This window comes from Alcanivorax sp. (genome assembly GCF_040118815.1).
Lineage (GTDB): Bacteria > Pseudomonadota > Gammaproteobacteria > Pseudomonadales > Alcanivoracaceae > Alcanivorax.
Genome location: NZ_JBEDTC010000022.1, coordinates 57,672 through 114,409 on the forward strand (window position 1 = coordinate 57,672; position 56,738 = coordinate 114,409).

Sequence of the window (56,738 nt, forward strand, 5' to 3'; positions counted from 1 at the left end):
ACGCCAATAACGGGGTGCCCGTTCTAGACTGAAATAAAACAGTCTCCGTAAGGCGTATAACAATGAAAATCGGTCTGGTTGTGGATTCAGGTTGTGACCTGCCCAAAGACTTTATTGATGCCAATAACATTCTCGTGATGCCGGTCCCCATCCGCATCGGCAAGGAAATTTTCGTGGATGACCGGGACCCGCAGCGGGCACGGGAATTCTATGCCCGTCACGAAATCGACAAAACCCACGACGCAGAAACCGCCCCGCCCTCAGTAGAACAGATCCGCACCCTGTTACTGGACCATGCCGTGGGCGAATTCGATTACGCCTTGGTACAAACCGTTCCCAAGAGCCGCAGCCCCATTTACGACAACGCCACCGAAGCCGCCCACGCCATACTGTCCGGCTACAAAAAAGTCCGTGAGGCCGCCGGCCGGGAAGGGCCCTTCCGCATTCGTGTCAGCGACAGCCAGACGCTGTTTGCCGCCCAAGGCGTTCTTGCCGCTGAAACCATGCGCCTGATTAATGCCGGCACCAAAATTGGCGACATTCGCCAGCGCATCAGCGACCTTACCCCCAAGACCACCGGCTATGCGGTGGTGCCAGACCTTTACTACGTGCACAAACGCGCCCGTAAAAAAGGAGACAAAAGCGTTGGTTTTGTCGGTGCGCTGATGGGCTCCGCCCTGGACATCAAACCGATCCTCTGCGCTCGCCGGGACCAGACCTTTCCCGTCGCCAAGGTGCGCGGCTTTGAAAGCGCCGTGGAAAAAATGTTTGCTCACGCCTGCCAATGCGTGGAAGACGGCCTGCTGACCCCGATTGTCTGCGTCAGTTACGCCGGCGACCCGGATGCCGCCTTCCAAATGCCCGGTTTCAACGCCCTGAAAGCCGCTACCGAGAAACACGATGTACAGTTGCTGGTCAGCCATATGGGGCTCACCGGCGGCGTAAATATCGGCCCCGGCGCCATCAGCGTGGGGTTTATCACCGACCAGGAAAACTTCCAATAATCTCCGATTGCCAACCAATTGGCCTCACAGGCCCCTTGCCCCTTTTTTCCCAATACAAAAACGCTAGTATGGGCAGCGCACCGTGCACCAATAATGACGCTGGACAGAATGCAAAATAATCCCGGCGCAGGCACACAAAAGCACGATTGCCTCATTGGCTAACGGGAGAGAACAATGCAAATCGGTCTGGTGGTCGACGCAACGTGCGACCTGCCAAAACACTATATTGATCAACATCAGATACAGGTCCTGCCCATTTCCATCCGCATCGGTGATACCGTGTTTGTGGATAATCGCGACCCACAGCAACGCCAGAACTTTTACGCCGACAACCGGCTGGATAAAGGCCAGGACGCCGAATCCGTCCCGCTGGATACTGACGCCTTCCGCCAGTTCTTTCTCGACAGGATCGTCAGCCGTTACGACTACGCGCTGGTACAAACGCTGCCCGCCAGCCGCAGTCCCATGTTCAACAACGCTACCCGCGCATCCCATGGCATCTTGCGCGACTACAAAGCCGTGCGTACACAAGCCGGCGTTGAAGGGCCCTTTGCCTTGCGGGTTACCGATAGCCAGACCCTGTTCTGCGGCCAGGCGGTGCTGGCCGCCGCCACCATCAACATGATTCGCAAGGGCATGCGCATTAGCGACGTCCGCAATCGGGTAAACGCGCTGATTCCGCTCACCAGCAACTACTCTGTCGTCGATGATCTTTACTACGTACAGAAACGGGCACGCAAAAAAGGCGACAAAAGCGTCAGCTGGCTAAGTGCGAAATTGGGCAGCACCCTGGATATCAAACCTATCCTGTGCGCGCGGGCAGGCGAATCGTTTCCGGCGGACAAAGTGCGAGGTTACCCAGCCGCTGTGGAAAAAATGTTCAAGCATACCTGTGACTGCATTCGCCAAGGCCTGCTGGAACCGGTTGTCTGTGTCAGCTATGCCGGCGACGAAAACCGTATTGCCGAACTACCCGGGTTCCGCGAATTAAAAGTGTGCGCCAAACAACATGATGTGGAACTGCTCAGCACCGGCATGAGCCTCACCGGCGGCGTCAATCTTGGCCCTGGCGCGGTCAATGTGGGCTTTATCAGCGAGACCACCACGTTCTCCTGACATCCGGGCTCCGCCGCTGGCGGCACAGGCAATACAGACCTGCCTGTGCCGCCACGCCCCTCACTTTCTCACTTGTAAAATTCTCTCCCAACGCTTTCTCAAGCGCCGCCCGAAGACGGCTTTTCGGCAACAGTCTTCCTTCTGTATTGCTGGCATAGTAGCGCCTGAATTGAAGGAGGAACCATGTCTGATTCCATTAGTACCTTGAAAAACAAGGGCTTGCCCGCCGATGCACTGGCCTTTATCGAGTCCCTGCCCGCTGACCAGGCCAGCAAACTGGCGGACACCCTGCTCGCCGCACTCCAAACCAAAGACGCCCGCGTGGAAAAGGCCATGAGTAATGCCTTGAACGTGGTGCCCGGGCCTTTCCGCCGTCCGGTCAAAAAAATGTTGTTCGGTTAAGTCCGCAGGAGACAGATCATGCATATTGAAACCCAGGCCGAGCTACTCAAGCTGAGCCGTCTGCTGGAAACCGATGAAGCCGACATGGCCTTTTTGGACGGCCAGAACCTGAATGCCCTGGCCGCGTTCCGTAACAGCGTTTCCAGTTTTTTCTATGAACAGCACCAGGACAGCTACCAGCGTCTGGCCGGTATCAGCAAGCTGGTGCCCACCGGTGCCAGCGCCAAACTGGCGACCACCGTGCTTGGCTCTGTGCTGGCCGCGGGCATTGCCTCTGAACTGCCCGCCGAGCGTGCCATCAAACTGGCTGACAAGCTGCCCGACGATTTTCTTGCCAAGCTGTGCATCCATTTGGAGCCGACCTACTCCCGCCCCTTGCTGGCCGCCATGCCAGACAAGATTGTCGCCACCGTTGCCAAAGCGCTACTGGCCATGAATGAGCACATCACCCTGGCCCGCTTTGTCGCCGTGATTCAGCCATCTGCCCTGAAGGCCGTCACCAGCACTGTTAATGACGGTGAAGCCATGGTGAAAATCGCGCTGTATCTGGAAGACAAAAGCAAACTCGACACCCTGCTTGGGCTACTCAGCGAGACCCAGCAACGGGCCACCCTGAAAGCCGCCACGGACCATGAGCTGTGGCCCGCCGTACTGTCATTGAATGGCCACCTGAACACCCAGCTCCGCGGCCAGATGGGCAACCTGGTGGCCGAACAGGGCGAAACGGTACTGAGCCGTATCATTGAAGTCGCCAGTGACCAGCAGCTGTGGACCAACCTGCTGCAAGCAGTGAATGCCATGGACAATACCCATCAGCAGGCCGTGGTCAATGTGGCCAAGCTGCGCGAAGAGCACATCATGGAAAGCCTGATCACCACTGTGGCTGAAGAAAGCAGCTGGGATGAATTGCTGCCGCTGCTGCCGCTACTCGACCATGCTCACCTGACCCCGGCACTGGACGTGCTCACCGAACGCCAACCCCAGACGCTGGACCAGGCACTGACCCAGGCCCACGACAGCAACCTGCTGGGTCTGTTCGGGCACTTGCCGGAAGGAGAAGAGTCGCGCGTTGCCAAGGCACTAAAAAGCCACGCCACGGATAGCTGGCAGGCATTCGTTGCGCGCAACAGCGATGCCCAGGAAATCGCCTCACTGCAAGCCCAGTTGGGCTGAGAGACGTTAGCTGCGAGGCCGGGTTGCGGTTACCCCGCACCCGGCCCCGACGACGATCACAAGCGACTTGCCGGATACCGGGGCAAATTATCATTGATGGTCCACCAGCTACAGGCTGAATCCACGTAACAGCGAAACGCCGGCCGAGTCACCAACGGCTCATTCAACAACCCCGCCGCAAAACAACTTCCTGCGTACATATTCATTCCATTCCAGTTAAGAGTTCAAAGTGTAAAGTTGAAAAGCGCGAGTAAGGGCGTGCGAAACTGATCGCTCCTGCTCGCGATTCTGTTCCCCAATCTCGGCGCCAAGCTTTATAGGCTGGCTACGTAAACAGATCGAGTTTCAGCTTTACACTTTGAACTTTTAACTCACCGCTCAACCCGCCATATGCTCCACCAAAAAATCCACGAACTGGCGCACCTTGGGTGACAGATGTCGGTGGCGGGGATAGACCACCCAGACCGCTGTGTGAGTGCAGGCATACTGATCCAGCACCGACACCAACTGCCCTCGAGTCAGATCTTCTTTCACATAATAATCCGGCAATTGCGCCAACCCGATGCCCTTGCGGGCCGCATCCAACAAAGCCGCCCCGGAATTACCTTTCCAGTTTCCCTGCACCTTGCTGTGACGATGCTGACCCTCCACATCAAAAGTCCACTGCTCCGACGAGCCCTGCAGGCAGTTATGGCCACTCAACTCCCCCAGCGTATGCGGGCGAGCATGGCGGGCAAAATAGTCCGGCGAGCCCACCACATATTCCTGCCGCGGACAGAGCTTGCGGGCAATCAGGGATGAATCCGGTAAGGCACCGGTGCGAATAGCCACATCGAAACCTTCATCTACGATGTCCACCCGCCGGTTGGTGAAATCCAGCTGCACGGATAACTGCGGGTGCAACGCCAGAAAGTCATTCACCAACGGCGCGATAAAACGCTCCCCAAAGGTGGTGGCACAGGTCAGCCGCAACACCCCGGTAGGCTGTTGCTGGAAATCACTGATCGCATTCAGCGCCTCCTGAAAACCATCAAAAAGCTGGCAGCAATGCTCGAAGTAGACCGTGCCCGCATCGGTGAGAGTTAACCGCCGGGTCGTACGATACAAAAGCTGCGTCCCCAGCTGGGTTTCCAGCCGCGCCACCAGCCGACTGACATGGGAGCTGGACACGCCCAAATGCCGGGCGGCCCGTGCAAATGAACCGCCACGCACCACTTCCACAAAGGCCTCAATCCGATCCCAATGCTGCATTGTTGCTCCTGAGCAATAATCTATTGCCGAATTGTGCCTTATTTCCCTATTACATACCCAGTAGACTCAATGCTCGTTTAATCCTTATTTGGAGACAGGGTATGAAATCGCGCGCCGCCGTGGCCTGGGAAGCAGGCAAACCGTTGGTTATCGAAGAAGTCGATGTGGCTGGCCCCAAGGCCGGTGAAGTGCTGGTGCAGATCGTCGCCACCGGTGTCTGCCACACCGATGCCTACACCCTGTCCGGGAAAGATCCGGAAGGCCTGTTCCCCTCCATCTTCGGCCATGAGGGCGCCGGCATCGTCCAGGAAGTGGGCGAAGGCGTCACCAGCCTGAAACCCGGCGACCATGTGATTCCGCTCTACACCGCCGAATGTCGCCAGTGCAAATTCTGCCTCAGCGGCAAAACCAACCTATGCCAAGCGGTACGCGCCACCCAGGGCAAGGGCCTGATGCCGGATAGCACCAGCCGCTTCTCCTTGAACGGCAAACTGCTGCACCACTACATGGGCACCAGCACCTTCTCCGAGTACACCGTGGTACCAGAAATTTCCCTGGCCAAGGTGAGCAAGGAAGCCCCACTGGACAAAATCTGCCTGCTCGGTTGCGGTGTCACTACCGGCATTGGTGCGGTACTCAATACCGCCAAGGTAGAAGCTGGATCCACCGTGGCGGTGTTCGGGCTCGGCGGCATCGGTCTGTCAGTAATACAAGGCGCGGTGATGGCCAAGGCAGAACGCATCATTGCCATCGACACCAACCCGACCAAGGAAACCCTGGCACGCCAGTTTGGCGCCACCGACTTTATCAACCCGAAGGATTACAACGATTCCATTCAGGAAGTCATTGTCGAACTCACCGACGGTGGCGTGGATTATTCCTTCGAGTGCATCGGTAACGTCAACGTGATGCGCTCTGCGCTGGAGTGCTGTCACAAAGGCTGGGGTGAATCCATTGTTATTGGTGTTGCCGGTGCCGGCGAAGAAATCTCCACCCGACCGTTCCAGCTGGTCACCGGTCGAGTCTGGAAAGGCTCTGCGTTTGGCGGCGTGAAAGGCCGCACGGAATTGCCCGGCTACGTGGATCGCTACATGAAAGGCGAAATCAAGATTGATGAATTCGTTACCCACACCATGGGGTTGGAAGACATCAATACCGCCTTTGATTTGCTGCACGAGGGCAAAAGCATTCGGTCCGTCATCTTGTTCTGATCTTGGCTGTGGGAGCCAGCCTGTTGGCCAATCGTTGTTGTAAAGGGTAAGGCGAGTAACGAGTTTCGAGTTGCGAAAGGCAACACACGGCGAGAGCCGGATTTTTATCTTCGAAACTCGCTTCTCGACACTCGACACTCGACACTGATGACCTCGCCTTGGCTCGGATCCCTTGCAGGCAAGCTCCCACAGCAGCTTTGTAAAAGGATAGCTCCATGGATATCGAATTAGTGTCCGCCACCAAATCCTTTGGTGGCTGGCTGAAACGCTATAAACATCGTAGCCAGATACTCAACTGCGAAATGATCTTTGCGATCTACCTGCCTCCAGCAGCGGAGAGCAATAATGTTCCGCTACTGTGGTGGCTGTCCGGGCTGACCTGCACAGATGAAAACTTCATGCAGAAAGCCGGCGCTCACAAAACCGCCGCGGAACTGGGACTGGCGATTGTCTGCCCGGATACCAGCCCCCGTGGCACCGACCTGCCCGGTGAACATGAAAGCTACGACTTCGGTTCCGGCGCCGGCTTCTATGTGAATGCCACCCAGTCACCCTGGAGCCAGCACTACCGCATGTACGACTATGTGACGGAAGAATTACCGGCGCTGGTACAGGAGCATTTTCCCCTCAACGGCAAGCAGGCCATCAGCGGCCATTCCATGGGTGGGCACGGTGCCCTGATCTGCGCCCTGAAAAATCCGGGCCGTTACACCTCAGTCTCCGCCTTCGCCCCGATCAGCAATCCGATGCAATGCCCCTGGGGAGAAAAAGCACTGGCCGGTTATCTGGGCGACAACAAGGAAAACTGGAAAGCCTGGGATAGCTGCGAGCTGCTGAAGGAAAAGGGAAGTGCGTTACCTCTGATGGTCGACCAGGGGGATGCGGATAATTTCTATACCGATGGTCAGCTACGCCCGGAAGCACTAAGCGCTGCCTGCGAAGAAGCCGGCGTGCCGATCACCCTGCGCATGCAGCCCGGTTACGACCATTCCTATTTCTTTATCGCCAGCTTTATCGATGATCACCTCAAGTATCATTTTCACCACTTGAGCCAGTAAGGAAGCCACGGGAAGGAAACAAAAAAGCCAGAGCATCACTCTGGCTTTTTTTATCGACTCAAGGTCAATACCTTGAGCATTCCCTAGCTGTTCATGAAACCGGCCAAGCGTTGATTGATGGTGCCGGTACATTCGCTAATGATGTCATCGATAATCTCCGCACAGCTGGGGTAGCTATCGATCAGCCCCTGCACCATGCCCGACGTCCAGATGCCGCCATCGATTTCACCGGAGGTGAGCGCGGCCTTGCCTTTGACGCCAGCCACCAGGTCCACGATATAGTCGAACTTCATGTCCTGACCTTTTTCGCGTTCGATTTCATTAACTTTGGTGGCCACCCGGTTCTTGTAAACACGGGCGGTGTTTTTCAGTGGGCGGAAGATCAAAGCGGTATCCAGCTCGGAGGCTTCGGCAATGGCTCGCTTCATGTTTTCGTGCACCGGCGCTTCCTTGGAAGCCAGGAAACGGGTACCCATGTTGATGCCGTCGGCACCCAGCGCCAGACACGCCGCCATCTGTGCACCGGTTCCAATACCACCGGAAGCAAGCATGGGAATTTTCAGAACACGGGCAGCTGCGGGCAACAGAACCAGATTGGGGATATCGTCTTCTCCCGGGTGGCCGGCACACTCGAAACCGTCCACGGAGACCGCGTCCACACCCACTTTTTCTGACTTGAGGGCATGCCGCACAGAGGTACATTTATGCACCACCTTCACCCCGTATTCCTTGAACAGGGGCATGTGCGGTTCCGGGTTACGGCCGGCCGTTTCCACCACGGTGACACCGTTCTCACAAATCACCCGGGCGTATTCATCGTAGGGCACCGGCTTGATGGTCGGCAGAATGGTGAGGTTTACACCGAACGGCTTGTCAGTCATTTCCTTGCAGCGCTTGATCTCCTTGTCCAGATCTTCCGGGGTTGGCTGCGTCAAGGCAGTGATAATGCCCAAGCCGCCAGCATTGGAAACGGCGGCAGCCAACTCTGCATAACCCACGTTCTGCATACCGCCCTGAACGATCGGGTACTCAATACCAAGCAATTCGGTAATACGCGTTTTCATCGGTGTTCCTCTCTCATTGTACCTGCATGGTGCCTGTCTCCAGACGCGGCGCCAGCTCACTAGCATTGCCGTATGCGCCTTGATGGCGAACGTTAATGCAGTATGTCCGGGGCGTCCACGGAGCGCGATGGGGAAATTAATCACGCCACAGGGCGTGTCAGCAATGACAGGAATTCTCACGGCCGGGGTCAGTCCGGATAGCACGCCCCGTGCAGATGGCCTGATAAGCACAGAATTCGCCGGCTGCAATGCAGCCCCGCGTTTCCCTGTCACAGGGACCACGCTACACAGCATTATCTGTTTTGTATGCCAGTGCGGTCTGTTTTCTGGCCCGTGCCGGGGTGTTGCCGGTCCAACGGCGATAGGCGCGGCTGAAGGCGCTGTGCTCGGAAAACCCCAACAGCAAAGCAATATCCCCTAGGGTCAGTGACAGGTCAGCCAGATAGTGGCGAGCCAATTGCTCACGGGTACGATCCAGCAGTTCTCGCCAGGTTAATTGGCGCTCAGCGAGGCGCCGCTGCAGGGTGCGCACCGACATGTGCAGCTCCTCCGCCAGGCGCGGCAAGGTAACGGTGGCCTCCGGCAACAGCCGCACCATGGCTTGCTGCAACGCCCGGTCAAAGCTGTCGGAGCCCGGCAGGGCCAGCAGCATGGCCTGGGCTTGCCGGTCCAGCAAACTGCGCATGCTTGGGTCACTGTGCGGCAAGGCAATGCCCAGAAAATGCAGCGGAAAAACCACACACGTATACGGCTGGGCAAACTGTACCGCACAGCCAAAAAAAGCCTCGAACGCAACCCGCGACGGTTCTGGCGGTGCGGCAAAAGCAAAGTCCACCCGAGCGGGCGCAGGGGGGGAGTCCACCTGCCGCCTCAGGAAGCTGATCAAGGCGGCAATGGCCACACTGTCCGCCAGCTCACCAGTGGAATCCTGTCCCGGCCAGCGCACCAGCATGTGATCGCCCTCGCCCACCACTTCCACCATGTCCTGGCCATAAAACAACGCTTCGTAGCGCTGGTAGGCCAACATGGCTTCGCCCAGGGTACGGCAGGTGAGAATCAGGTACCCCAGCATGCCCACGTGGCGGGGCTGGATCATCGCACCAATCTCCAGCCCCGGCACCAACCGCTCAGGGCGCAGGGCAACCGCCTGCTGCAATAAATCCCGCCACAGGGCCAAAGGCACCACATCCGCCGGCGAGCGGCTGTCCAACACAGTGCGCAATGCGGGGGCGGGCAAGTTTTCCCGGTCGAGCCAGTCAGTTAGCAACTGCACCCAAGCACCGGTCACGCGCATGGCAGCGGCCATGGTGTCTCCTTGTCGGTGACGTTTATCCTGCTGGCATCAATTGTCAAAAATAAGGCACGGATCGTCAATACAGAAACACCCGCTTGGCGCACACTGCTTTCAGCGTCTTTTACACCTTCCCCCATAACAGCCCCGAGGCTCCCATGGCACTGATGGACTGGTTCAACACTGTTTGGCAGAACAGCGGCTTGGTGCCACTGTGGAAAGCCCTGCCCGACTGGCTGGCACTGGATGCCCGACAGCTGATTTTTGTGGTGGCAACACCACTCTTTATTGGTTTGTTCCTGTGGGAGTACCGCAAGATCCGCCACAACAAGCAGTTGGTGGATGGCCGCGAATCCTGGCTCAATTTCATGCTGGGGGCGGGCTACCAAACCACCGAATTGCTGTTCGCCGGGCTGATCGCGTTCCCCCTCTATGCCTTCGCCTACCAGCACCGGTTGCTGGACGTGGACCTAAACGTGTTCACCGCCATCGCTCTGTGGTTCCTGGTGGATTTTTGCTACTACGGCTTCCACCGCACCTCCCACCGGGTGCGTTGGTTCTGGGCCGCCCATGTAACACACCACTCCTCCGAGCGGATGAATTTCTCCACCGCCATGCGTCAGAACGCCACCAATATTTTCAACGGTGGCTGGCTGTTCTATGTACCGCTGGCGTTTCTGGGGTTTAACCCGGTATGGATCGGGGTGTGCTACGCGCTGTCGCTGGTGTACCAGTACCTCATTCACACCACCCTGGTAGGCAAGCTGCACCCGGCTATCGAGTACGTCTTCAATACACCCAGCCACCACCGGGTACACCACGGCCGAAACCCGGAATACATCGACCAGAACTACGCGGGTGTTTTCATTATCTGGGACCGCCTGTTTGGCACCTTTGTGGAAGAAAAAGACGATCAGCCGGTGGAATACGGCATCACCCGCCCGGTGTACAGCAATAGCCTGATAGTGAACTGGTGCCATGAATACGTGGACATGTTCCGGGCCATGCGCCAGAAAGGCCCGCTAACGCAGCGCCTGAAACACCTGTGGAAACCGCCGGAATGGGAGAGGGAACAGTAGCGAGTTCAAAGTTTAAAATTGAAAAGCGCGGGGCAACACGGCAGCAAGATGACCGGTTGGCACTCACCTTGCTCGCGTTTGCACTTTCAACTTTCAACTTTCAACTGACGCCCCGCCAACGCCTTCTGATAAAAACCCCACGCCATCACCCCGGCCAGTACATTGCCAAATGCCGCGCCCAGAGCGAAGCCGCCGAAGCCGCCCAGCTCAAAGCCGAGCCACAACAAGGGCAGGTAGCACAGGAACAAACGCAGGAAGGAAATCAGCATGGCACGCATGGGCCAGCCCAGTGCATTACTGGCAGAGACCACCAGCATGCAGACACCCAGAAAACCATAACTGGGCGGCATCCAGCGAATCAGCACGGTCAGGTAGGCCTGCACCGCCGGAGTGTCCACCAGCAAATTGGCCAGCGGTGCCGCCAGCAACGCCATGACCAGCCCCAGCAGCACCTGCCAGGCAACCACCATGCCTGCCGCCACCTGCATCAGCCGCCGCACGGTGGCCCAGTCATTGCCGCCGTAACATCGCCCCAGCCAAGGCGGCAGAGCCATGGTCATACCCAGCACCAGAACGATGGAAAAACTCTCCAGACGGCTAGCCATGCCCCAAGCCGCCACCGCCTGGTCACCGGAGCGGGCCACCAGTGCCGTGGCCACCATGGCCGCCAGCGGCGGCATTAGCTGGCTGATCATGGCCGGGCCAGCGATCTGCGCAAACGGCCAGGCGGAAGCACGCATCTGCACCAGCATGCCGGTGCGCTGCACCCAGCCCTTGCCCCGCAATGATAGAGCCACAATGACCCCGCCCAGGGAAAACGCCAACAGGGTCGCCAGCGCCGCACCGGGCAAGCCGAAGCCCTGCCAGCCGCCAATACCAAAAATCAGGATCGGGTCGAACAGCAGATTCAGCAGGCTGGTGAGCACCATCATCATGCCCGGGAAGCGCGTGTTGCCGTGAGCACGAAACAGGCTGTAGCCAAAGTACACCACCCCACCGACCCACATGGCAGGCACCTGCAAGGCCCAAAAGGGACGGATCATGGCGCGGATTTCTTCACTGGCCCCCAGCAACGCAAACGCCGGCTCCTGAATCAGCCACAACACCAACACCAGCACGCCCTGCAGCACACCACCCCCCACCAGCACCAGCGCCCCCAGCCGGTTGGCCTGCTCCTGCTGGCCGGCACCGATAGCCCGGGATATCAGCGCGGCAATGGCGATGCCGATGCCGACCTGCACACCAATGACCAGAAACGCCAACGGAAAGGTGAACGACTGGGCCGCCAGTGGTGCTGTACCCAGCCGGGCCACAAAGATGCTGTCGACCAGATAAAAACCCAGCAAAGACATGATTCCCAACGCCATGGGCCAGGCTTGCTGCCATAGCTGGCGGACGAGAGTCAGGGTCGGGAGTGACGCCGTATTCGAAGCCGGAGAATCTGTCACTTTGCTTCCTGTTCGTTGTCCACATCGCCGGGGTCGCGCCCCTTGCTACGCTCATAAGTGACAATGGCACTGCCGATGCTGCCAATCAGCATGCCCACCGAGCCGATGATAAACAGCCAGGTCCCCGCTCGCTGCCAGCTTTCCCAAAGGAAGAACACGCTACCCACCACAAAAGTACCGTTGCCGATCAGCCCGAGAGTGACATGAAACCACTGATACTGATGGATCAGGGCCCGAGTGATCGCCCAGCTTGTGGAATCAGGGGAGGAAGGTGTTATCGGTCTCATCGTGTTCCCTGTTTTTGAATGGGAGTAAATGGGAACGCGAGACTAACACGGCCACCGGGGGCTGTCCGTCATTGCCCGGGGAGATAACACCGGGGCATGACCGCCGTTACAGGGGCTGCACCCGGCCCACCAGTTTGCCGGTTTCCACCAACTCCAGAAACTCATCGCCGAGTCGCTGGCTTTCGGCGATAGCCTTGCGCCAGTACGCCTCGCGACCGGCATCATCGCCAAGATAATGTTTGAAATCGGTACGGTCAGGCAGCTTGCCGTGGGGCAAGCTGGCCAAATACTCCCGGGAGGGGGATACCATCAACAGGCGACGCAATCGCTGTGGGTCACCGTTGCGCCAGCGCAGTGGCTTATCGAACCAGCCGGGAATCACCCGGTCGGTAAAGTGCGGGTATAGCACGATGCCCTCACTCTGGTACGGCAGGTCCAGGTGATAATCGAGCATGCCGCCATCACGATAAACGCCTTCCGGGGCACCGGATAAATCTGTCACCCCGTCCAGCACCATGGGGATAGCCGCGCTGGCCAGCAGGGCCGCACGCACGTTATCCGCCTGCAGGTCGATATGGTGGGTGGTGAAATCATTGAGCGGCCCCAGCGGCAAATCTGCCCCTTTCTGATAGACAAGACCACGCTCCATAAACAACCCCGTGGCACGGCGACTGACCAAATTCGTACCGATCAGCCCCGCCAAACCGAGTCCCAAACCGAAACCGCCACGCCGGGCCATCAGCCCCCGGCTGCGAATCACCACAATCACTAACCGATAATCCGGGTTATGCAGAATATGCTGGTCACGATCTTGCAGCAGTTCCGACAACATCTGCGCGCAGCGAAGGCTGACTTCCTTGGCGGTAATGCCCTTGGGGAAACGCTGCTGGGTGTAAAGATCGGCCAAGCGGGCCAAGCCATCGCGGGGGTTACCCATGGTGATGGCGGCAAAGCGCCAGCTACCGATGGAGGCGCCAATCAAGGTGCGCGGGCGCGGCGCCGACGGCAGAAAATCCCCGAACACGGCTTGATCCAGGCCGTTGATCCCCAGTGCTTTGGGCCCCCCGGCTGCACCAGGAACGATGTCCACGTCTGCGGCCCGCAGGCCATGCTCACGTAAATGCGCAATGGCATCGCTGCCCGCGCGCAAGGTCAGCGCCGGGGCTGAGGTATGAATGGCGACCACCCGATGTCTCCGAATCCGCTCCAGAAAGGCCCGCTATGCTAGCGAGAAATGGGGCAAGAACGAAATATCATTCCACTATCAGAGAAGAGAAGCAGCACGCACCACGCCGCACGCGACACGCAAAATCACTCCCTGCCGGCCAGAAAATCACCCAGTGCACGGGTAAAGGCTAATGGCTGGCTCATCAACGGCACATGCCCCGCCTTCGGCAAGACCACATGTCGGGCCCCGATCAGCCGGGCGAATTCGGCCTGCCCCTGTGCGGGATACAGCGGAGAGCGGGCACCGGTAATCACGGTGGCCGGCACGGAAAAATTGGCCGCAGAGGGCCGATAGTCATGGGCACCAAACAAATAGGCATTCAGGTAAGCACGGATATCCGCCAATTCAGCCACCGGCAAAACCCGCGCCCACAGTGACGACCAGCGGGCCGTGGCACTGAAGGCCGAGTGCAGCCCCCGGCGGCCGGCAATTTGCCCAAGGATATCCGTGAGCCGCAGCAAGATCGCGGCGCGCAACCCTGGTGCCAGGCTGACAATGCGACCCTGGTCCGGCGCAGCGTCCAACAGTGCCAGCAACTCGCGCAACTGCGCGTAGAAATGCCCCTGCCGCTCCCCGAACAAGCCATGGGACCAGTCAGCCTTGTTATCAGTGCACGGCGATTGGTCCACATGCAGGTAGCGCTTCACCGGGGTGAAATCCCCATGGGCATGCCAGTGCAGGCTGGTGGTAGCGCCCAACGAGTAGCCCACCAATTGAAAATCCCGCAAGCCGAAATGGTGTACCAGATCTTCCATGTCCTGCATGTGATTGTGAAACACGTCCGCCTGGTTGAAACGGGCCACCGACGAGCCACCCGCACCGCGTAGATCAGGAATCACAAACTGAAAGCGACGCAGAAAGGGAAACACAAAGGGCAGCCAGTCACGCCCCTGCATGCCCAGCCCGTGCAGCATCAGCACCGGCTGGCCACGGCCCAACAACCGCACACGCAACGTGGCGCCATCCCTGGCTGGAAATAACGGCATCAGGCTCCCCTGTGTTGGCACCCGTTTTTTCGCAGGCGCTCTTATTTTTTATGGGCCGTACCGGGTTACTCGCCGTACAGGCAAAGGTAGGCCGTATCGATGGCCACTTTTACCTGAAATTTCTGGTTAGCCTCAATCTCGAAGGTCTCGCCGGCAGCAAATGTCTGCCAGTCGGCACTGCCCGGCAACTTCACGGTCAGGGCACCGCTGGTCACGGTCATGGTCTCGTGTTCACTGGTGCCGAATTCGTAATCCCCCGGCGCCATCACACCGATGGTGGCCGGCTTGGATTCGGTTTGAAAGGCAATGGATGCCACCTTGGCATCGAAGTATTCGTTGACCTTGAACATACAAGAGACTCCGCTAATTCATGGAGGCGCGAGTATGCCAAAAGCTGGAGCAAATCGCTGCTTATTCCGCGCTACGGCTCACTCGGTTATGCAGGACGGAAATCGGCGAAGACCGGTCTCTGCCGTCACCAGCCTAGGTCGAATTAGCCTGAAAGGCATAATCCGACATTCAGCGATGAGGTAAATAGCAAGATGGGTTGTCGGCTTACGGCTACGCCCTAAGCCGACCTACGAAGACCAGCAATTTTTGATTCAGGAGCCATCCACCTGCTGACAGAAAACATCCATGGCCACTGCATCACCAAAACCAGACATGGCAACAATTACATCGTAACTCTTGCCTGCGGTGATTGTGTCGCATTCCACGTTACCCGTAGGGTTTCCTGTTTGGTCAACCGTGACCATCAACTTCCCGGCAGTCTCAGGCGTTACTTGGGTGAAAGCGCTCACATCGCCATACGCAAGATTAGTGGCCAGGTTCACCGGCGTTACTTCATTGGTATTAACCGTAATGGGCTGATCTTCCCGCTCTGACAAGGCATTGATCAGGCGTACTTTTACTGTCCCAGCGGCCACGGAAGGGCGACTTTGGGGATACAGTTTCAACATCGGCTCCTGCGAGGAGCCAGCGACCCCTGACACTTGCCCCATCGCCACCAACGTATATGCGGCGCCCGCAGAAAGGCTCAATGCCGTATCTTTAACCAGTTCCGTCGCGTGGTTGCTGTTTACTCGAAAAGTGACCGTCTCAGCATCCGCATTCAGCTTGAAACGCAGTCCATCTTGCTCGTCTGTGGAGTAGGGCCGCTGGTTAAACAACACATCACCGCTCGCCACCAAGTCTACCGTGGTCGTGGAGGCATCTCCTGCGCCCGTATCTGTGATTTGGTTATGGAAATAAATTTCTGCGGGTTCACGTAACAGATCCTCCACGTCATCGTCATCACCGCCACAGCCGGCCAGCACTACTGCGCTGGCCATCGCCAGCATGCCGATCATTTTCATAACTTCTCCCGCAACAAACGCAAAAAGGGCATCGTAATCATACCGACGCCCTGCTTTTGGTATTGGTTGGCAGTTCAGAGGTTTTTCGTAGTGAGACGTGCCCGCCGTTCAGTGACTAAAACGGCTGGCAGTACAGGGAAATCTGATCATCATCGCTATCGAATTCCGTGTAGGCGATGATCGCATCATAGCTGCGGCCGCTGCTGACGCTGCAATTCACATCATCGATGATCACGCCCTGGGTCTCGTTATTGATGGTCACCGCCAGACTGCCGCCAGCGCTCAGGGACACATAGCTGCTGCCATCGGCATATTCAAGGCCGCTGACCAGCGCCTGGCCACCAGGTGCACCACCGCTTGCGGTGATACTCAGCTCGTCCCCGGACAGACGCGACAGCGTATTGATAAAGCGCACCCGAATTTGACCGCTGCCCACATCCATCTTCTGGTGGCTGAATGTCTTCAACTGACGGTTATCCAGGGTGGTATCTCCCATCAGCACCACTGAGTAGCGATTGCCCCCGGTGAGCGTGCGGTTGATCGGACCACTGACCAAGGTGCTACCGGAACTGATGCCGCGGGCATCAAACGCTATGGACTCACTGTCGTCGTCCAGCTCCAGGCTGTTGGCACCCACGCTGCCCCGCGTGGTGTAAGCCACGCCACTTTCCAGCGCCGTGTTCTGATCATCCACGAACAGGTCCACGGTCACATCGTCTTCGCTGCCCCCGCCCACTTGGGTAAGCTGGTTATGGAAGTACAGTTGGGCGCTGTCGGAGGAGGAGAAAATACCGCCGTCTTCATCTTCGTCACAGCCAAAAGCGGACAACCCGGCCACAGACGCCGCCAACACCAATCGCAGAAAAATCATTGTTACTCACTCCCGGAAGATGCCTCACCCGGCTTGCTTTCAGCCGGTAACGCAGGCACATCTTCCTCGTTAAATTCACGAATAAAGATACCCCAGAACGCCACAAAAAGGGCAGCCAACAGTGGCCCTACCGCAAACCCGGTGATCCCGAACATAGCCAACCCGCCCAGGGTGGAAAACAGCACCACATAATCCGGCAGCTTGGTATCGCGGCCCACCAGAATCGGGCGCAAAATATTGTCCACCAAGCCGATAACGAACACCCCGAACAGAATCAGAATAGTGGCTTCGGTCATGTCGCCAACGGCGTAGAGGTACAGCGCCACGGGAAACCAGATCAAACCCGCGCCCACCGCCGGGATCAGCGATAGCACTGCCATCACCACGCCCCACAGCAAGGCCCCCGGGATGCCCAGCCACCAGAAGATCAAACCACCCAGCGCGCCCTGGGTAATCGCTACCAGCAGGTTACCCTTGATGGTGGCTCGGGTGACTTCCGCGAACTTGGCAAACAGCAACTTTTCACGCTCATCGCCCAATGGCAGGGCGCGGATCAGCATGGCCACCATGGAGTCACCGTCACGGATCAGGAAAAACGCCAAGTACAACATCAAGCCCAGGTTGAGGAAAAACTGGAAGGTGTTTTGCCCTACCGCCAACGCCCGCTTGGCGAGGAACTGCCCCGCACCGGTGAAGGCTTTGACCGCCTGTTCCTTGATTTTCTCCAAGTCCACATCAAAACGCTCTGCCAGGGACTGCAGCCCCGGGAAGGCGTGCTTGATCTTGTCCACATAACTGGCCAGATCAATTTCACCGCTTTGCACTTTCTGGAACAGGCCCACGCCTTCCGTTACGAACGATGTAGCCACCGCCAGCACCGGGATCACCACCAGCACCACACACAGCAGCAGCGTAAACAGCGCCACAAGGTTTCGCCTTTGCGGCCACCGGGACAGCAGTTTTTTATGGAACGGGTAGAAAATAACGCTGATGGCACAGGCCCAGAAAATAGGCGCGAAGAAAGGCTGAATCAGCAGGGCAAAGACCGCGCTGACCGCCACCAACGCGAACAGGAAGGCGCGCTGTTCCAGTTTTTCCGACAATCCCGTGTCCCGCATCCTGCCGCTTCCCAGAGTCTCGTTATTGGAATGTTCGTCGACGCACAGGCGTCAATCAGCCCGCGGTCAGCATGGTAGAACCCAGATACGCCATATAGGCCACATAGACCACCAACAACCCGATGCCGTTTGCTCGGTTGATCTGTCCTTTGCGACCCCACAAGCCAAAGCCCATGACGAACAACACCAGCGTCAGCCCCATCATCAGAGACCAGTCACGCTGCAACACCACCGCTTCCACCGACATGGGTTTGATGGCGCCCGCAATACCGACCACCGCCAGGGTGTTGAACAAATTCGAGCCTAGCACGTTACCAAAGGCGATATCGTGCTCGCCCTTGCGCACCGCGGCAATGCTGGAGGCCAGCTCTGGCAGGGAAGTGCCAATCGCCACGATGGTCAGGCCAATGATCAGGTCGCTAACACCCAGCGACTGAGCAATGAATACCGCCCCCCACACCAGCGCTCGCGAACTGACCACCAACAGAATCAACCCCACTACCAGCCAGAACAGGGACGTTTTCAGGGGCAGCGGATGATCCGCCATCTCGGTTTCAACGTCCCCGGCCAGCACTTCTCCCTTGCCCGTCATGGCGGCAAAGATCGACCAGCCCATTAGCACAGCCAGCACCGCAAGCAGCACCCAGGAATCCAGCCGGGAGATCTCCCCATCGAGGAGCTGATAGCCAGACAGCAGCGTCACCAGGACCAGAATGGGCAGCTCTTTCTTGAGAATCGCGGAGTTCACCAGAATCGGGCTCATCACCGCCACCACCCCAAGAATCAGGGCGATATTGGAAATGTTGGAGCCGTAGGCATTACCCAGCGCCAGCGAGGGATTGCCTTCCAGAGCCGCCAACGCCGACACCACCATTTCCGGTGCCGAAGTACCAAAGCCGACAATCAGCATGCCGATCAGCAACGGCGGCATACCGGCGTGAGCGGCGGTACCCGCCGCCCCTTCAACAAACTTGTCCGCACTCCATACCAGCAGTATCAGCCCGCCAATCACGGCGGCAATGGCCAGTAACATCGGCACTCCTTGGGGTCATCAGTTGGAGATCGTCAATAATCTCAGGCGGGCACATTGTGGCAGAGAGGGAGGGAGGAGGCACCTACGCAGACGCAACAAGCATCACGCCCCATGCAACACACCGCGTAGGGCATGTTGCGTGGGGCGTGTTGCATCATTCACACATGCTGATCGGCACCCGGCTTGATGCCGTAGGCCAGGGTATACAGCACCGGCACCACCACTAGCGTGAGCACGGTGGCAAAGCCCAGGCCAAACATGATCACCACTGCCATGGACTCGAAGAAGGCATCGAATAACAGCGGAATCATGCCGAGAATAGTAGTCACCGCCGCCATGCACACCGGCCGCACCCGGGAGATGGAGGCCGATACCACCGCATCAAACGGCGCCATGGTTTCCCGGTCCAGCTTGATCTGCTCCACCAGCACGATGCCGTTTTTCACCAACATGCCAGACAGACTCAAGAAGCCCAGCAGGGCCATGAAACCGAAGGGTGAGTTGAGTACCAACAACCCAAAAGTTACACCGATGATCGCCAGCGGCACGGTCGCCCAGATCACCAGCGGCGAACGCAGCGCGTCGAACAACAGAATCGTGATAATAAACATGAACAGATAACCCATGGGCAGGCTGCCAAACACCGCGGCCTGGGCCTCTTGGGCGGCCTCGTATTCACCACCCCATTCCAGGGAATAGCCCACCGGCAGCTCCAGCGCTTCGATGGCCGGGCGAATGCGCCGCAACACCTGATCCGCCGTTTCCTCACCCAGCACATCTGGTTCAGCCTGCACGGTGAGCATACGCTTGCGATCGCGACGCATGATCAACGCATTTTCCCATTCGGTCTTGAAGTCCGATACCACCTGGCTGATGGGAATGTAGGTGGCATAGGCCGGTGACCAGACCTGCACATCGTTCAGGTTATCTGCACTCAGACGCTCATTGTCCGGCGGCCGCGCCACAATCGGCAGCAGCTTGCTGCCGTCGCGGTACAGACCCACATTGCGGCCACTAAAATTCAGTGCCAGGGTGTTATCCAGGTCTTCACGGGTAATCCCGGCCCGCCGTGCCTGAGCTTCCTGAAACTGCGGACGAATCACTTTTTCCTGCTGTCGCCAGTCATGCCGGATGCTTTCCAGGCCGCCGTCGTCACGCATAATAGCCTGGGCTTTCAGTCCCAGTGCCCTCAGCTCTTTCGGGTCCGGGCCACTGAAGCGCGCCTCGATGGATGCGGGCGGACTGGGGCCGATCTGCAGGCGTTTCACTTTCGCAAACGCCTGCAGATGCTGATCACGAATCAAGTCACGGGCGATCGCCAGCGTCGGGTTAATCTGTTCCCGATCCGACACCTGCACGATCAGCTGGGCATAGCTTGGGTAACTCTGCTCCGGCGTGTAGGGAAGCATGAATCGTTGCGCGCCCTGGCCGATGGTGCTGGTGACCTGCTCCACGCTGTCCAGCTCCAGCAGCTCTTGCTCCAGCCGGGCAACCGCTTCCTGGGTGGCGCGGATGTCGCTGCCCTGCGGCAACCAGTAATCCACCAAGAACATGGGCGTGTTGGAAGGCGGGAAGAACGCCTGTTTGACGAAGCCGAAGCCCAACACCGCCACCACCAGCAGAACCCCCATGCCGCTCAAGGTCAGCACCCGATGATGAATGGCTTTATCCAGCAGGCGTCGGTAGAGCACAAACACCTTACCGCTATACGGGTCTTCCCCGGCCCCGTCATCACCGCCCACATCTTTTTCGCTAAAGAACAGATCGGCAAAAAACGGCACCAGCGTGATGGCGGTGATCCAGCTGAGCATCAGTGAGATCAACAGCACCCAGAACAGCGTATTGGTGTATTCCCCGGTGGCATCATCGGAAAGACCAATCGGCGCAAACGCCATAATGGCGATCACTGTTGCGCCCAATAGCGGCCAAACCGTCTGCCGGACAATCTGCTTGGCTGCCTCCAGTTTGGACAAGCCCCGCTTCATGCCCACCAAAATTCCTTCAGTGACCACAATGGCGTTATCCACCAACATCCCCAGGGCAATAATCAACGCACCAAGGGAAATTCGCTGTAAATCGATAGCCAGCATTTTCATGGCGATAAATGTGCCAAGGATGGTGAGCAGCAACACCCCGCCCATCAGAATCCCTGAACGCACGCCCATGAAGACCAGCAGCACGGCGATCACGATAGCCACCGCTTCACCGAGATTGAGCATGAACGCGCTCACCGAGTTATCCACTTCTTCGGGCTGGTTGTAGATCGTGGCCAATTCCATGCCCACCGGGCGCTGGTATTCCAGTTCGGCCAGGTGCTCATCCACCCGTGCCCCCACGTCCACCACATTCACCCCGGAGGAAAAAGAAATTCCCATGGTTAGCGCCGGACCACCGTTAAAGCGGTACAGGTGACTGGGCACCTCCGCATAGCCGCGCTCGATGGACGCCACATCCCGCAGGTACACCAGTTCGCTGGCGCCGGGATCGGAAATTAATAAATCTCCCATGCTCTGCACGGAAGGAAACTCACCGGTGGGATAAATACGAATGTATTCATTCCCTACCCGCACCTTGCCCGCCGGGTTCACCGTATTCTGGGTCTGCAACAAACCGAAAATGCGATCCGGACTGATCCCAAGAGACGCCAGCCGGCTGCGGGACAGCTCGACCAGCACTTGCTCCTGCCGCTGGCCACCAATGGTGACCTTGCCGACACCGTCCACCAGCACCAGCTCGCGGGTCAGGTAGTCGGCGTAATCTTTCATATCCTGGTAGGAATAACCCTCGCCGGTCACCGCCAGCAGAATGCCGTACACATCACCAAAGTCGTCAATCACCTGAATCGTGCCGGCGCCGGGGGGTAGCTGGCTCTGCAGGTCCGTCATCTTGTGGCGTAGCTCATCCCAAATTTGCTTGAGCTGGCTGGCCCTGTATGCAGGTTTCATTTCCACCTGTATCTGCGACAGGCCATTACTGGAAATGGATTTGACGAATTTCACGTACGGCAGGCTCTGGATCGCCTTTTCCACCGGCAGGGTCACTTCCTCTTCCACCTGCCTGGGCGAAGCGCCGGCATAGTTTGTGATCACCATGGCCGTCTTGAGGGTGAACTCCGGGTCTTCCAGCTGACCCAGCCGGGAAAAACTGACCACCCCACCGATCAACAGGATCAGCGTAAACAACCAGCTCACCACCTTGTGGCGAATGCTGTACTCGGCGATGTTCATTTACAGACCCCGTTCCTTAATCAGTTCACGAACGGTTTGCCCGTCTTCCAAGCGGTGCACGCCGGCAACCACAATGCGATCTCCAGGCTCCAGCCCTTCGGTGACCTGCACGCCACCGCCGACCACTTCACCCAACGTCACCGGCACGGCAGTGACGGTTTCGTCGTCCTGGTACAGCCAAACATGGGCACTATTCTTGCCATCAGGGTTGAAGACCGCCGCCGCCGGCACCTCCGGGGTGCGCGTGGTCTTGCGCATAATCTGGCTGAGGTCGATGGCCACATCCACACTCATCCCCGGCAACACCATGATGCCCTCGGGGTTGGGCATGGTCAGGGTAATGATGTAGGTCTGGGTGCGGTCATCGGCGCTGGCTTCATGTTCTTTGTAGCTGGCCTTGAAGGTCGTGCCCGGCGCACCCTCAAAACGGATTTCCGGCTGGTAGTCTTCGCCGTCCTTACGCAGGTTGGTGAAGAAACGCTCGGACACGGCAAATTCAACATCAATGTTCTTGTCGCCCTGCAGGTAAAGAATCGGCTGCTTGGCCTGAACGAACTGGTAGTTTTCCACCTCGGTGCGGGCCACGGTGCCACCGTAGGGCGCTTTCAGGCGGGTGTATTTCACATTATCCCGGGCCAGGCTCAGAGCCGCTTGCGACTGGCGCCGCTTGGCATCGATTTCATCGAACTGGGCTTCGGAGATAACCCCACGATCACGCAGGCTGATACCACGCTGATACTGGCTTTCGGCCAAGTCATACTGGGCCTGGCGATCCGCTAGCTGATTTCTGAAATCGGACGGATCCAAGGCCGCCAGCACCTGCCCCTTCTTGACCTGCTCGCCAGCACGCACCGGCAAGCGTTCCAGCTGCCCGGACACCCGAAACGCCAGTTCCGAGCCTTCCGTAGCAACCACCTTGCCCGGGTAGTGACGCAACGTACCATCGCCACCGTTCACCGTTTGCAGCTTCACCGGTTGCGGCATGGGAGCATCCGTCTGCGGCTCATCACCGCAGCCCCACAGGACCAGGGCCAGGCCCAGGACTACCCAAAAACGTTGCATCGTGCTCTCCCCGATCTAAAACGGTACTTGTTAGTACCAATTGTCGCACAGGTACCCGCGTATCAGGTGAAGCTTTTTCACCCGCAGCGAAGTTTTGACCTTATCAGACGATGGAACCGCAGGCGCTATTCTGCGCGATAAGTGAGCCGCAAAGGGCTCAGGCCAGAAGGGGGGGGGGACGAACAGGGAGAAGAGAGATTCCTACGCGGCAATGCTCCATAAAAAGGGCCGACTAACGTCGGCCCGGGTAGCGATCATTGGGAAATACACGCGCCGGAGCGCTATCAGCCCAAATGCGCAGACAGCATCCAAGCGGATTTTTCATGAATCTCGATGCGGGCACTGGCCACCGCGCCAGAGCCTTCATCTTCATGCTCGCCCGCGAGTTTCAAGACCCGATTGGCACGCTCCGCTACGGTGCGGTGGTCTGCGGCCAGCTCCTGGATCATCCCGGACGCATCCGGATCGCCCGTGGCATCCTCGACCGTGGACAACTTGGCAAACTCGGCATAGCTGCCCGGCGCCTTCCAGCCCAAGGCACGAATGCGCTCGGCAATGGTGTCCACCGCTTCTGCCAACTCGATGTATTGCTGTTCGAACAGCAGGTGCAAGCTATGAAACATGGGGCCAGTTACATTCCAGTGGTACTTGTGGGTCTTGAGATAGAGGGTGTAACTCTCGGCCAGTAACTTGCTCAGTTCTTCCGCGACCTGCTTGTTGTGTTCAATCATGGAGTGTCTCCTTTTCCCGTATTCCTGCAGAGTGCTTGTGCAATCTCGTCCTTGTGAATTACCAAGGAAGCACGCCCGTTGTGTCGGGCCTATACCACACCTTTGGGCACTGTATGCGTATTTCAATGGTGGCAGACGACACAGCCGGTCATCGCCAGCATCCTGTTGCCATGCACAAAGAGTTAGATGCCCGCCATCGCCAACCGTTCCCGGTTTGCCGGCGCATTCCCGTTATGCCACGCATAGGCAAAATCAATGGGCACATCTGTCCGATTTGGCGCTTTACAGTCAGGCCAGCGGCTCGGCATCATGCAGGCTCACTTATTGTTCGCAAGAAGATGTGCCAATGGCCGTAGCACCCAACCCGGAACCTCCCTATTCGATTCTGGAAGAGTGGCTGAATGGCCTGACCCACGGCATCGGTGCCGCCATGAGCATTGCCGGCACGGTGATTCTGGTGGTGGCCGCCAGCCTGCTGGGCGACCCTTGGAAAATCGTCAGTTTCAGCATTTTCGGCGCCAGCCTGATTCTCCTTTACAGCGCCAGCGCGCTCTATCACAGCCTGCGCAACCCGAAATGGCGCGCGGCTTTCAAAATGCTGGACCACTGCGCGATTTACGGCTTGATCGCAGGCACCTACACCCCCTTTCTGCTGGTCAACCTGCGTGGCCAGACTGGCTGGATTCTGTTTGCCGTTATTTGGGCGCTGGCACTCACTGGCATCGCCCTGAAAGCCTTCTACGGACACCGCTTCAAACTCATGCGCGTGGGCATTTACCTGGCCATGGGCTGGCTAATCCTGGTGGCCTCTAACGATCTGACCAGCAAACTCAACGACACCGGGTTCTGGCTGATTCTGGCCGGAGGCATTACCTATACAGTGGGCGTCATTTTTTATCTGGCCGACCGCTTTATCCCTTTCAACCACGCCATCTGGCACCTGTTCGTTATGGGCGGCAGCATCTGCCATTTCTTCGCGGTTTATTACGGGGTGTTGCCGTTTACCTCGCCAATCAGCTAAACCCAATCACACAAAGTGAACATAATTCAAAAAAACGCTTGTGATTGTGCCAACATAAATATACTTTTTACTTAAATATATATTGTTGGATCCACGCACCATGTCCACTATCGACCCCGATGCCCTGCGCGACAATGCCGCCAAAGCCAGCCAGTTACTCAAAGCTCTGTCCCACCCGGACCGACTGATGTTGCTATGTCGCCTCGCCGAAGGCGAGCGCAGCGTCAGCGAACTGGAGCCGTTAGTTGGCGTTTACCAACCCTCACTATCCCAACAGCTGGGCATTTTACGGCGCGAAGGTTTGGTTAGTAGCCGCCGAGAAGGCAAGCAAATGTTCTACCAGGTCGCCAACCCGGACGCCTTGGCCGTTCTGGACGTGCTGTACCAACGATTCTGTGAGGACACCGATGACCATTGACTGGAACGCCTTTACCCCTTGGAGCTCGCTGGTCGGCGGCGCCTTAATTGGCCTGTCCGCCTTGTTGCTGCTCCACGCTAACGGCCGGATTGCGGGCATCAGCGGCATTCTGGGTGGACTACTGCGCCCAAGCCAAGGAGACCACCGTTGGCGAGTGGCGTTTGTGCTGGGCCTGGTGGCCGCCCCACTTCTCTGGGCCCTGGTCACCAATCTGCCACCGCTAATCATCGACGCGGACTGGCCACTGCTGATCATCGCCGGCTTATTGGTTGGCGTCAGCACCCGCTACGGCTCAGGCTGCACCAGCGGGCACGGTGTCTGCGGCGTATCGCGCCTGTCCCCGCGCTCACTGGTAGCCACCGCGGCTTTTATGACCAGTGGCTTTGTTACCGTATTCGTGGCTCGCCACACAATGGGAGGCATCCTGTGAAAATGTCCTCGCTAACGGCCTTTCTCTGTGGCCTGATTTTCGGCCTGGGCCTGTTACTCGCTGGCATGGCCAACCCCGCCAAGGTGCTCGCCTTTCTGGATCTGGCCGGCCCCTGGGACCCATCGCTGGCGTTAGTCATGGGCGGTGCGGTAGCGGTCATGACCGTAGGGTTTGTCTTGGCCCGTGGCCGCCAACACGCCTGGAACGGCGACCCCCTGAGCATACCCACCCGCCGCGACCTGGATAAACGATTGATTCTCGGCGCGCTGGGTTTTGGTGTGGGCTGGGGGTTAGCCGGATTCTGCCCCGGCCCGGCGCTGGTAGCCCTGGGAACCGGCAGCGCAAAGGGGATTGTTTTCGTCGCCGCCATGCTTAGCGGGATGGTGATCTTTGAAAGATTGGAACAACGTAAAAGCGCCTAGAAGCAGCCACGAGTTTCGAGCCGCGAGTTTCGAAAAGCAAAAGCAAGAACCGGGTTAGCTGCCTCCAGTTTTGATCTTCGAAACCCGTTACTCACGACTGATCACTGGTCAGGCTTCCAGCAACGCCTCAATATCCTTGCGAATCGCTTCCGGTTTGTCGGTGGGCGCGTAGCGCTTCACTACCTTGCCATCCTTACCCACCAGGAACTTGGTGAAGTTCCATTTGATGCCCTTGCTGCCCATTACACCCGGCGCGGCTTTTTTCAGATAGTCGTACAACGGGTGGGCATCACTGCCATTCACGTCGACCTTGTCGAACATGGTAAAGCTGACACCATAATTCTTTTCACAGAAAGCGCCGATTTCATCCGCCGCGCCCGGCTCCTGCTTGCCAAACTGATTACAGGGAAAACCGAGAATTTCCAGCCCCTTGGGCTGCAGTGTTTCATGCAAGCTTTCCAGCCCCTTGTACTGGGGGGTAAACCCACACTTGCTGGCCGTATTCACGATCAGCAATACCTTGCCCTGAAAGTCGGACAACGATTTTTCTTCACCACTCAGCGTGATGGCACTGTACTCATAGATCCCCATGATCTCTCCTAACGGTAAAGCCCAGACATGAACAATAAGGCGCCCAGCAGGGCGGCAACCAGAACACGTCGCCAAGACGTGGCCTAACAATACGGCAAGCACCGGCTGCCGGCGAGTGCACTATCGCCAGGCCCCGCACTATTCGCTATAAAGCTGCGTAACTACCGCCTCGGCCACCACGCGGCTGGACTGTGGGTTCTGCCCGGTGACCAACTTGCCGTCATTAACCGCATGGGGAGTAAAGTCATCGGCCAGATCCAGATGCGCGCCAAGGTCCTCAAGACGGGACGCCAGCAGAAACGGCATCACCTCATCGAGCCCCGCTTGTTGCTCTTCACTGTTAGTGAAACAGGCCACCGTTTTATTTTGCACCAGCGGCGCGCCCTGCTCGTCACGTAGCCCCACCAACGCCGCCGGGCCATGACAAACGGCGCCAAGCAGCCCCTCCTGGGCCCAAGTTCGCTCCATCACGGCAGCAACCAGAGGGTTATCGGGCATATCGAACATAGCACCATGACCGCCAGGCACAAAGACACCGGAAAACCCGTCTTCCCAGATGGCTTCCAATTCGCGGGTATCTTGCAAGGCAGCAATCGCCTCCGTCCAGGCCGCTTTATCGTCCTCGTCCGGGGCCGAGTTTGGATCAATGGGAACCCGTCCGCCTTTCGGGCTGGCCACCACCACCGGAATATTGTTCTCCCGGAACTGCAGATAGGGCACCGCGAATTCTTCCAGCCACAGACCGGTCTTCTTTCCTTGGCCCATTTCTGAAGCGCTGGTGACGAGCATTAACAAGGGTTTGTCCAGATTCATACATCCTCCTGTCGATAGTCACTCCCGGCGCTCATACACGGTGTTGTGCATAACCACACCGGCCGTGGCAACATGCTGTGATCATTACCGTGGGCTTTTACCCTGCCCGACTCAAGGCTCCTTGAAGGTTTTTTACGATATGGACTGGCACCAACTGCTGAACAAGGCTCGCCTGGGCGGGCGCACCGCCAAGGATGAAAGTGGCCGCACGGCTTTTCTGCGCGACCACGACAAAATTATTTTTTCCGGCGCCTTCCGGCGTCTGGCGCGCAAGACCCAAGTCCACCCGCTGGCCACGAATGATCACGTACATAACCGCCTGACCCACTCACTGGAAGTGTCTTGCGTGGGCCGAACCTTGGGTATTCGGGTGGGCGAGCGTTTGCAGCAAAAAGGTTTGTTACCCAACACCGTCAGCGCCACGGATTTGGGCGATATTGTTCAGTCCGCCTGCCTGGCCCACGATATCGGCAACCCGCCCTTTGGCCACACCGGCGAGCGTGCCATACGCGCCTGGTTTCAGGAACGGGGGCAGCGGTTTCTGGATATGCTCCCCGCCCACCAGCAAAGCGACCTGACCTTTTTTGAAGGCAACGCCCAGGGCTTTCGCATTATTACCAAAAGCGAATACCACCAGTACGACGGCGGCATGCGCCTGACCTACGCGACCCTGGCCACGTTCCTGAAATACCCCTGGCTGTCCGACGATGCGGGCAGCGCCAGCAGTAAACCTGGCAAGTACAGCGCCTTTGTGTCTGAAACCGAAGCGTTTCGCGAAGTGGCCCAGGCCACCGGGCTACTGGAACACAGCCCGGGGCATTTCTGTCGCCACCCGCTGGCTTACTTGATGGAGGCCGCGGATGACTTTTGCTACGCCATCATTGATCTTGAAGATGGCCTGGAAATGGATCTGCTGCACTGGGATGAAGTGTACGCCTTACTACAACCGGCCCTGCCCGATAGCGAGGAAGTACGCGAGCTGATCCATTCGGATATCCGCGATGGCCGTAAAGCCGCCCTGCTGCGCGGCAAGATCATCGAGCGTTTTATCGAAGCAGGCGTAGAGGCTTTTGTCGCCAATCACGAACGGTTACTGCTGGGACGCATGGAAGGCGACCTAATCAGCCACTGCGAACCGGCGGTGCGGGATGTGGTGGAAAATGCCAAGCAACTTTCCCGTTCGAAAGTGTTCGAGCATCCACGGAAAATCGAACTGGAAATTGGCGCCTTTGAAGTGATGGGCGCATTGCTGGATGGTTTGATAGAAGCCGCCGTATCCCATGCCTGCAACAGCACAAAAAACTATCGGCACGAGCGCATCATTGATCTGATTGGTCGGCACAGCTTTCCGGAAAACCTTGAGCAACTACCGGAGCAAGAAAGAATTTATCAATGCATCATGCGGGCACTGGATTTTCTGGCTGGCATGACCGACAACTACGCCACCTATTTGGCCAAACAGTTTTCCGGGATGGCGGAAACACGGTACTAACTTTCACCACCTATCCATCGAAATGACCTGGCCTCACAAAATGAAAAGGGCGCCATCGGCGCCCTTTTCATTTTCCCATATCAACTTACTCTGCGGGTTCGCCAGTTCTCACACCGACAGCCAACGAATGGACGTAGTCGTCGTTGGTGCCGAACTCGTCTGATTCAGTTTCAAATCCGGCACTGGACAACACCAGGATTTCACCATCCAACGCCACAATAAACTCCTCGGCGCCATCTTCCTCCGGGAAGGTGACAGACAGGGTGTTGCCATCCAGTTCCCAGCTACCGCCAGTAAACGTCTCCGGCCCATCAGTAAAGTCTTCTACCCGGTGTTCACAATTGAAAATACCGGGCTCGCTTTCCGTACACTCGCCATCTTCAAAATCAATTTCCCGACCGCTTTCCTGATACAGTTCGGTCAGGGTTCCATTCGTCTCGAACGTAATCACACTACGCCCGCCGAAGCCTTCCAGGTAAGCGCCTTTATGAGGGCTCAGAGCATCCGCATAGGTTCCTATCACCGAGCCCAGATAGGAAATGGTGTACGTCGCACCACTGATTTTTTCCAGCAAGGCCGACGGAGTTCCCGCCGCATCTTCCAAAGCGGTAATACGTTCATTGTTGTCATTGATGGCAGTAATCAGCGCCTGGAAATTAGCATTCACACCAGCAGCCGTTGCAGCCTGGCCGGATTCCGGTGCGGTATAACCAGTCACTTCACTGGCCATTGCGGTGGCACTCATCACGGCAGCGGTGAGGCCTGTCAGGATTACTTTTTTCATGTCTCTTACCCTCTAAGGTTATGTCCTTTAACCAATGGCCTCACTGCCAGTTGGCTTGATCCCAGTTAAATTGGCCCCAGACGGCGGCGGCGAGGCCGGATCCGTCGTCCACAAAGCTGACACTTACAGCACAGTCTTCAGTGATTTCACCGGTGGTGTAGGTATTGCCCGCAAGCGTGCCGCCACAACCGGAGATCGTATTCACCTCAAAACCGTCATCCGGTGTCACCGTCAGCTCGCGAGTCTCGCCATGAGCAATGTTTTCCAGGTTCTGGCCGATGATCATGCCGTTTTCACCCTGCACCGTAGCCGTAACCGTGTACGTCTTCTGGGCAAAGCTGGCGGTTACGGAACAGGCGGCGGTGATGGTTGCCGTGGTGAAGGTGTTGCCGTCCAGGGTTCCGCCACAGCCGTCCACCCCGGTGAGCTCATAGCCGTCATCCGCAGACACGGTAAAGACCTGGGTCTGGCCGTGATCGACCATGGGATTGGCTGGAGAGAAGCTGCCGTTGGCGGCAATGGTGGTGATCGGGTACTGAATGGGTTCGAATTCCACGGCAACCGTACAGGCTCCGGTGACACCGGCCGTGGTGAAAGTAGTGCCATCCTGTGTGCCACCACAGCCACTGGCCACGGCAACTTGCTGCCCCGCATCCGGGGTCAGAGCAAACGCGGTTGTGCTGCCATGTTCGACCACCACCGTGCCCGGCGATACCGTACCGTTACCGGTCACCGCCGTATTCACGGTATAGCTCAACAGACTGAAGCTGGCGTCCACCTGACAGGCCGACGTCACCGGCCCTACGGTGTATTCGCCCGACGACGCACTCGCTGCCACTTCACAGGCATCCCCCGTCACCGAATCCACCTGGAAACCGAAAGCCGGAGTGACCGTGAGCGTGCCATTCTGACCATGCGCCACCGTCAGGCTTTGCGGGTCGAAACTGCCGGTGCCGGCCGCCACATTGGTGGTTACCGCATATTCCCTGAGCGCGAACGCCGGCGTGATGGTACACGCGCCGACAATCGCTCCCGTGGTGTAGGTGGTTCCTGCCAGTGAACCGTCACAGCCTTCCACGCTGACAACGTCATAACCCTCATCCGCCGCGATTTCGAACTGCGTAGTATCACCGTGATCCACCACCGCCGTATCCGGCATCACTTGGCCACCGGTTACACCAGCGGTGCTGACGGTGTACTCATTGATGGAAAAGGTAACCGACAGATCGCATTCGTCTTCAAGTGCACTGGTAGTAAATGACTGTCCATCCAGCGAGCCAGCACAACCGATCACTTCACCAATGCTGTAACCGGTATCCGGTGTAATCGTGAAGTTCACACTGGCACCGCCAAGCAAGGACACCGACGTGGGCGACACGCTGCCGTTGGCGCCTACGTTGGCGGTTACCTCGAAGCTGGTCACTCCGAGTTCCTCGTTATCTTCGGCGTAGTCACTAATGGCGCCAGCCAGATCCGCACTGCTGGTCGGTGGCAGGGTGTCGGCATTGTCACCGATGGTGATCGCGCCACCGTTTTTCTTACCGTCAACGACGCCATCGGACGCATCTTCAATCAGGGCAATCACCGTTTCAAACGGGTCCGTTGTGCCGCTCAGGTTATTGGCCTGGGTGGACAAGCCCCCCAGAACGGCAGCGTACTGTTTTGCCGCCGCATCATCGCCACTGGTAGCCGGCACCGTGGTCAGCGGATCAAAGGACACACCCAGCACGTCATCCAGCACATCACGACCAGCGTTTACGCCATCTTCCAGCGATGCGCCGGCATTGGCAGCAAGATGCTCACGGGCGGAGCGCACCAACAGTTCGCTCAAGGGCGTGACCGCAGCGGTTTGTGCGCCCTCAGGCAGGAAAGAATTAAGATTACCGGCCGTGACGTCAGCACCGGTTGCTTCATCCGTATAGGTGCCGCCGCTGGATTCGATCAGCAACGGTCGTGGCACAGAATCCGGCAGCTGCACGGACCAGGAGCCATCCGCTTCGGTAACGATCGGGCCCGCTACCGCGTCGCCGGTTTTGTTGCCGGCCGCATCCATAGCGTAAAGGTACAGGGTTGCGCCCCCGACAGGGCCCTTGGTTACCGCACCGGCTACGGTGGATTTGGGCGCCGCTGGCGTCGACCCTCCTCCGCCACTGCTACCGCCACCTCCGCCACAACCGGCAATGGCCACCGCCACTGCCAGGCCGGCAATTCTGAATGTTCCCTTCATGTGTGATATCTCCGATCACCCCAGTTTTTTGGTAGAACACCAAACTAAACCGAAGCCACAAGAGGGCACATCACCCATTTAAGGTATGAAAATAAAAAATACTGACGAATCGGAGCAACGAACAACATTCACAATACAACCACCGCTGCGCTCATCACCCGCCAAGCCTGAGCGGTATATGAACATGCGGTGGCGATTGAGCAACGCCCGTTTAGCCGCAGGCCATCAACACTTTCGCAAGCGTATGCGCAAAAATGTCCGGCTGTTCCATTTGCGGAAAATGCCAGGTGCCAGGCTGTAACCACTCGGTCACACGGGGCGTGCAACGCGCACGTGCAGCATCCCCCACAAGATCACCGTTGATTGCATGAATCGGGCATTGGATATCCGAAAAAGCCGCCTCCGGGGACCAGCGCAACAGGTCAGACCACAGTGGTAACATGGCGTCCTGACGCGCCGCAGCCATATCACTCTCCAGGCTCAGCTTGGCTTGTTCACTCAAATCCGGACCCGCATTGTTGGCAACCAGATTGGCAATGCCGGACGCAAAGTTATCCTGAAAAGGGGTTTCAATCTGGCGCGCAGTATCTTCGTCAAGATCCCCATAGGGAATAACAAAGGTATCCACCAACACCACCGCTTTTATCGGTTTTAACCGGGCCGCCTCCAGGACGACAGCACCGCCCATGGAATGCCCCACCAATACCGGATTGTCGATGCCCTCCAGCGCTGCCACCAACGCCCGTGCCTGCGCCGTCACCGTCCAGGCCGGCAAGGTAACGTCTCGCGCGTCACCATGGCCGGGCAGGTCCACTGCGATCAATCGCGTTCCATCCAGCGCCGAATCCAGTAGTGGCTGCCAGTGCTTGCGGTTGCAGGTCCAGCCATGCACCAGCACCACAGGTTGCGGGCCGTTACCGGCTTCGGTGACTGGCAAAGCCTGTCCATCGTCGATTGTCAGGGTGGATTCCACCGGTTTCTCCTGTTCACGAAATTGTGATCGAGTTTGTTTACATTCAATTTTAAGCCGAAATCGGATAAGTTAGAGGTTCACAAGGGGAACAACAACTCATGACTCAGCCAATCTTGGATGGATTGCTGGGCAACGAGCGTGGGGACCTGCTCGACACCCTGTATGAGGCGCCACAGGCTCCTGATGCCTGGCCGCGTTTCCTTGCGCAAGCCGTCAGCGCGACCCGGTCACGCTCTGCCCGTATGCTGGTGCTTGATCGCCGGGCACAGACCGTGCTGTCCAGCATTAAGCACAACATTGATGACAGTGATCACCAGGCCTATGTGGATCACTACGTGAACGCCTGCCCGTGGCGTCCGGAATTAAAGGACAAGCTCCCCGGCCAGCTGTACTCCACCTTTCTCGATTTTTCCTGTCGGCAAAAGGCCTTCTACAACACCGAATTCTACAATGACTGGGCCCGCACCCAAGGCATCCACCATGGCGTGTGTGGCACCGTCTGGCAGGATGAAGACCATACCGTGCAGCTGTTGATTCAACGCACCCGGGAGCAGGGCCACTACACCCGAGAAGAAACCGACCAGATCAATGACCTGGTCATGCATGTGCGCCGTGCCGTACGGCTGCAGACCCAATTCAGCGCTCTCAAGCACCAGCAGCAGGCCCTGGAGCAGGCTCTGGATATTCAGGCGCAGCCCTTTGCCCTGCTCGATGCACAAGGGACGCTGGTGTATATCAGCCAGGAGGCGGAACAACTGGTGGCCTCGCACCCTCACATGGCGCTGGAAAAACACAGGCTGACCTTCCTGGATTCCCGGCGACAGTGCGCGCTTTTAAAGCAACTGGCCCAAGTCACTCACCCCAATCCGGCCCTGCGAGGCAGCGGCGAGGTCATTGCCATTCCACTCAACAGCCACCTGACAACCCGCTGCCTGGTCTCCCCCATGCACCCCCATGCGGCCCCCAGCGGCTTCAATACTCACCCCACCCCCCTGGCCATTGTCTATTTCCAGGACCCACTGGGCGATATCGATATCGACCTGGACAGCCTGATGCAGCTGTTTGATTTGTCAGAAGCCGAAGCCCGAGTCGCCGCAGGCATTGCCCAGGGCCAGTCGCCACAACAGATTGCCGACAGCCATTTCCTGTCGGTGCATACCGTGCGCACCCAGCTCAAAAGCACCTTTCAGAAAACCGGCACCATGCGCCAGTCCGAGCTGGCCAAGTTAATGCTTACTTCTCCTGCCGCCCGTCGCTGGCGGCGCCCTCCTGTGAGCCTAAGCTGCTCTGCATAGCCTGGCGAGCCACCTGCAAAAACAGATCAAACTGATATGCAAAGCGCCAGTCGGCCCGGCGTAAATCCGCCAATGAGTACCAGCCGATATCACTGATCTCCAGACGGGCAGCCGCCGGTAACGGCAGGGGCGCCTCCTCCGACAAAGACTCTGCGGGCATGCAACGATAGAGATGAAAGCCGTTTTTCATCACCTGCAAACGCTCCCCCACCACAACCCGCACCCCCGTTTCTTCCAGGGTCTCCCGATGCGCCGTGCACTGGGCCAGCTCTTCCGGCTCCAGGGTCCCACCGGGCACCCCCAGCTTGCCGCCCCAGCGATGCGTCAGAAGTAGCACCTTGTCGCCCTCAACAATCAAACACCCGGCATTGGCCCGCCGGTCATCTTCCTGCCCGGGCACGCGGGGGCAATCCGCCAGCAACAGCAGCGGCAGCATTATCAAGGAAAGGGCAATCAGGACACGGTCAATCTTCATCAGCACAGCCTGCCCCGTCACGATGACGGTGTCATGGCATTTTGACGCGGGAAACAGAAGAGCGCTCGCAGCACCAAAATCCTCCTTCTGCCTTCCTTATGCAGACTTCAGATGATCAACGGCAGGCGGTATTCCCGGGTCGCGGCGACCACTTCATCCGGAATAACGATTTCCGTGGCCAGGGGCAGGTGATCCGACAGCAGGCAATCGGTGAGTACCCGGGTGTGGCGGCTTTCCAAATCCGGCGACAACAGGATGTGGTCGATATGCCGGTCTGGCGCCCAACTAGGGTAAGTATTGAGGTTATCGGCCTGCACGGTCTGCAGACCCAACGCTGCCAGCGGCGAATTTTCCAGATGATCCAGGCGACAATTGAAATCGCCCATCATCACCACGTACTTGTAATCCGCCAGCAACCGGGACAGGTAGGACAACTGGGTATTGCGTACCTTTTCACCCAACGCCAAATGCGCCACCACCACCACCAATGGCTGAATCGGGTGGCCGTACTTGATCACAATGGCGCCGCGCCCAGGCAAGCCGGGCAAGCGGTGGTCGGTAATTTCAAACGGCTGGTGCCGGCTGAGAAAGCCGTTACTGAACTGGCCGAGACGGCCGAGATTGCGGTTTAACTGCTGGTGCCAGAAGGGGAAGTCGGCCATGGAGGCAAGGTGCACCAGCTGGTTCATGTTGCGCGAACGCAAACTGCCGCCGTCCACTTCCTGCAGGCCCACCACATCAAAGTGGCTTAGCACTTCGGCGATCTGCTCGATGGTTTCCACGCTGCGCGGATGTGCCACCAGATGCTTCCAGCTGCCGGTGATGTAATCGCCGAATTTCTGGCTGCCGATTCCCGCCTGAATATTGAAGCTCATGAGCTTCACTGTGTCCTGGGGAAGCAATACCTCCCGTGTCTGGCGGGTTTTTCTTACCCCTTGCCTGGCGAAGGAAAAGCCCGCAGGGCGGGCTTTCCAGTCACGGTAGGCTAGCCTGGCACGATCAAGCAGCATTCAGTCTTTCTTTTCTTTGTTCGCCAGATATTCAATCACCGCGAACAACTCTTCGTTGCTTTTCAGGTTCTCACGCAGCACCAGGTATTTACCGTTCACCACGAAGTTCGGAACACCGGGAATTTGATATTTCTTGGTCAACGCATCCGCTTGGCGGATCTTGGTGGAGACACCGAAAGACCCATACAGCTTGTTGAACTCAGCGGGCTCAACATCGTACTTACGGAAGAAGTTGGCCAACGCAGGTTCGTTGAACAGTGGCTCGCGGTGCTTGTGGATCGCGTCGAACAGCGGCGCATGGATTTCCTCTACCAGGCCCAGGGCTTCTTCCACGTAATAAGCGCGGGCCAGCGGCTCGGCATTACGCAGGAACAGCACCGGAGTACGCACATAGTCGATGTACTCAGGCTTTTCATCCAGCCAGGCATGAACCGCAGGCTCCAGGGAATAGCAATGCGGGCAGCCATAGGAAAAGAACTCCCGCACTTCCACCTTGCCAGGATTATCCACGGAACCCGGCACATCCAGAATTTTGTAATGGGTGTCGACCGCAAAACGGGTATGGTCTTCTGCGGCAGCAACTCCGGTTGCCAGCCCCAGGCTCAGCAGCAAAGCCGTCACAATGCGAAACATGCAATCCTCTCCTTTCTTGTTGGTTTCCGTCCACTGTGACAAGCCGGACGGCATTTTTCTCCCTGGTGAGCCCAATCGGCACTCAATCAGAGCCATATCTTTTCATGTTGGCCATAAAAAAGGCAGCCCGCAGGCTGCCTTTTCTACAAACCGTAACCGAACCGCCCTATTTGGACAGCCCGGAGATGAAGCTTGCTACGGCCTTGATCTGGGTATCCGTCATCTTCGCCGCCACCGTCTGCATCATGCCTAGCGCATCGCTGTCCGAGTCATTGGTGCGTTTGATGATGCCGTCGCCCAAGTCGTTACGACCTGCCGCACGGAACGCTTTCAGCTGATCTTCCAGGTATTGGGCGTTCTGACCGGCCAGATGCGGGTACTTGGCCGCATCAATGCCCTGACCTGCCGGGCCATGACAACCGGAGCAGGCTGGAATGCCGTTGGCCATATCGCCACCACGGTAGAGCTGTTCACCCTGCTCCACCCAGTCGGCGCTGGCCTGGCCGGCTTCCGGGGTCAGGCTGGCGTAATAGGCCGCCACATCCTGCATGTCCTGCTCGTTCATGCCGGCCACCTGGCCCTGCATAACGGCATTCTCACGGGTGCCGGACTTGAAATTTTCCAGCTGTTTAACCAGGTACTCTTCCCCCTGGCCAGCCAGTTTCGGGTAAGTCCCGGTAAGGGTCTTGTTACCATCCTGACCGTGACACGCGGCGCAGGGAGCGGCTTTTGCTTTGCCTGCCTCAGCATCACCGGCCGCCATGGCCTGGGTGGCTGCCACAGCAGCAGCCATCAGCACGAACAGTTTGAAAAACTTCATGGCCTATCCTTCAGTACAGCGTCTTATTTGCTTTTGGACATGTACTCAATCAGAGCACGGTATTCTTCGTCACTACAGTCGTTGCACATGCCTTTCGGGGGCATGGCGTTGAACCCTTCCTTGACGTGCTTCACCAGCGTATCCATACCTTTATCCAGGTGTGGCTTCCAGGCGGCTTCATCATGGGAAATCGGCGCCCCAGCAGCACCGGAGGCATGACAGAATGTACAGCTGCTGTTGTAACGCTCCTCTACAGTCGCTGCATTGGCAGCCCCCATAACCAGAACCATTGCAAGACCTGCTACAAAACCCTTCATACCCTACCTCTTCTATGCTGGCGTCGCCGCTGGCGAAGTCCGTTTGCCGTTACCGGCAAACCGTTGTAGAACGTCGGCCGCCCTCAATCCGTTACGCCGCAGCGCGCTATTGAGGGGCAAGCGGCCGGGATTATATACCAGTCCGGTGGGCGCCGTCATATTCCATGTGAAGGGTAGGGGTATAGTCAGGTTAAGTCACGCCCGCACTACCAAAACCGCGGCAATAACAGACGAAATCGCGCATACTCCACGCACTCATTTGCCTCACCGCACGGCTATGCATTGCCAGCCGCATGCCAGACAGCAAGAATAGCCCCCTGACGTGACCCAAAGGCACTTTGCTATGCCCCTGCACCCCATGGAAAAACTGCTCCACCAGGCCCTGTTTCTGCAGAGCGCCCAGCGACTGGACCAATGCCCGCCCGATGAAGGACTGGAAGTGGCCTTTGCCGGGCGCTCCAATGCCGGCAAATCCAGCGCCATCAACCGCCTCACCAGCCAGCGCACCCTGGCGCGGACTTCCAAAACTCCGGGGCGAACCCAACTATTGAACTTCTTCCAGCTCGACGAAGAGCGCCGCCTGGTTGACCTGCCCGGCTATGGCTACGCCAAAGTTGCCAAGAGCACTCGCAATGAGTGGCAACAGCACCTGGACCATTACCTGTCCGAGCGCCAGGCACTGGTGGGCCTAGTGCTGATGATGGACATCCGCCACCCGCTCAAGGACTTCGATCTGCTGATGCTGGAATGGTCCGCCCAGGCGAACATGCCCATCCATATTCTCATGACCAAGGCGGACAAACTGAAATTTGGCGCCGCCAAGTCCACCCTCTTGCAAGTCCAAAAGCAGCTCAAAGACCATCCGGCACCGTTGTCACTGCAATTATTCTCGGCCACCAATGGCACCGGCTGTGACGACGCCTGGGACAAGCTGGGCGAATGGCTGAATGTGGCGACGCCTGACGCCCAGGATTAAGGCCCGATCACGTACAGACAAGCGCCCATAGCCGCATCTGGCCAAGGGGAATCTAGGGGTCTGGGTTTTAACGTCAGGCTTCCAGCGTCGAGCGTCGAGCGTCTGGCTTTCATTCAGGCAAAAAAATCCCCGGCAGCAATCTTGGGGGAAGGGAACGACTGAGCTGCCGGGGAGGCTTGCCACCCTGGCCTCTTTGGGGGAAAAGACCAGGGTTTATACAGCGACGGATTGGTGAGGGTACTGGGGGATCGGGGGTTCCAATCCGTCGCTATGTAGTGAGAGTGCGCTTTTTGGGAAAAAGTTCCAGCCCCCGAAAGTATTTTTCTTCTCAGCTGTCGATCTGCGTCACAAAACTGGCGCGGTACGGCACTCCGCCCTATTCCAATGCAGACTCGCCCCACGCCACACACGCAGAAAAAGCGTCTATCTCGCTGATCACTAACAGGTAATTGGCAGGGAAGTGGAACTGGCACAGCGCTTGCTTATTCTTTAGTCAACAGGCCGAATAACCTGTGGCCGGCAGAAATGTCGCGCAAAAAAAATCCCTGGCAGCAATCTTGGGGGAAGGGAACGACTGCGCTGCCAGGGAGGCTTGCCGCCCTGATTTCGGGGGAGAAATCAGGGACTCCAAAATACTACGGATCAGCGAGGGTACTGGGGGATCGGGGGTGCCAATCCGTAGCTATTCATTAGGACCGCCGCTTTTTTCGGAAAGTTCCAGGCGGTTTTATCTTTTACAAATTTTACGATCGAATAAACCGCAAGCTTCAAGCTGCAACACGATTAAGGCTGCAGCAAACTGACTCCCTCACCTCCGCGATTCCCGCATACAAACCCGACGTAAAATCGCGGGCACGGCTTTTCCGCATCGCCCTGCCAGTTCCGCGTTGCAGCTTGTTGCTTGGAGCTTGCCGCTTTTACTGCTTCCAAGGCTCTCCCCGTGTGCCTTTCATCCGCTTCAACTGCCGGTGCATGGCGGCCTTGGCGAGCATGTGCGCGGACACCGGCGCGGTAATGAACAGGAACAGGGTGATCAGCACCTCATGCAATTGCAGCCCACGCTCCTGCCAGGAAAAGAACAGCAGCGACGCCACGATAGTGCCGCCCACCCCAAGAGTGGTGGCCTTGGTGGGGCCATGCAGCCGGGTATAAAAATCCGGCAGCCGCGCCAGCCCAATGGACCCCACCAGCGCAAACACCCCACCAATAATCACACTGGCTGACACCAGCCATTCAATCAGAGAATCCATTAACACCTCGCTTGCAGGCCACACGCATCACGCAACAACGCGGCCGCTGCAACCAATCCATCACGCATTTTCCCCGCGCGGAAACGTCCAACCATTCCGCGCGAAACACCAAAACATCCAGACCTGCCCCCCCCTTCTCGCGCTGTTGCGTGAAGCGTGAAGCCTGTTGCGTCTACTCAATAATATCCCCGCGGGTGACGTATTTCGCCACGGCCACGGTGCTAACGAAACCGATCAGGGCGATCAGCATGGCGGCTTCAAAATAGAGTTTGCTGTCCACCTGGATACCGTACACCACGATCAGTGCAATGCTGTTGATGTACATGGTATCCAGCGCCAGTACCCGATCCGGTAGCGACGGGCCGATAATCAGCCGGTACAGATTCAGTACCCAAGCCAGGGTAATCAGTGCCAATGCAATGGAAATGGCCGTCTCTAGCATTCGAAAATCTCCTTCAACGGCCGCTCGTAGCGCTGTTTGATCTCCGCCACCAACGCCGCCGCATCATCCACATCCAGGCCGTGCACCAGCAAGGTTCTGCGATCCGGGCTCACATCCGCCGACACGGTGCCCGGGGTCAGCGAAATAGTGCTGGCCAGCAGGGCAATGGCAAAATCGTCTTCCAGCTCCAGCGGTAGCTCCACAAAGCCCGGCCGTATGGAACGCAGCGGCCCCAGCACTTTAATGGCCACGGACACGTTCGCCACCACAATGTCGTACAGCACCACCACCACGAAACCGAGCAACCGCGGCAGGTTGCGAATGCGCGGCACATTCGGCCAGAACGGCCGGGTCCCCAACGGCAACAGCACAGCAAGAATGGCACCCAGCACCGCATGGCCCGCGGTGAAACCGCTGAGCAGCATCCAGGCAAACCATAGAATCAGGCTCAGGCTGGGATACGGCAACACCCGATAGAACAGCTTCATGCGCCACCTCCCAGCACCGCAGACAGATACAGATCCGGAGTGCGCAACTGGTCAGCCACCGCCGTGGTCAGCTGCAACAGCGGTTCGGCATACACTGCCATCAACGGACTCAACACCAGCAGCCACAGCACCGCCACCAGATGCCGGCGCGCCGGCCGCAGGCCGCTGCCTTCCCCGGTAGTGCGCCAGAACAAGGTAGACCCCGCCCGGCTCATGGCGATCAGGCCACACAGGCCCGCCACCAACAGCAACACCCAGTAGGACGTGTCCGGCACACTGCGCAGTAAGGCCACCTTGCCCACAAAGCCAGATAACGGCGGCAACCCCACCACAGCAATGGCCGCCACGAAGAACAGCACTGACAACCGCCCGCCATTCAGAATCGCCGGGCCAATCTGCAAGTGGTCAGCCACCTCGCCACGGCCCCGGGCAATCAGGTCCGTCAGCAGGAACAGGCCACCGCAAATCAGGGTGGAATGGAGCAGGTAATACAACGCCGGGCCCAGTGCCTCCAGCTGTCCGAAGGCCAGCGCGGCCACCAGTGTGCCTACCGACATCACCACCAGATAAGACACCAACGTGCCCAGCCGCTTCGCCCCCAGCACGCCAATACAGGCCAGCCCCAGTGTCACCAGGGCCAGCCACCACAGTGCCGCCTGCCCCAGCCCCGCAAAGGGGCCATCGGCAAAGGCCAGAGCGTACACCCGCACCATGGCGTAGAAGCCCACCTTGGTCATGATCGCGAACAGCGCCGCAACCCCGGCCGTCGCCCCGGCATAGGCCGCCGGCAACCAGAAATACAGTGGGAACAGGGCGGCTTTGAGGCCAAACACCACCCACAGCATCAACACCGCAATGCTCAGCAAGGTGGCGTCCGTTCCTGTGAGCTCTTGCGCCTTCACGGCGAAGTCAGCCATGTTCAAGGTGCCGGTGGTGCCGTAGACCAGGCCCAGGGCGATCAGGAACAGCGCCGAGCCCACCAGGTTAAGCACCACATAATGCAGCCCCGCTTTCACCCGCTCCGGGCCACGCCCATGCAGTGCCAGCCCGTAGGAGGCAATCAGCAACACCTCGAAGAACACGAAGAGGTTGAACAGGTCGCCAGTCAGAAAAGCACCGTTGATCCCCATCAGCTGGAACTGGAACAGGGCATGGAAATTGGCGCCCCTGCGATCATCACCGCAGCAGGCATACAGCAGGGCCGGGAAGGCCAGAACTGCGGTCAGCACCAGCATCAGGGCGCTGAGCTTATCCAGCACCAGCACGATGCCGAATGGCGCCTGCCAGTTACCCAGCGCATAAACGGTGATCTCACCGCTCCAGGCCTGATCGCCCAGAAAAATGGCCACCGCCAACATCGCCGCACAGGACAACAAGCCGGTTATCCGCCGCAACCGGTGGCGCTCACGCACCTCCAGCAATAACAGCATGCCCGCCAAGGCGGGAATCAGTACCGGCGCAATAATCCAGTGATTCATGAGCGGCCTCCGTCATCCGGCTTGCCGTCCACATGGTCGTTATGCAGCTCGCCCTGGCTACGCAGCGCCAGCACCACCAGAAAGGCGGTCATGGCGAAGCCGATCACGATGGCCGTGAGCACCAGCGCCTGGGGCAAGGGGTCGGTGGGGTCCGGGCTCATGCCCACGACTGCCACCTGATTCATCTTCAGCCCGCCCATGGAGAACAAAAACACATTCACACCGTAACTCAGCAACGTAAGGCCCATGACCACCGGGAAGGTCCGCGCACGCAGGCACAGGTACACTCCAGACGCCACCAACACACCAATGATGATTGCTACCAGCAGTTCCATCAGGCGTTCTCCCTCTTGTCATCCAGCAACGACAGCTTGCCCAGATTGGCCAGCATCAACAGCGTTGAGCCCACCACGGTGAGAAACACCCCGGTGTCGAACAGCATGGCCGTGGCCAGCTCAAACTTGCCGATCAGCGGCAGCGACACATAGGTGAACGAACTGGTCAGGAAGGGGTAGCCAAAGACCCAGCTACCCACCCCGGTCAGCCCGGCTAGCAATACCCCCAGCGCCACCACCGGGTGATAATCCCCGGGCATGCGGCTATGCACCCAGCCCACCCCGGACGCAACGTATTGCAGCACCAGCGCCACCGAAGTAATCAACCCGGCCACGAAACCGCCACCGGGCAGGTTGTGGCCACGCAGGAAGATGTACACCGCGATCAGCAGCGCCAACGGCAACAGCGGCCGGGAGATTGTCACCAGCACCAGCGGGTGGGCATCTTTTGCCCAAGGCCGCCCCAATGAATCGTACTTGGCGGACGCCAGGTTCAGATCGTTGAGCAGGGCATAAATGCCCATGGCAGCGATCCCCAGCACGGTGATTTCACCAAAGGTATCGAAGCCGCGGAAGTCCACTAGAATCACATTGACCACATTGGTGCCACCGCCGCCGGACTTGCTGTTGTCCATAAAGAACTGGCTGATGGTTGTGGTCTCGCCAGTCATCACCAAGAAGGCCAACACCGCCGCTCCGGCGCCAACGATCAGCGCCAGCAGCACATCGCGCACCACCCGTATCGACGACGACTCCACCTTGGTGCGCACCGGCAGAAAATACATGGCCAGCATCAGCAGCAGCATGGTAACCACTTCCACAGACAGCTGCGTCAGCGCCAAGTCCGGCGCGGAGAAGCGCACAAACAGCAGCGACACCATCAATCCCACCACGCTCAGCGACATGATTGAGGTCATCCGGTGGCGATGCAGGACAGTGGTCAGCAAAGCGCCGGCCACCAGCATGGCGGTACACAGAATCGCCACGCCATCCATGGGCAGCATGCCCACATCCAGGCTTAGCGCCGGCAAGTGCCACATCTGGGTGAGCAAAATCACCGCCACCAGCGCCACACCCCAAGCCACATAACTCTGCAACGAGCCATTCTGCAGCCGCCCGGTAATGGCACTGGCCACCCGGCCCAGCTGCTGAATGCGCCCTTCAAACACCAGCTTGGCGTCCACCTCCGGCAGGCGCGCCCACAGATCGAACAGCCGGCGGCGCTGGGAGTAAACAAAGATGCCACCGAACAGCGCCACAAAACTCATCATCAGCGGCAGGTTAAAGCCGTGCCAAATAGCCAGGTGGTATTCCGGCAGCTCACCGCCCAGGGTCGCGGTGGCCGCCACGGCCAGCAGCCCGGCCACGGTGATCGCCGGGAACACACCCACCGCAACACACAGCGCCACCAGAATCTCCACCGGCACCTTCATATAGCGCGGCGGTTCATGGGGCGGGTATTTGGGCAAGTTGATCGGCTCGCCATTGAAGAACACGTCGTGGATAAAGCGCGCCGAATAGGCCACCGAGAACACCCCGCCCAGGGTGGCGCCCAACGGCAGCAACCAGCTCAGCGCGCCCAGCTGCTCGGACTGCAGCGTCTCGGTAAAAAACATTTCCTTGGACAGGAACCCGTTCAGCAACGGCACCCCGGCCATGGCCGCCGAGGCCACCATAGCCAGCACCGCCGTATACGGCATGTACTTCCACAGGCCGTTGATACGGCGCATGTCACGGGTGCCTGTTTCGTGGTCAATAATCCCCGCCGCCATAAACAGGCTGGCCTTGAAGGTGGCGTGGTTGATGATGTGAAACACCGCCGCCACCGCCGCCAGCTGACTGTTCAGGCCGAACAGCAGGGTAATCAGGCCCAGGTGGCTAATCGTCGAATAGGCCAGCAGGCCTTTCAGGTCGTGCTGGAACAGGGCCGCCGCCGCACCCCATAGCAGGGTCGCCATACCCGCCAGGGTGACAATCTCGAACCACAAATCGGTGCCCGCCAGCGCCGGGTACAGGCGCGCCAGCAGAAATACCCCGGCCTTCACCATGGTGGCCGAGTGCAGGTAGGCGCTCACCGGTGTGGGCGCTGCCATGGCATGGGGCAGCCAGAAATGGAACGGGAACTGGGCGCTCTTGGTAAAGGCGCCCAGCAATACTAGGCAAAGAATCAGCGGGTACAGCTCGCTACCGCGAATCAGGTCACCGTTGGCCAGCACCTCGGTGAGCGAGAACGAGCCCACCACATTGCCGATCAGCAACACCCCGGCCAACAGCGCCAGGCCACCCATGCCGGTCACCGTCATCGCCATGCGCGCGCCTTTGCGGGCCTCGGTCTTGTGCCCCCAAAAGCCGATCAGCAGGAAGGAGCTAAGGCTGGTCAGTTCCCAGAACACCACCAGTAACAGCAGGTTATCGCTGGTCACCACCCCTAGCATGGCGCCCATAAAGAGCAGCAGGTACGCATAAAAGCGCCCCGCTTTTTCCTTGGCGGACAGGTAATAGCGGGCGTAGAGAATCACCAGCAGGCCGATGCCCAGCACCAGCAAGGCAAACAGCAGCGCCAACCCGTCCAGGCGGAACGCCAGCGACAGATCCAGCGACGGGATCCAGGTCAGGGTGCTGTGCAGGGTCTCCCCGGCAAACACTTTCCGGGCCGGGTTGAACAGCAGCGCCAGCGCCAGCGCCGGCAGCGCCGCCGCCCCACAGGCCAGCAAGGTGCGGTTCCCCGTTACGCGCTCCACCAACGGCGGCAGGAACGCGCCCAGAAAGGGCAACATCACCACAAAGGCAAGATTCATAGTCAATCCGTTGTCATTGTCACAAGGGCGGCAACCCGCCCGTTAGCTTGAACAGGGTGAACTAGAAAGACAATAACAACGGCGGATCAGGAAAATACGGGCGATGCCCCCGGCGCGGGCACTGGGACAGGATGATGCGGCAGGGCTGTACCAGAAATGGCGTCATGGCATCCGTATCAAAAGAAAGGAGGCCGGCAGTATGCCATGGGTGGAAGGTGGGTGCGATATCAGGGCAGCCGTGAGTTCAAAGTGTAAAGTTGAAACGCGGTCTAGGGATGGGGGAGGCTGCCCCGCCATGCCCGCGATTACCGGTAATGGCGCGGGCACAGCCCAGAAAAACCCTGAGAGCCTCGCTCGCGCTTTTGAACTTTACACTTTGAACTTTCAACTCGCCCCACCCCGCCCTGCCGAAACCCGCCATTTCCGCTACACTCTCCCCATCATTCAGTCAGCAGAAGTCGAGCCCCATGTCCGCAGCCGAAAAACCCATCATTCTGGTCGATGGTTCCTCCTACCTGTATCGCGCCTTTCACGCCCTGCCGCCGCTCACCACCTCCAGCGGCCAACCCACCGGGGCGGTGCGCGGGGTCGCGTCCATGCTGCGCAAGCTGATCAAGGACTACGACCCGCAATACATGGCGGTGATCTTTGACGCCAAGGGCAAGACCTTCCGCGACGAGCTGTTTGAAGAGTACAAATCCAACCGCCCACCCATGCCCGACGACCTGCGCGCACAGGTGCAGCCCCTGCACGATCTGATCCGCGCCATGGGCCTGCCGCTAATCATCGAAGACGGCGTGGAAGCGGACGACGTGATCGGCACCTTCGCGCGCATCTTCGGCGAGCAGGGCGCACCGGTGCTGATCTCCACCGGCGACAAGGACATGGCCCAGCTGGTCACCGACAAGGTCACCCTGATCAACACCATGAACAACGCCCTCTACGACATCGACGGCGTGAAACAGAAATTCGGCGTGGGCCCGGAGCTAATCATCGATTTCCTCGCCCTCATGGGCGACAAGGTGGACAACATTCCCGGCGTCCCCGGCGTGGGTGAAAAAACCGCCCTGGGCCTGATACAGGGGCTCGGCTCCCTGGAAGACATCTACGCCAACCTGGACAAGGTCGCCGAGCTCAGCTTCCGGGGCGCCAAGACCATGGCCAAAAAGCTGGAAGAACACAAAGAGATGGCCTTCCTCTCCTACCAGCTGGCCACCATCAAGCTGGACTGCGAACTCAGCGAAGACCTCAACGACCTGAAACTCGGTGAGCCGGACAACGAATCCCTGGCCCGCCATTTCAAGGAACTGGAGTTCAAGGGCTGGTTGAGCGAAGTGCTGTCCGGCGCCGACGCCAGCGTGGTGGCCGCCGCCGAGGAAGCCGGTAACGACGAAACCGCCGCCGGCTTCAGCCGCGACGCCTACGACATTGTCTATAGCGAAACCATGCTGGATAAATGGCTGGATAAACTGAAAGCCGCCGGCGAATTCGCCTTCGATACCGAAACCACCAGCCTTAACTATATGAACGCCGAACTAGTGGGCTTCGCCGTCGCCGTGGAAGACAAGGCCGCCTATATCCCCTTTGGGCACAACTATCCCGGCGCCCCGGACCAGATCGGCAAACAACGGGTGATGGACAAGTTCAAGCCGTTGCTCGAAGACGACAGCCTCAAGAAAATCGGCCAGAACCTGAAATACGACATGAGCGTGCTCGCCGAAGACGCCGGCATCACCCTGCGTGGCGTGGCCTTCGACACCATGCTGGAATCCTACGTGCTCGATTCCGTGGCCACCCGCCACGACATGGATTCCCTGTCTCTCAAATACCTGGGCCGCAAGACCATCAGTTTTGAAGACATTGCCGGCAAGGGCGCCAAGCAACTCACCTTCAACCAGGTGGGTCTGCACGAAGCCAGCCCCTACGCCGCCGAAGATGCCGACGTGACCCTGCGCCTGCACCAGACCCTGTGGCCGAAACTGGAACAGGAAGGCGGCCTGCCCGACGTGTTCCGCGACATTGAACTGCCGCTAGTCACCGTACTCAGCCGCATCGAGCGCAACGGCACCTACGTGGACGCCACCCTGCTCAAACACCAGAGCCAGTTCCTGGCCAAGCGTATGGCCGAACTGCAGGAAAAGGCCTTCGAGATCGCCGGCCAGGAATTCAATCTCGCCAGCCCCAAGCAGCTGGGCGAAATCCTCTACGAAAAACTGGAAATACCGGTCATCAAGAAAACCCCCAAGGGCGCCCCTTCCACCGCCGAAGCGGTACTGCAGGAACTGGCCCTGGAGTACCCCCTACCCCAGGTAATCATGGATTACCGCGGCGTGGCCAAACTGAAGAACACCTACACCGACAAGCTGCCGGAGCTGATCAACCAGCGCACCGGCCGCGTGCACACTTCCTATCATCAGGCGGTGACCGCTACCGGGCGTCTGTCTTCCAGTGACCCGAACCTGCAAAACATCCCGGTGCGTAGCGAAGAAGGCCGCAAGATTCGCCAGGCCTTTTTAGCTCCCAAAGGAAAGAAAATTGTCGCCTGCGATTACTCACAAATCGAACTGCGCATCATGGCGCACCTGAGTGACGACAAAGGCCTCACTGACGCTTTCGCAAAAGGCCTGGATATCCACCGCGCCACCGCCGCCGAAGTGTGGGGAAAAACGCTTGATGAAGTGAGCGACAACGACCGCCGCAACGCCAAGGCCATCAACTTCGGCCTGATCTATGGCATGAGCGCCTTCGGCCTGGCCAAGCAGCTCGGCCTGCCGCGCAAAGAAGCCCAGGAATACATCGAGCTGTACTTCGAGCGTTACCCCGGCGTGAAAAAATACATGGAAGACACCCGCGCCCTGGCCGCCGATAACGGCTACGTGGAAACCGTCTACGGTCGCCGCCTTTACCTGCCGGAAATCCACAGCAAAAACGGCCAACGCCGCCAGGCCGCCGAACGCGCCGCCATCAACGCCCCCATGCAGGGCACCGCCGCGGACATCATCAAGAAAGCCATGATCAAAGTGCACGACTGGCTGGAGACAACGGATTTCGACGCCAAGATGATCATGCAGGTACACGATGAACTGGTGTTTGAAGTGGCCGAGGATCAGGTGGACGATCTGGTTAAAGAAGTGAAGGAGCGTATGGAGTCAGCGGCGGCGTTGAAGGTGCCGTTGATTGTGGATGCGGGAGTTGGGGAGAATTGGGAAGAGGCGCATTGAGCGCCTCTTTTAATCTGGATCAGGAATAACGCGCTTCCCTCATCCCGCTATACAATCCGGAAATCCGGATTCAGATTCTGGGTTAGCTAACCCTTAGCAGGAACTCTTTGACCCACCACAATCCCAATCCCGCTTGCTATCTTTGTCGGATGCGCGCGAGTCCACCCCGCGATCTTGCAAGGCATCGGCGCTGCAATATTCATAAACGGCATTTTCGCCTGCCCCCCACCCCCAGCAATTGGCAGCAATCGGGAAACAGCGCTGGCGCATATTATAAAGGGTATCCCCCGGATACTGAGCCCTCTTTCCCTCCACGCACGCATTAACATCCTTAGCCGGTTCTGCGTAGGCGGACGGGGCGAAGGCTGTCATTAGCAACAATACGAGTCCTGGTTTTGTCTTCATAAAAACCGTCCCTTTAAATTTTCTTGATAAAAGATGATTTCAACGCTCGGCAGGCAGCAGAAGTCCATCTTCTCCATGATTCCTAAGGATTGATGCCGGCAGCATGGATCTCGTCACCCCACATTTTCCCAGTCGGCATTCATGCCATCGTTCAAGATTCACTAATTGCAGCAAAAAAGGCATACCTCATATGAGGTATTTCACTCTTGCCGATGCATTAACCAGCAATTACAGATTGATGCATTATTTATGACAGCATATTCTTTGCACTCAAAATCATACTGGGGAACACAATGAAAACGGATTTCAATAAGATCATTTCTGTACTGGCTATTTCGGCGTTACCGGCTTTTGCCATGGCAGACAATGCTTTTTCTGGCTTTCAAGTAGGGGCAGCTCTGGGTTATGAAGATGTCAGCATGGATTGGAAAGCTGACTCCTTCCTCGCTCCAAGCCTTCCACCCACAACAATTTCGCCCACCGGCGACGATTCAGAATCACTGGACGACTCTGCGTTCGCTTATGGCGTATTTGCTGGCTATAACTTCGCCATTAATGAAAAATGGATCATTGGCGCCGAGCTGGCGTTCCAAGACAGTGATATCAGCGACTCCCTGGATTCTATCCCCGGCTTTGGCCCCAACGACACCAGCGCTAAAGTTCAGGTCAACGCTAGCTATCTGCTTGGCGTGAAAGGTGGCTACCTCATTAATGAATCATTAATGGCTTACAGCACCCTCAGCGCGACGCTAACCGAAGTCGAGTCCTCTAGCGCTTGCCCTTCTGACGGCTCTTTGTGCAACCCCTTCTCTCCGGCAAGATCCGGCAAGGATGATGACGACATCAGCGGCTGGGCGTTAGCCTTCGGCGTTGAAAAATCGCTCACCGACAAGCTGTCTGTCCGTGCGGAATACCGCTACGCAGAACTGGGCACCGCCGAGCTGACCGCGCTCGACATGGAACCCGGCGAAGCTGTCGGCGCTGACTTTGATGTTGATGTGAAAAGCCAAACTCTCCAAATTGGTGCGGCTTACAAGTTCTAAGGTTTGTGTGCGCAGGCCGAGCCTGCGCACACTTCCTCATGTCGCCTCAGCCCCGATCACCGCAACACCTCAATTTTAGCCAATCGATACCCCTCCACCTCACCCCCGCTCCAAAAACTCCACCATCATGCGGTAGCTCAGCCCCCAAATGCGCAATTAGGGACACGCACTACTTTACTTTTCCCGCCACTCCCCCGGCGAAATCCCTACCCAATGCTTGAACGCCCGATTAAATGAACTCTGCTCCGCGAACCCCAATAGCATGGTGATCTCGAACAAGGACAGGGATCGGTCTCGCAAGTAGCTTTGTGCCAGCTCCTGACGAGTGCGGTCGAGCAGACCCTGGAAGGTCTGGCCACCGGCGGTGAGACGGCGCTGTAGGGTGCGCACGGACAAGGCCATTTCGCTGGCCACTTCTTTCAGGGAGACCCGCGCCTCCGGTAGCAACCGCAGGAACACCTGCTGCACCTGAAAGGCAAAAGGGTCGTTACCCGGCAACGCATTGGCCAGGGCCACGGACTGACGATCAAGGATCTGGCGCAGGGCCGGGTTGGCGGTGGTCAAGGGGATGCTGAGGTAATCCGCCGGAAAGCGCACCGACACATAAGGGGCGGAGAAGCGTACCGGGCAACCAAAGAAGGCCTCGTACACTTCCGGGTGCTCGGGGGGCGGCGAGGAAAAGGTCACTTCCGCCGGGTTTGGCGCGCCCGGCACGATCTTGCGCAGAAAGCTGATCAGGGCGGAGATCGCCGTTTCATCCACCAGCAATCCCAAGCTCATGCCGCCAAACACCGGCCAGCCGATTTCCGCCTGGTCCCCACGGATCACCACTTCCGCCATTTGAATCCCGTAAAACAGGGATTCAAACCGCTGATAGGCATACAGTGCCTGGCCCAGGTTGTCGCTGGCCTGCACCAGATAGCCCAGCACCCCCACATGCTCGGGGGCGATGCAGGCACCGATTTCCAGCCCACGCCCGTCGCCCGGACACGCCTCCCGGGCCCGGCGCAGCAAATCAAACCACTGCATCAGTGGCACTTGCTCGCCGGGGGACAGCCGAGACACCGCGGCCCGCAGGGTCGGGGCGGACAATTGCTGCTGATCAAGCCAGTCCAGCAGCACCCGCGCATAGGCACCATTGATACGAATAGCAGCAGGATTCAGATTGGAGTTCGACATGGCATGATTGGATAACAGCTTGGCATGATTCGTCAATCAGATAAGCCAGCCATTCCCTAGCATGACGTCACGAGCTTTGCCTTCAACGCGGGGAGACGTGCCATGAGCGCTATCGATTTTGCCATCACCACCTACCAAAACGCCGACTTCAAACAATTGTTCCTGGTGGGCCTGTTGCCGTTTTTCGGCCTGAGCGCCGTCATCGAGGCCTGGCGCTTTCGTGGCACCGGTATTTACAGCCTGAAGGACTCCGCCGCCAGCATGACGCTGGGGGCCAGCTATGTAACGTTGGAGGTCGTGGTGAATGCCCTCTTCGTGTACGCAGCCATGGCCTGGGTGCACGACTACCACCTGATGGATATTGCCATCACCCCGTTGAGTTTTGCGCTGCTGTTTGTGCTGGTGGACTTCCTGTTCTATGTGTACCACGTGACCGCCCACAAAGTGCGCTGGTTCTGGGCCACCCATGTGGTACACCATGCCTCTGAGCACATGAATTTCACCACCGCCGGGCGGCAGAGCACCTTGTATGCATTCAGCGGGCTGTTCGCCTTTTTCCTGCCTGCCGTCGTGCTCGGCTTTGAACCGGCCTGGGTGCTTTTCGCGCTGGCCACTAACTTGTCTTACCAGTGGTTTATCCACACCCAGTGGATCAAAAAACTGCCACGCCCGATTGAATGGATCTTCAACACGCCGTCACATCACCGCGTACATCACGGCCGCAACCCGGAATACATCGACCGCAATTTCGGCGGCACCTTTGTTATCTGGGATCGCCTGTTTGGCACCTTCGTGGAAGAACGGGAAAATCTGCCCCCGGAATACGGCATTACCCGTCAGATCCATAGCTACAACCCCATCACCCTGACTCTGCACGAATTCATTGCCCTGTTCCAAGACATGGCTAAGCCGGGGCCGTTGTGGTTGAGATTGAAACACCTATGGGCAACGCCAGAGTGGCAACGCCCGAACGCGGAACACAAACAGGCAAGGGAAACACCTCAGGGAGGTTAAAATGGGCATAAAGAAGCGAAGACATCAGGGTCAGGCTTTCCATTTCCCACAACCACTATGTTTTTAGCAACGATAGACCTGACCCCAAAGGTTTTCGCTTCTCAACAAATTAGTGGCAATGGTACGGCTTTGACCCTGCATGGCAGCCATTAGCATCCGTACCACCGGAGTGGGCCAGAGCAGTACCAGAAACCATCATTACCAGTGCAATTGCAGCCATTATTTTCTTCATTGTCGTTACCTTCCCTATTTTTGTCGTCCAGTCATATTGCCCCCCCACAACACTCAGGGGCAATAACTGACGAAAACATCAGCTTCTGCCCATTTACTAATGGTCGGCCCCTTATATCCGCAAAAGAAAGCCCACATCCCACTGCTGCTCAACCTAAGCATTACGAACCCGACCTCCCCCAAATGGGGTATGAGCATCACAGGCCAAAATGCCACACTGTCCAAAAGCGGTTCTGAAATCCCACTCCACGCCAGCCAGAGGCAGAAAAATGCTGTTTACCCGAAAAACACTACTATTCGCAGCAACGCTCTCGATATCCGCCACAGCCATCGCCACTCCTCCTGCCTTTGAAATTTCTGGTGCGTTGCAAGACGGAAATTACGGGTACTCTAAAATGTCCCCTGAATCGAGCCGTTTCATCCACATCGAGGGCGGTATTCCGACGGTCTACCAGCCCAAGTCATCAGGCTGCGCGTCGCTCGACAATTACGGGAAAGTGAGTTTTAAACAAAAGGATGACCAAAGCATCTACGTGGTCATTGGCAATTCCAGTATGCCCACTGCCCCCGTAATGCGTAACGTGCCTGGCCGCAGCCAGCGCTTTAGCGCTCCAGCAGAACAAGTAACAACGGCCAACCATGTGCCTTGCACGGGCAAGGTAGTGCACACCAGCGAATAGTGCTTTCAGCCACTCGCCCCCCTCCGACGCGGTTGTCACAGGGCGGAAATTTCCTTCTGGAATATTCGCCCTACCCGGCAACACAAAAAACGGTACATAGGGGACACGCACAAACCCTGATTCTCGACAACGGACTCGTCCAAGCAGCGCCCCCATGCAAACCCTTACCGCCGCTCCAAAAACTCCACCATCATGCGGTAGCTCAGCCCCCAAATGCAGTAGCCCTGATAGCGACAGCACGGCAGCGTCACCGCCCCCATTGGGGTGCGATAGGTGAGTGTGCTGCGGTTCGCTGGGTTGGCCAGGTAGTCCAGCGGGATCCATACGCCGTGGCGAGCCTCATGGTTGAGACGTATGACATCATCGCCCTGCCAGCTAAACACATGGGGGGTAACCACCATGGGCCGCCAGCGGCTGTGGTGGCGAGTTAAACGGTCCGTCAGGCGCTCTTGGTAGTGCCCGTTCTGGTACAGGTCGAGTCCGGTTTCTTCAGCGGTTTCGCGCATGGCGGTGTCACGGCTGGAGGTGTCGCCGGTTTGCAGGCGCCCGCCGGGGAAGGCCATATCACCGGACCAGGGGTCGCCAGGGCGGTGGGCCCGCTGGATAAAGAATAACTCTCCCTCCGCTACATCCCGGCGATAAATCAACGCTACGGCGGCGCGGGTGACACGTCGTCGGAAGGGCAATTTCTGTGGGCGAGCTCTGCTGAGCCAGGTCAGTGCGGGCACAACGGCCTCTCTATTGGCTAAAATACGCCCAGCATAGCACTCCGATTGCCCTCGCCACGCTAGTCCATGGGCGGCCCAAACCCTCATGCGCACTGGCAGCCCTCCCCCAAACGTCGATTTGATACGATTTAGCTGTACACAGGGCGAGAATACGGTTATGTTGTGGGCCAGCTAAAAGATCGCACTTGAATCACGTACTCCATTTCGTTGTTTATATTGTATAACTCGTCCTGCAGTTCTGAAGTCCAAGTCTCCGTTTTTCAGCTACACCCGCCGTAAAGGCAAAACTTCATTTTTTCAGGATTAGAGATATGTCTACAGTTAAAGGCACCGTTAAGTGGTTCAACGAAGCAAAAGGTTTTGGTTTCCTGGAGCAGGAAAACGGCCCTGACGTTTTCGCTCACTTCAGCGCAATCACCGGTTCCGGTTTCAAAACCCTGGCCGAAGGCCAAGCGGTTGAGTTCACCGTGACCCAGGGCCCTAAAGGCCCGCAGGCTGAGAACATCGTCGCTCTGTAAGCGATCGTTCCAGTAAAAAAAGGCGCCCTTGTGGCGCCTTTTTTGTGTCTGGCCATCCCTAATCGCTAACAAATAATACCGCCTGGCAGGCCATTTCCCTTACTCAGCAAGCGCCCCGTCAACCTCTTATCAATAAGCTCCTTTTGTCATAACCCTATACATATTACCCCCATTTGAGGTATGTCCTGGCTTAGTGGCAAACGCCATAATTACCTTGGTATTGCCTGAATACTTACCTGATAGGGAAGATCATGATGAAAAAACTCACCTACGCCACCCTGGCTCTGGCCATTTTTGCCGGTGCCGCCATTGTGTCTGAAGTGCCTCTGGTCGAAGAAGCTCGCGCTGAATGCAGCAGCATCTGGGCCAGCTGCTCCGAGTCAGAAACCTCTGAGCTACAATCCGAGCTGGACAAGGCCGGTTGATCTCACCGGGCTGCCCGCTGGGGCAGCCCGTCAAACCAAGATGAAACATTTCTTTTCTAACAGCCGGTATGCAGAAGTGCGCCTTTTCCTTTTGCTGGTAACGGGCTCGCTGGCGATTCTTTTCAATCACTTCTACCACGTCACCTATAACGATTTGTCTCAATGGAAAGGCGGCGGCATGGGCATGTTCGCCACCCAGGATGCCCCAGGCACCCGGGTAGTTTCGATTATGCTTGAAACCCCAGAGCAATCATTTATTGCCAACAACCAAGCCTTAGGCCGATCACTGGCTCATTTCAACGCTATGCCAACAGCGGATAATTTGCTGTCCCTTTGTCGCTTTGCGTCCAATAAAGTGTGGCTTCCCAGCGGTACTGTACGAACCGTGACCCTGAATGATCAGACGCTACGCAGCTACCCTGTTGCCGGCCTTTCCGGTGACAAAACCAGTAGCCATCAGCCCCTAACCGTAACGGCCGCACAGCTGGTGGCATGGAAAACCTCGCTTAACGTGCCCACCGGCACCCTTACCCGCACCCCGTTAGGCAGCGCCCATTGGAATAACACGGAGGGCTGCCGTGTTAAACACTGATGCCATTCATCGGCGATTGAGCACTACACTCAAATCGCCCTTACTGGAAAAACTGTGTGGCCGGGAGCAACAGGATTTTCTTGCCGTTGTAGGGGCGCTAACCCTGGGCATCCTGATCTTCCATGGATTTCCCCATGTCTATTTCGCCATCCCCTTCCAGCTGTTGGTCATCAGTTACCTGGTCTGGCCAGCCTTATTGCGACAGGGCCCGTTCTGGTTTGTGGTCTTTCTGTTCAGCGCAGCAGCTCTATGGCTGAATTGGACCCACGCGGACAACCACAAATACCTGCTTTGCTACTGGGTGTTCAGTCTGTTCCTGGCTTTCGACAACACCCTTGATCGCCCGGCTTTTCTGAGGCGCTGCGCTCGCTATCTGCTTTTCTTCACCATGGTCATGGCGGTGATACAGAAAACCCTCTCTCCGGATTACCTAAGTGGCGATTTCTTTGAATTTATTCTCATGACGGATAGCCGTTTCAGTGCCCTTGGGTCACTGGTAACGGGCATGGACGGTGAGCTTTTTTCTGAAAACCGCCAGCTCTATGTGCGAGCGCTGGACCCCTTACTTGCCGATCAAACCACCGCCACTCTGCACAGCTCCGAGGCGCTCCATCGTCTGGCCTTACTGATTACCTGGGTCAACTACATAGACCAAATTGCCATTGCCATCATGTTGTTACTGCCACTCTCTCGGCGCGGTGAAATTTTCAAGCATCTGTTGTTGATGGCATTTATTATTCCCGTCTACGCTGTGGCGCCGGTTATTGGTTTTGGCTGGCTGATCATCATCTGGGGATACTGTTTGGTGCCCAACGAGGTGGCCGGCTTAAGACTGGGCTACCTGGGGTTATTCCTGTTACTTTGTATTTATGAATTTCCATGGCTGAGCCTCTTGGTTTATTCCCCATGACTCCTGATCCACACGACACCTATCTGATTTACGATGGCGAGTGCCCTGCCTGTCGAAACTATGTACGTTTTGTTCGCTTTCGCGATACCGTGGGCACCCTGCACCTCATTGATGCACGTAAAGCGCCGGGCTGGGTGCAACAGATGCAGCAGCAGAACATGCCTCTGGATGACGGCATGGTTCTGATATTTAACGGCCGCTACTTTCATGGTGCCGATGCCATCCACCATATGGCGCTACTGAGCAGCGGGAGCGGCCTATTCAATCGGATCAATGCACAGCTGTTCCGGTCTCGCTCACTGTCTCGCT

General features: G+C 57.8%; 57 protein-coding genes (1 of these 57 only partly in view). 23 read left to right on the top strand and 34 right to left on the bottom strand.

Translation table 11 applies throughout. The features are described from left to right. Window positions 1-62 precede the first annotated feature (62 nt). From ABNH18_RS16320 to ABNH18_RS16335, 4 genes are all read left to right on the top strand, one after another. Window positions 63-1,004: a DegV family protein gene (locus ABNH18_RS16320; protein WP_349383851.1), complete on the top strand. Its 942-nt coding sequence runs from the start codon at window positions 63-65 to the stop codon at window positions 1,002-1,004. A gap of 174 nt (window positions 1,005-1,178) precedes the next feature. Continuing rightward, window positions 1,179-2,120, top strand: coding sequence for a DegV family protein (locus ABNH18_RS16325; protein WP_349383852.1), 942 nt, complete (start codon window positions 1,179-1,181; stop codon window positions 2,118-2,120). A gap of 183 nt (window positions 2,121-2,303) precedes the next feature. Continuing rightward, window positions 2,304-2,522: a hypothetical protein gene (locus tag ABNH18_RS16330; protein WP_349383853.1), complete on the top strand. Its 219-nt coding sequence runs from the start codon at window positions 2,304-2,306 to the stop codon at window positions 2,520-2,522. 18 nt (window positions 2,523-2,540) lie between these two features. Next, window positions 2,541-3,695, top strand: a complete 1,155-nt coding sequence (locus ABNH18_RS16335) for a hypothetical protein (RefSeq protein WP_349383854.1) — start codon at window positions 2,541-2,543, stop codon at window positions 3,693-3,695. A 378-nt stretch (window positions 3,696-4,073) separates the two neighbouring features. Here the strand turns inward: ABNH18_RS16335 and ABNH18_RS16340 are convergent, their stop codons facing one another. Beyond that, the gene (locus ABNH18_RS16340) at window positions 4,074-4,946 is read right to left on the bottom strand and encodes a LysR substrate-binding domain-containing protein (protein WP_349383855.1); all 873 of its coding nucleotides are present in this window, start codon (window positions 4,944-4,946) and stop codon (window positions 4,074-4,076) included. A gap of 101 nt (window positions 4,947-5,047) precedes the next feature. On the opposite strand from ABNH18_RS16340, the gene ABNH18_RS16345 reads away from it, so the two are divergent. Continuing rightward, complete coding sequence (locus tag ABNH18_RS16345) at window positions 5,048-6,157, top strand: S-(hydroxymethyl)glutathione dehydrogenase/class III alcohol dehydrogenase (RefSeq protein WP_349383856.1); 1,110 nt, start codon at window positions 5,048-5,050, stop codon at window positions 6,155-6,157. Window positions 6,158-6,372: 215 nt separating this feature from the next. Continuing rightward, a complete protein-coding gene (gene fghA / locus ABNH18_RS16350) occupies window positions 6,373-7,215 on the top strand; it encodes an S-formylglutathione hydrolase (RefSeq protein WP_349383857.1) in 843 nt (280 codons plus the stop codon). 83 nt (window positions 7,216-7,298) lie between these two features. Here fghA and ABNH18_RS16355 read toward each other — a convergent pair whose 3' ends face one another. Further along, window positions 7,299-8,279: an NAD(P)H-dependent flavin oxidoreductase gene (locus ABNH18_RS16355; protein ID WP_349383858.1), complete on the bottom strand. Its 981-nt coding sequence runs from the start codon at window positions 8,277-8,279 to the stop codon at window positions 7,299-7,301. 283 nt (window positions 8,280-8,562) lie between these two features. Then, a complete protein-coding gene (locus ABNH18_RS16360; protein WP_349383859.1) occupies window positions 8,563-9,585 on the bottom strand; it encodes a helix-turn-helix domain-containing protein in 1,023 nt (340 codons plus the stop codon). Window positions 9,586-9,728: 143 nt separating this feature from the next. Between ABNH18_RS16360 and ABNH18_RS16365 the strand changes: the two genes are divergently transcribed. Continuing rightward, a complete protein-coding gene (locus ABNH18_RS16365) occupies window positions 9,729-10,649 on the top strand; it encodes a sterol desaturase family protein (protein WP_349383860.1) in 921 nt (306 codons plus the stop codon). Between the two features lie 86 nt (window positions 10,650-10,735). Here the strand turns inward: ABNH18_RS16365 and ABNH18_RS16370 are convergent, their stop codons facing one another. The 12 genes from ABNH18_RS16370 to ABNH18_RS16425 all read right to left on the bottom strand — a co-directional run bounded on the left by ABNH18_RS16370 (window position 10,736) and on the right by ABNH18_RS16425 (window position 23,995). After that, entirely contained in the window at window positions 10,736-12,016 is a 1,281-nt protein-coding gene (locus ABNH18_RS16370; protein WP_349383940.1) for an MATE family efflux transporter, read from the bottom strand. Between the two features lie 77 nt (window positions 12,017-12,093). Beyond that, window positions 12,094-12,384, bottom strand: a complete 291-nt coding sequence (locus tag ABNH18_RS16375) for a YrhK family protein (RefSeq protein WP_349383861.1) — start codon at window positions 12,382-12,384, stop codon at window positions 12,094-12,096. Window positions 12,385-12,490: 106 nt separating this feature from the next. Then, window positions 12,491-13,570, bottom strand: coding sequence for a patatin-like phospholipase family protein (locus ABNH18_RS16380; RefSeq protein WP_349383862.1), 1,080 nt, complete (start codon window positions 13,568-13,570; stop codon window positions 12,491-12,493). Window positions 13,571-13,695: 125 nt separating this feature from the next. After that, window positions 13,696-14,598, bottom strand: coding sequence for an alpha/beta fold hydrolase (locus ABNH18_RS16385; protein ID WP_349383863.1), 903 nt, complete (start codon window positions 14,596-14,598; stop codon window positions 13,696-13,698). Window positions 14,599-14,663: 65 nt separating this feature from the next. Continuing rightward, a complete protein-coding gene (gene ppnP / locus ABNH18_RS16390; protein ID WP_349383864.1) occupies window positions 14,664-14,948 on the bottom strand; it encodes a pyrimidine/purine nucleoside phosphorylase in 285 nt (94 codons plus the stop codon). 252 nt (window positions 14,949-15,200) lie between these two features. Continuing rightward, a complete protein-coding gene (locus tag ABNH18_RS16395; RefSeq protein ID WP_349383865.1) occupies window positions 15,201-15,953 on the bottom strand; it encodes a hypothetical protein in 753 nt (250 codons plus the stop codon). A gap of 115 nt (window positions 15,954-16,068) precedes the next feature. After that, a complete protein-coding gene (locus tag ABNH18_RS16400; RefSeq protein ID WP_349383866.1) occupies window positions 16,069-16,824 on the bottom strand; it encodes a hypothetical protein in 756 nt (251 codons plus the stop codon). A gap of 2 nt (window positions 16,825-16,826) precedes the next feature. After that, entirely contained in the window at window positions 16,827-17,942 is a 1,116-nt protein-coding gene (locus ABNH18_RS16405; protein ID WP_349383867.1) for an AI-2E family transporter, read from the bottom strand. Between the two features lie 55 nt (window positions 17,943-17,997). Next, a complete protein-coding gene (locus ABNH18_RS16410; RefSeq protein ID WP_349383868.1) occupies window positions 17,998-18,975 on the bottom strand; it encodes a calcium/sodium antiporter in 978 nt (325 codons plus the stop codon). A 158-nt stretch (window positions 18,976-19,133) separates the two neighbouring features. Further along, window positions 19,134-22,202 (bottom strand): efflux RND transporter permease subunit, encoded by a 3,069-nt coding sequence (locus tag ABNH18_RS16415; protein ID WP_349383869.1) that lies wholly within the window; start codon window positions 22,200-22,202, stop codon window positions 19,134-19,136. After that, a complete protein-coding gene (locus ABNH18_RS16420; RefSeq protein WP_349383870.1) occupies window positions 22,203-23,264 on the bottom strand; it encodes an efflux RND transporter periplasmic adaptor subunit in 1,062 nt (353 codons plus the stop codon). Between the two features lie 284 nt (window positions 23,265-23,548). Further along, the gene (locus ABNH18_RS16425; protein ID WP_349383871.1) at window positions 23,549-23,995 is read right to left on the bottom strand and encodes a Dps family protein; all 447 of its coding nucleotides are present in this window, start codon (window positions 23,993-23,995) and stop codon (window positions 23,549-23,551) included. A 346-nt stretch (window positions 23,996-24,341) separates the two neighbouring features. Between ABNH18_RS16425 and trhA the strand changes: the two genes are divergently transcribed. The 4 genes from trhA to ABNH18_RS16445 all read left to right on the top strand — a co-directional run bounded on the left by trhA (window position 24,342) and on the right by ABNH18_RS16445 (window position 26,286). Beyond that, a complete protein-coding gene (gene trhA / locus ABNH18_RS16430; protein WP_349383872.1) occupies window positions 24,342-25,016 on the top strand; it encodes a PAQR family membrane homeostasis protein TrhA in 675 nt (224 codons plus the stop codon). Window positions 25,017-25,116: 100 nt separating this feature from the next. Continuing rightward, entirely contained in the window at window positions 25,117-25,434 is a 318-nt protein-coding gene (locus tag ABNH18_RS16435; protein ID WP_349383873.1) for a metalloregulator ArsR/SmtB family transcription factor, read from the top strand. Then, window positions 25,424-25,864 carry a YeeE/YedE family protein gene (locus ABNH18_RS16440; protein WP_349383874.1) on the top strand — a complete coding sequence of 147 codons (441 nt, stop codon included), beginning with the start codon at window positions 25,424-25,426 and terminating at the stop codon, window positions 25,862-25,864. Before ABNH18_RS16435 ends, ABNH18_RS16440 begins: the two co-directional genes overlap by 11 nt. A 2-nt stretch (window positions 25,865-25,866) precedes the next feature. Beyond that, window positions 25,867-26,286, top strand: coding sequence for a DUF6691 family protein (locus ABNH18_RS16445; protein WP_502876795.1), 420 nt, complete (start codon window positions 25,867-25,869; stop codon window positions 26,284-26,286). Window positions 26,287-26,394: 108 nt separating this feature from the next. On the opposite strand, the gene ABNH18_RS16450 is transcribed toward ABNH18_RS16445, so the two are convergent. Together ABNH18_RS16450 and ABNH18_RS16455 are read right to left on the bottom strand one after the other, a co-directional pair. Next, window positions 26,395-26,877, bottom strand: coding sequence for a glutathione peroxidase (locus ABNH18_RS16450; RefSeq protein ID WP_349383876.1), 483 nt, complete (start codon window positions 26,875-26,877; stop codon window positions 26,395-26,397). Between the two features lie 138 nt (window positions 26,878-27,015). Continuing rightward, window positions 27,016-27,690, bottom strand: coding sequence for a type 1 glutamine amidotransferase domain-containing protein (locus ABNH18_RS16455; RefSeq protein WP_349383877.1), 675 nt, complete (start codon window positions 27,688-27,690; stop codon window positions 27,016-27,018). 139 nt (window positions 27,691-27,829) lie between these two features. Here ABNH18_RS16455 and ABNH18_RS16460 point away from each other — a divergent pair, with 139 nt between their 5' ends. Beyond that, window positions 27,830-29,182 carry a deoxyguanosinetriphosphate triphosphohydrolase gene (locus tag ABNH18_RS16460; RefSeq protein ID WP_349383878.1) on the top strand — a complete coding sequence of 451 codons (1,353 nt, stop codon included), beginning with the start codon at window positions 27,830-27,832 and terminating at the stop codon, window positions 29,180-29,182. Between the two features lie 85 nt (window positions 29,183-29,267). On the opposite strand, the gene ABNH18_RS16465 is transcribed toward ABNH18_RS16460, so the two are convergent. The 3 genes from ABNH18_RS16465 to ABNH18_RS16475 form a co-directional block, all read right to left on the bottom strand. Beyond that, complete coding sequence (locus ABNH18_RS16465) at window positions 29,268-29,966, bottom strand: hypothetical protein (RefSeq protein WP_349383879.1); 699 nt, start codon at window positions 29,964-29,966, stop codon at window positions 29,268-29,270. Between the two features lie 40 nt (window positions 29,967-30,006). Continuing rightward, complete coding sequence (locus ABNH18_RS16470) at window positions 30,007-32,193, bottom strand: InlB B-repeat-containing protein (RefSeq protein WP_349383880.1); 2,187 nt, start codon at window positions 32,191-32,193, stop codon at window positions 30,007-30,009. A gap of 211 nt (window positions 32,194-32,404) precedes the next feature. Then, window positions 32,405-33,166, bottom strand: a complete 762-nt coding sequence (locus ABNH18_RS16475; protein WP_349383881.1) for an alpha/beta fold hydrolase — start codon at window positions 33,164-33,166, stop codon at window positions 32,405-32,407. 98 nt (window positions 33,167-33,264) lie between these two features. Between ABNH18_RS16475 and ABNH18_RS16480 the strand changes: the two genes are divergently transcribed. Then, window positions 33,265-34,461: a helix-turn-helix transcriptional regulator gene (locus tag ABNH18_RS16480; RefSeq protein ID WP_349383882.1), complete on the top strand. Its 1,197-nt coding sequence runs from the start codon at window positions 33,265-33,267 to the stop codon at window positions 34,459-34,461. Here ABNH18_RS16480 and ABNH18_RS16485 read toward each other — a convergent pair. The 5 genes from ABNH18_RS16485 to ABNH18_RS16505 all read right to left on the bottom strand — a co-directional run bounded on the left by ABNH18_RS16485 (window position 34,400) and on the right by ABNH18_RS16505 (window position 37,716). Continuing rightward, a complete protein-coding gene (locus tag ABNH18_RS16485) occupies window positions 34,400-34,936 on the bottom strand; it encodes an NUDIX hydrolase (protein ID WP_349383883.1) in 537 nt (178 codons plus the stop codon). The two genes, ABNH18_RS16480 and ABNH18_RS16485, sit on opposite strands and share 62 nt — an antisense overlap. Before the next feature lie 107 nt (window positions 34,937-35,043). Then, complete coding sequence (locus ABNH18_RS16490) at window positions 35,044-35,946, bottom strand: endonuclease/exonuclease/phosphatase family protein (protein WP_349383884.1); 903 nt, start codon at window positions 35,944-35,946, stop codon at window positions 35,044-35,046. Beyond that, window positions 35,947-36,579, bottom strand: a complete 633-nt coding sequence (locus ABNH18_RS16495; protein ID WP_349383885.1) for a thiol:disulfide interchange protein DsbA/DsbL — start codon at window positions 36,577-36,579, stop codon at window positions 35,947-35,949. It lies immediately after the preceding gene. Window positions 36,580-36,745: 166 nt separating this feature from the next. Further along, window positions 36,746-37,399 (bottom strand): c-type cytochrome, encoded by a 654-nt coding sequence (locus tag ABNH18_RS16500; RefSeq protein WP_349383886.1) that lies wholly within the window; start codon window positions 37,397-37,399, stop codon window positions 36,746-36,748. 23 nt (window positions 37,400-37,422) lie between these two features. Next, window positions 37,423-37,716: a c-type cytochrome gene (locus ABNH18_RS16505; protein ID WP_349383887.1), complete on the bottom strand. Its 294-nt coding sequence runs from the start codon at window positions 37,714-37,716 to the stop codon at window positions 37,423-37,425. A gap of 343 nt (window positions 37,717-38,059) precedes the next feature. Between ABNH18_RS16505 and yihA the strand changes: the two genes are divergently transcribed. Continuing rightward, the gene (yihA, locus tag ABNH18_RS16510) at window positions 38,060-38,692 is read left to right on the top strand and encodes a ribosome biogenesis GTP-binding protein YihA/YsxC (RefSeq protein WP_349383888.1); all 633 of its coding nucleotides are present in this window, start codon (window positions 38,060-38,062) and stop codon (window positions 38,690-38,692) included. 917 nt (window positions 38,693-39,609) lie between these two features. Here yihA and ABNH18_RS16515 read toward each other — a convergent pair. The 6 genes from ABNH18_RS16515 to ABNH18_RS16540 all read right to left on the bottom strand — a co-directional run bounded on the left by ABNH18_RS16515 (window position 39,610) and on the right by ABNH18_RS16540 (window position 45,483). Then, window positions 39,610-39,942, bottom strand: a complete 333-nt coding sequence (locus ABNH18_RS16515; RefSeq protein ID WP_039927428.1) for a Na+/H+ antiporter subunit G — start codon at window positions 39,940-39,942, stop codon at window positions 39,610-39,612. 172 nt (window positions 39,943-40,114) lie between these two features. After that, complete coding sequence (locus ABNH18_RS16520) at window positions 40,115-40,384, bottom strand: K+/H+ antiporter subunit F (protein ID WP_349383889.1); 270 nt, start codon at window positions 40,382-40,384, stop codon at window positions 40,115-40,117. Then, window positions 40,378-40,872, bottom strand: coding sequence for a Na+/H+ antiporter subunit E (locus tag ABNH18_RS16525; RefSeq protein WP_349383890.1), 495 nt, complete (start codon window positions 40,870-40,872; stop codon window positions 40,378-40,380). The genes ABNH18_RS16520 and ABNH18_RS16525 overlap by 7 nt, the downstream gene beginning before the upstream one ends. After that, the gene (locus ABNH18_RS16530; RefSeq protein WP_349383891.1) at window positions 40,869-42,350 is read right to left on the bottom strand and encodes a monovalent cation/H+ antiporter subunit D; all 1,482 of its coding nucleotides are present in this window, start codon (window positions 42,348-42,350) and stop codon (window positions 40,869-40,871) included. The genes ABNH18_RS16525 and ABNH18_RS16530 overlap by 4 nt, the downstream gene beginning before the upstream one ends. Further along, complete coding sequence (locus tag ABNH18_RS16535; protein ID WP_349383892.1) at window positions 42,347-42,685, bottom strand: Na+/H+ antiporter subunit C; 339 nt, start codon at window positions 42,683-42,685, stop codon at window positions 42,347-42,349. Before ABNH18_RS16535 ends, ABNH18_RS16530 begins: the two co-directional genes overlap by 4 nt. After that, a complete protein-coding gene (locus ABNH18_RS16540) occupies window positions 42,685-45,483 on the bottom strand; it encodes a monovalent cation/H+ antiporter subunit A (RefSeq protein ID WP_349383893.1) in 2,799 nt (932 codons plus the stop codon). The genes ABNH18_RS16535 and ABNH18_RS16540 overlap by 1 nt, the downstream gene beginning before the upstream one ends. A 467-nt stretch (window positions 45,484-45,950) precedes the next feature. Here ABNH18_RS16540 and polA point away from each other — a divergent pair, with 467 nt between their 5' ends. Further along, on the top strand, window positions 45,951-48,704 hold the full coding sequence (polA, locus tag ABNH18_RS16545; protein ID WP_349383894.1) for a DNA polymerase I: 2,754 nt from the start codon (window positions 45,951-45,953) through the stop codon (window positions 48,702-48,704). 698 nt (window positions 48,705-49,402) lie between these two features. Continuing rightward, entirely contained in the window at window positions 49,403-50,152 is a 750-nt protein-coding gene (locus tag ABNH18_RS16550; RefSeq protein ID WP_349383895.1) for an outer membrane protein, read from the top strand. Between the two features lie 174 nt (window positions 50,153-50,326). Here the strand turns inward: ABNH18_RS16550 and ABNH18_RS16555 are convergent, their stop codons facing one another. Further along, the gene (locus ABNH18_RS16555; RefSeq protein WP_349383896.1) at window positions 50,327-51,367 is read right to left on the bottom strand and encodes an AraC family transcriptional regulator; all 1,041 of its coding nucleotides are present in this window, start codon (window positions 51,365-51,367) and stop codon (window positions 50,327-50,329) included. 66 nt (window positions 51,368-51,433) lie between these two features. On the opposite strand from ABNH18_RS16555, the gene ABNH18_RS16560 reads away from it, so the two are divergent. Beyond that, a complete protein-coding gene (locus ABNH18_RS16560; protein WP_349383897.1) occupies window positions 51,434-52,345 on the top strand; it encodes a sterol desaturase family protein in 912 nt (303 codons plus the stop codon). A gap of 109 nt (window positions 52,346-52,454) precedes the next feature. On the opposite strand, the gene ABNH18_RS16940 is transcribed toward ABNH18_RS16560, so the two are convergent. Next, entirely contained in the window at window positions 52,455-52,577 is a 123-nt protein-coding gene (locus tag ABNH18_RS16940) for a YHYH domain-containing protein (RefSeq protein ID WP_502876794.1), read from the bottom strand. Window positions 52,578-52,845: 268 nt separating this feature from the next. On the opposite strand from ABNH18_RS16940, the gene ABNH18_RS16565 reads away from it, so the two are divergent. Continuing rightward, window positions 52,846-53,256, top strand: coding sequence for a hypothetical protein (locus tag ABNH18_RS16565; RefSeq protein ID WP_349383898.1), 411 nt, complete (start codon window positions 52,846-52,848; stop codon window positions 53,254-53,256). Window positions 53,257-53,420: 164 nt separating this feature from the next. On the opposite strand, the gene ABNH18_RS16570 is transcribed toward ABNH18_RS16565, so the two are convergent. Beyond that, entirely contained in the window at window positions 53,421-53,984 is a 564-nt protein-coding gene (locus tag ABNH18_RS16570; RefSeq protein ID WP_349383899.1) for an NUDIX hydrolase, read from the bottom strand. Between the two features lie 311 nt (window positions 53,985-54,295). Here ABNH18_RS16570 and ABNH18_RS16575 point away from each other — a divergent pair, with 311 nt between their 5' ends. From ABNH18_RS16575 to ABNH18_RS16595, 5 genes are all read left to right on the top strand, one after another. After that, a complete protein-coding gene (locus tag ABNH18_RS16575) occupies window positions 54,296-54,502 on the top strand; it encodes a cold-shock protein (RefSeq protein WP_007149147.1) in 207 nt (68 codons plus the stop codon). Between the two features lie 251 nt (window positions 54,503-54,753). Continuing rightward, the gene (locus ABNH18_RS16580; protein ID WP_349383900.1) at window positions 54,754-54,927 is read left to right on the top strand and encodes a hypothetical protein; all 174 of its coding nucleotides are present in this window, start codon (window positions 54,754-54,756) and stop codon (window positions 54,925-54,927) included. 76 nt (window positions 54,928-55,003) lie between these two features. Further along, entirely contained in the window at window positions 55,004-55,519 is a 516-nt protein-coding gene (locus ABNH18_RS16585) for a hypothetical protein (RefSeq protein ID WP_349383901.1), read from the top strand. Then, complete coding sequence (locus tag ABNH18_RS16590) at window positions 55,506-56,429, top strand: hypothetical protein (protein ID WP_349383902.1); 924 nt, start codon at window positions 55,506-55,508, stop codon at window positions 56,427-56,429. The genes ABNH18_RS16585 and ABNH18_RS16590 overlap by 14 nt, the downstream gene beginning before the upstream one ends. Then, window positions 56,426-56,738: the 5' portion of a thiol-disulfide oxidoreductase DCC family protein gene (locus ABNH18_RS16595; RefSeq protein WP_349383903.1), read on the top strand. It continues 77 nt past the right edge of the window; only the first 313 of its 390 coding nucleotides appear in the window; it begins with the start codon at window positions 56,426-56,428; its stop codon lies beyond the right edge, outside the window. The genes ABNH18_RS16590 and ABNH18_RS16595 overlap by 4 nt, the downstream gene beginning before the upstream one ends.

Excerpts from the sequence above, each read along its gene's own strand:
- ABNH18_RS16480 (WP_349383882.1), top strand. The coding sequence starts at position 33,265 with ATGACTCAGCCAATCTTGGATGGATTGCTGGGCAACGAGCGTGGGGAC.
- ABNH18_RS16530 (WP_349383891.1), bottom strand. The coding sequence starts at position 42,350 with ATGAATCACTGGATTATTGCGCCGGTACTGATTCCCGCCTTGGCGGGC.
- ABNH18_RS16485 (WP_349383883.1), bottom strand. The coding sequence starts at position 34,936 with ATGAAGATTGACCGTGTCCTGATTGCCCTTTCCTTGATAATGCTGCCG.
- ABNH18_RS16405 (WP_349383867.1), bottom strand. The coding sequence starts at position 17,942 with ATGCGGGACACGGGATTGTCGGAAAAACTGGAACAGCGCGCCTTCCTG.
- ABNH18_RS16320 (WP_349383851.1), top strand. The coding sequence starts at position 63 with ATGAAAATCGGTCTGGTTGTGGATTCAGGTTGTGACCTGCCCAAAGAC.
- ABNH18_RS16410 (WP_349383868.1), bottom strand. The coding sequence starts at position 18,975 with ATGTTACTGGCCATTGCCGCCGTGATTGGCGGGCTGATACTGCTGGTA.
- ABNH18_RS16575 (WP_007149147.1), top strand. The coding sequence starts at position 54,296 with ATGTCTACAGTTAAAGGCACCGTTAAGTGGTTCAACGAAGCAAAAGGT.
- ABNH18_RS16505 (WP_349383887.1), bottom strand. The coding sequence starts at position 37,716 with ATGAAGGGTTTTGTAGCAGGTCTTGCAATGGTTCTGGTTATGGGGGCT.
- ABNH18_RS16460 (WP_349383878.1), top strand. The coding sequence starts at position 27,830 with ATGGACTGGCACCAACTGCTGAACAAGGCTCGCCTGGGCGGGCGCACC.
- ABNH18_RS16435 (WP_349383873.1), top strand. The coding sequence starts at position 25,117 with ATGTCCACTATCGACCCCGATGCCCTGCGCGACAATGCCGCCAAAGCC.
- ABNH18_RS16340 (WP_349383855.1), bottom strand. The coding sequence starts at position 4,946 with ATGCAGCATTGGGATCGGATTGAGGCCTTTGTGGAAGTGGTGCGTGGC.
- ABNH18_RS16375 (WP_349383861.1), bottom strand. The coding sequence starts at position 12,384 with ATGAGACCGATAACACCTTCCTCCCCTGATTCCACAAGCTGGGCGATC.
- ABNH18_RS16440 (WP_349383874.1), top strand. The coding sequence starts at position 25,424 with ATGACCATTGACTGGAACGCCTTTACCCCTTGGAGCTCGCTGGTCGGC.
- ABNH18_RS16345 (WP_349383856.1), top strand. The coding sequence starts at position 5,048 with ATGAAATCGCGCGCCGCCGTGGCCTGGGAAGCAGGCAAACCGTTGGTT.
- ABNH18_RS16540 (WP_349383893.1), bottom strand. The coding sequence starts at position 45,483 with ATGAATCTTGCCTTTGTGGTGATGTTGCCCTTTCTGGGCGCGTTCCTG.
- ABNH18_RS16325 (WP_349383852.1), top strand. The coding sequence starts at position 1,179 with ATGCAAATCGGTCTGGTGGTCGACGCAACGTGCGACCTGCCAAAACAC.
- trhA (WP_349383872.1), top strand. The coding sequence starts at position 24,342 with ATGGCCGTAGCACCCAACCCGGAACCTCCCTATTCGATTCTGGAAGAG.
- yihA (WP_349383888.1), top strand. The coding sequence starts at position 38,060 with ATGCCCCTGCACCCCATGGAAAAACTGCTCCACCAGGCCCTGTTTCTG.
- ABNH18_RS16415 (WP_349383869.1), bottom strand. The coding sequence starts at position 22,202 with ATGAACATCGCCGAGTACAGCATTCGCCACAAGGTGGTGAGCTGGTTG.
- ABNH18_RS16580 (WP_349383900.1), top strand. The coding sequence starts at position 54,754 with ATGATGAAAAAACTCACCTACGCCACCCTGGCTCTGGCCATTTTTGCC.
- ABNH18_RS16335 (WP_349383854.1), top strand. The coding sequence starts at position 2,541 with ATGCATATTGAAACCCAGGCCGAGCTACTCAAGCTGAGCCGTCTGCTG.
- ABNH18_RS16520 (WP_349383889.1), bottom strand. The coding sequence starts at position 40,384 with ATGCTAGAGACGGCCATTTCCATTGCATTGGCACTGATTACCCTGGCT.
- ppnP (WP_349383864.1), bottom strand. The coding sequence starts at position 14,948 with ATGTTCAAGGTCAACGAATACTTCGATGCCAAGGTGGCATCCATTGCC.
- ABNH18_RS16445 (WP_502876795.1), top strand. The coding sequence starts at position 25,867 with ATGTCCTCGCTAACGGCCTTTCTCTGTGGCCTGATTTTCGGCCTGGGC.
- ABNH18_RS16565 (WP_349383898.1), top strand. The coding sequence starts at position 52,846 with ATGCTGTTTACCCGAAAAACACTACTATTCGCAGCAACGCTCTCGATA.
- ABNH18_RS16365 (WP_349383860.1), top strand. The coding sequence starts at position 9,729 with ATGGCACTGATGGACTGGTTCAACACTGTTTGGCAGAACAGCGGCTTG.
- polA (WP_349383894.1), top strand. The coding sequence starts at position 45,951 with ATGTCCGCAGCCGAAAAACCCATCATTCTGGTCGATGGTTCCTCCTAC.
- ABNH18_RS16525 (WP_349383890.1), bottom strand. The coding sequence starts at position 40,872 with ATGAAGCTGTTCTATCGGGTGTTGCCGTATCCCAGCCTGAGCCTGATT.
- ABNH18_RS16330 (WP_349383853.1), top strand. The coding sequence starts at position 2,304 with ATGTCTGATTCCATTAGTACCTTGAAAAACAAGGGCTTGCCCGCCGAT.
- ABNH18_RS16425 (WP_349383871.1), bottom strand. The coding sequence starts at position 23,995 with ATGATTGAACACAACAAGCAGGTCGCGGAAGAACTGAGCAAGTTACTG.
- ABNH18_RS16355 (WP_349383858.1), bottom strand. The coding sequence starts at position 8,279 with ATGAAAACGCGTATTACCGAATTGCTTGGTATTGAGTACCCGATCGTT.
- ABNH18_RS16495 (WP_349383885.1), bottom strand. The coding sequence starts at position 36,579 with ATGTTTCGCATTGTGACGGCTTTGCTGCTGAGCCTGGGGCTGGCAACC.
- ABNH18_RS16500 (WP_349383886.1), bottom strand. The coding sequence starts at position 37,399 with ATGAAGTTTTTCAAACTGTTCGTGCTGATGGCTGCTGCTGTGGCAGCC.
- fghA (WP_349383857.1), top strand. The coding sequence starts at position 6,373 with ATGGATATCGAATTAGTGTCCGCCACCAAATCCTTTGGTGGCTGGCTG.
- ABNH18_RS16455 (WP_349383877.1), bottom strand. The coding sequence starts at position 27,690 with ATGAATCTGGACAAACCCTTGTTAATGCTCGTCACCAGCGCTTCAGAA.
- ABNH18_RS16550 (WP_349383895.1), top strand. The coding sequence starts at position 49,403 with ATGAAAACGGATTTCAATAAGATCATTTCTGTACTGGCTATTTCGGCG.
- ABNH18_RS16515 (WP_039927428.1), bottom strand. The coding sequence starts at position 39,942 with ATGGATTCTCTGATTGAATGGCTGGTGTCAGCCAGTGTGATTATTGGT.
- ABNH18_RS16465 (WP_349383879.1), bottom strand. The coding sequence starts at position 29,966 with ATGAAAAAAGTAATCCTGACAGGCCTCACCGCTGCCGTGATGAGTGCC.
- ABNH18_RS16395 (WP_349383865.1), bottom strand. The coding sequence starts at position 15,953 with ATGAAAATGATCGGCATGCTGGCGATGGCCAGCGCAGTAGTGCTGGCC.
- ABNH18_RS16490 (WP_349383884.1), bottom strand. The coding sequence starts at position 35,946 with ATGCTGCTTGATCGTGCCAGGCTAGCCTACCGTGACTGGAAAGCCCGC.
- ABNH18_RS16360 (WP_349383859.1), bottom strand. The coding sequence starts at position 9,585 with ATGGCCGCTGCCATGCGCGTGACCGGTGCTTGGGTGCAGTTGCTAACT.
- ABNH18_RS16560 (WP_349383897.1), top strand. The coding sequence starts at position 51,434 with ATGAGCGCTATCGATTTTGCCATCACCACCTACCAAAACGCCGACTTC.
- ABNH18_RS16400 (WP_349383866.1), bottom strand. The coding sequence starts at position 16,824 with ATGATTTTTCTGCGATTGGTGTTGGCGGCGTCTGTGGCCGGGTTGTCC.
- ABNH18_RS16470 (WP_349383880.1), bottom strand. The coding sequence starts at position 32,193 with ATGAAGGGAACATTCAGAATTGCCGGCCTGGCAGTGGCGGTGGCCATT.
- ABNH18_RS16385 (WP_349383863.1), bottom strand. The coding sequence starts at position 14,598 with ATGCCGTTATTTCCAGCCAGGGATGGCGCCACGTTGCGTGTGCGGTTG.
- ABNH18_RS16450 (WP_349383876.1), bottom strand. The coding sequence starts at position 26,877 with ATGGGGATCTATGAGTACAGTGCCATCACGCTGAGTGGTGAAGAAAAA.
- ABNH18_RS16535 (WP_349383892.1), bottom strand. The coding sequence starts at position 42,685 with ATGGAACTGCTGGTAGCAATCATCATTGGTGTGTTGGTGGCGTCTGGA.
- ABNH18_RS16420 (WP_349383870.1), bottom strand. The coding sequence starts at position 23,264 with ATGCAACGTTTTTGGGTAGTCCTGGGCCTGGCCCTGGTCCTGTGGGGC.
- ABNH18_RS16370 (WP_349383940.1), bottom strand. The coding sequence starts at position 12,016 with ATGGCGTTGGGAATCATGTCTTTGCTGGGTTTTTATCTGGTCGACAGC.
- ABNH18_RS16940 (WP_502876794.1), bottom strand. The coding sequence starts at position 52,577 with ATGAAGAAAATAATGGCTGCAATTGCACTGGTAATGATGGTTTCTGGT.